The sequence below is a fragment of the Streptomyces roseofulvus genome (assembly GCF_039534915.1).
GTDB classification, from domain to species: domain Bacteria; phylum Actinomycetota; class Actinomycetes; order Streptomycetales; family Streptomycetaceae; genus Streptomyces; species Streptomyces roseofulvus.
The window spans coordinates 735163-792597 of record NZ_BAAAWE010000001.1 but is presented as its reverse complement, the minus strand read 5'-3'; the positions used below and the strand labels follow the sequence as shown (position 1 = coordinate 792597).

Below are 57435 nucleotides of genomic sequence, written 5' to 3'. Positions count from 1 at the left end.
CCGCCGTCGATCCGGCCGCGGCCCTCACCGCCGTGCTCCGGGCGTGGTGGGTGGGGACCACCGGAGTGCGTCCCACGCAGAAGGCGCTGGCCCGCCGGGCCGGGGTCGACCAGGCGACCATGTCCCGCTACCTCAACCCCGGTCGGCCGATGGCCGCACCGCCGGCGGTCGTCGAGGCGCTGCACGACGCCCTCGGCGCACCGCCCGGAGAACTCGACCAGGCACTCCGGCTCGCCCGCGCGGCCCAGGGAGCCCGGCGCGTCCCCCGCGCGCGCGGAGGCACCGCGCCGCCGCAGGGACCCGGCCTGGAACCGGCACCGGCACCGGCCCCGGAGCCGGTCGGCCCAGGCGCCGCCGTCCCGGCCGCGCCGCATGCGCGCGTGGCGCCGCCGATCAGCGTCCCCGTCCTCGGGTACGTGCACCGGGTGCTGTGGCTGCTGCTCGCCTGCGCGGCCTTCGCCGCGGGGCTCTGGCTGCGGCCGGTGATCGCCCCGCCCGCCGCCACCCCCGCCGCGGCCGGCGCGACGCCCGTCCAGGACGACTGGCCCGTCACCCGCCTCGGCGACGTGCTGTGGGAGGCCCGCACGGTGCAGTACCTGCTCCGGGAGAGGAAGTACGACGTGGCGGTGACCGGCACCGTCGACGCCGCCACCGTCGGCGCCGTCACCCGCTTCCAGAAGTCCCTCGGCCTCGTCCAGGACGGCCGCGTCGGCCCCAGGACCTGGCCGCGGCTGGTCGTGCCGCTGGCCGGCGGCGACTACGGACCGGCCGTCGAGGCCCTGCAGTCGCTGCTCACCGGCGCCGGCCATCCGACGGTCGTGAGCGGTGACTTCACCTCCGAGACCGAGGACGTGCTCCGCATCTACCAGGCCGAGCGGGGACTCCTCGTCACCGGCCGGGTCACCACCCGCGACTGGCTGTCGCTGCTGAGCCACCAGGGCCCGCGCCTGCACGGCTGACGGCGGCGCGGGCCCCGGGCACCTCTCAGGCGGCGTTCGGGCCCACGTCGGCCGTCGTCAGCGGGCGGCGGACCGGCGCCAGGGTGGAGTACTCGTCGGCGCCGACGTCCCGGGCGCCCGTCCGCGCGTGCCCGTCGGCGTCCTCGGCCACGGCCGACGCGGTGTAGGTGGCGGCGTCGACGGCCGGGCTGCCGGCGGTGAGGCGGTGGACGCCGTCCGCGTCCTTGCGGAGCAGCGGGTCGACGCGCCGGAAACCGCCCGACGGAATGGTGCCGTCGGCCGCCGCGCCCCACAGGATGTTGCCCTGCCAGGTGAAGCCGGGGGCGGCGTCCAGGTCGACGAGGGTGCCGCCGGAGGCGACGAGGATGTTGTCGGCGACGACCACGTCACGCGGCTCGTAGGTGCGGCTCTCGCCCGAGAGGGTGGCGGAGTTGCCGACGAGCGTGTTGTGCACGATGACCGCCCGGTCGCAGGCGTCGTTCCCGCGCCGCTCCTCGGTGGTCTCGCCCTCGTGGTGGTCGCGGGTGGTGCCGCTGCCGATGACGAGGCCGCGGGAGGTCGTCCCCGAGATGTGGTTGTTCACCACGAGGTGGTCGTTGCCGTACAGACGCACGCCGTTGACGCCGCCGAGGACGTGGTTGCCCTCGACGGTGGTCGCGTTGCCGTGCCGCAGGACGATGCCGCCCTTGTTGCCGCGGAGGGTGTTGTGGCGGACGGTGTTGCCGGAGGACTTGACCGAGATCGCCTCGGGGTCGCCGTCGCAGCGCTCGAAGAGGTTGTACTCGACGAGGGCGTCGGCGGTGGACAGGGCGCGGTGGCTGACGCCGAGCCGGATCGCCTCGCCGCCGTTGGCGCCGGTGTAGGAGTGGTCGGCGAAGTAGTTCCGGAAGATGTGGGTCCGCTGGGCCATGGCGGTGGTCCCGGGCCCGTCCACGACCAGGAAGATGCCCTGCGTGGTGCGGTGGTGGAAGTGGTTGCGGTCGATCTTGGCGTCGTCGCCGCGGACCACCAGCCAGTCGAGCCCGGCCGTGTCGGCGAGCTTGAAGTCGTTGCGGGTCAGCCGGATGCGGGAGCAGTCGGCCGGGACGGCGAGCGTGGTCGTCTGCCGGAACGCGAAGCCGCTGAGGGTGATGTTGCTGGAGCCCGAGAGGACGAAGCCGGCGGCCCCGTTGAGCACGGCGCCGCCGCGGCTGGCGGAGACGATGGTGATCGGCGCGCTCGTGGTGCCGTGCTTGCCGGTCACCCGGATGCCCGCCGACGGCACGGTGTAGCTGCCGTCGGCCAGGACGATGCGGTCCCCGGGGACGGCCGCGTCGATCGCGCTCTGCAGCGCCCCGATGCTCGTGACGGTCACGGTGCCGGCCGCCGCGGCCGTGCCCTGCGCCAGGGCGGTGAGCGGGACGGCCGTGGCCGCCGCGCCCACGAGGGTCCCCCTGAGAAACGTACGTCGTCGCATGATGCCTCCTGGTGTGGTCGGCCTCCACCCTCGACGGCGCCCCTGCCGTCTCACTCACGCCCCGCTAACGCGTTCCCCGGGAGCGGTCAGTGACGGCCGCTCAGGTCGGTGGCGTACGCCAGGTCGCGGACGTCCGGGTCCGGGTGCCGGCGCAGGGCGAGCAGGGCCGTACGGCAGGGGTCCGGCCAGCCCTGCCGGGAGCCGACGGCGTTCGCGAGGCCGACGGCGAGGACACCCGGGACGAGCCCGCCGTCGTCGCCCAGGGCGCGGACGGCGGCGAGGGCGGCGCCCGGGTCGGCGAGCGGCGTGCCGTGCTGGTGGGCCTCTTCGAGGTCCTCGGCCGTCCGGGCGGCGAGGACGGGACGGGCGGAGACCACGGCGAGCAGGTCCCGTACGGCGCCCAGGATCTCGGGTGCGGGCGCCGTCAGGTCGATCGCGCGGACGAGGAGGGCGGTGCGGGTGGCGGTGGCCAGCGGCTCGTCCGCGATCTGACGGGCCAGCTCGGCGCACCGGCCGGGGTCCTGCCGCGGCGACTCCAGGAGGGAGTGGAGACGGCGCAGCGCGGGAAGGTCCCCGTCGCGTCCTCCGCCCTCCGGTTCGCCGGCGGCGACGTACGCCAGGAGCCGGTCGACCACGCCGTGCAGGAGACTGCCCGGGGCGACGCCCCCGACGGGGTGCGGCAAGTCCGACCGGGCCAGGTCCTGGAGCCCGCCTCGCACCGTCCAGAGCTGTTCCGTCCTGCCCAGGTCGGTGTAGAGGTCCGCGAGCGCGGTGCCCGCCTCGGGGGCGTACCGTGCCCAGTCGGCGAGTCCGGACAGGAAGAGGTACGTCGCCGTGGCCTGACTCGTCCCGCGGGCCGACCGGGCCATCAGCTCCCCGAACCGCGCGCGGTGAGCCGGCGCCAGGTCCGCCGGGTTCGCGTCCAGGAGGGCGCTCCGGGCGGCCTCCGGCCCGTCGGCGGCGACCGCGGACTCCAGCAGGGCCCACATCTCGGGGGCGGGCAGCAGTGTCGCGGCCAGCCCGACGACGGTCGCGTGCACGTCCGGGTGAACGCCGGGAGCACGCGCCACGTCCGACAGGAGCGTGACGGCGGACCCTTGAGGCAGATGGCGGGCGGCGAGCCGGACGGCCGCCTTCCTGACGGTGACCTTCACCCCGGTCTCCCGCGTCAGCACGTCGCGGAGCAGGGCCGCCACCCGGCTCGGCCGGGCATGCGCGGCGGCGCGCCCGGCGGCCGACCAGGCCGCGGCGGCCTCGCTGTCGCCGGCGTGGTCGAGGAGGGCGTCGAGGGCCGAGGCCGGATCGTCGGTGTGCGCGGCCGCGTCCAGGGCCGCCGCCGCGAGCGCGCGCTCGGGCCCGGGGGCGTCCGGTCCCGCGGAGGCGTACCGCCGCAGCAGGGCGCGGCCGTGCTCCGGCACCGGGGCCACCGCGCGGAGGACCGCGGCCCGTTCGTCGGTCCCGCGGTCCGGGTCGGCGACGAAGGCCGCCGCCAGCCGGACCGCGGCCTCCTGCTGCCGGGGCAGCCACCGGTCGGCGTGCCGGAAGGCGGGCAGCGGCCGGGCAACTCCGGCCGCGGGGAACCGCCCGCCGGGGGGTACGGTCTCCGCCAGGACGGCGTCCAGGAGGTCGGTGCGCTCCGCCGCGAGGACGGCGAGCACCGGGGGCAGGAAGGCCGCCGAAGGCTCCCGCGCCAGCAGCTCGGCGACCCGCCCGCCGCGGGTCGCGGGGTCGGCGAGCCAGGCGGCGGCGACCTCCCCGGAGACCGGGTCCGGGCAGGTGGCGAGCGCCTTCTCCAGGCGGTCCCGGAGCCCCGGGACGCCGTACGCGCGCCCGCCGCAGGACGCGACGAGCGCGAGCAGCGGCGCGACGTCGCCCCGGGCGGCGCTCCGGTCCAGCCAGGGGCCGAGCGCGTCGGTGACGGCCCGGACGCCTTCGTCGTCCAACGCCGCGTCGATGCCGTCGAGTTCAACCGCCCCGGTGTGCGCGGTCAGCGTCTCCAGGATCCGGGCGCCGAGCGGCAGGGCGGTCGTGGTCGTACGGTCGGAGAGCAGGGCCGTCGCCAGCGTACGGATCGCGTCGCGGGTCATCGGCGAGCAGTCACGGGCCACCAGGGCGTCGCGGCACAGCCGCTCCAGGGACGCGGAGCCGTCGGCGCCCTCAAGTGCGGTCCCCAGGAGGGGCGTCGGCACGCCGGCGAGCGCGGAGAGCAGGTCCCGGCGTACGGAGTCCCACTCGTGGGCCAGCCGGTCGGCGGCCCGCGCGAGCACGTCCCCGACCTGCTGCGGGTCGCGGCTGTGCGCGGCGTTGAGGACCAGCATGTCCCAGACGCCGCCGCGCTGTTCGGCGTCCGGTGAGGCGAGGGCGGCCGTCAGTTCGGGGCGCGCCTCGTCGGGCGGCAGCAGGGTGAGCAGTCTCCAGCGGTCCCAGGAGTCCTGCGCGTCGTCGAGCAAGGCGCGGGCCCGGGCGTGCCGCTCGGCCGGCGGCAGCGGCGCGAGGACGTCCGGGTGGACCCGGACGTTGTAGTCCTGCGGGCCGGCCGCGGCGACGACCGCGTCCAGGAAGGCGCCGCGGCGCTCCGGCGCCACCGTCCGCAGCAGAGTGCCGAAGGCGTCCCGGTGGAACCAGCGGAGTCCCAGGCGGGGCAGCGACGGCGGATCGGCCGCCACGAGCCGGCGGATCAGCGCGGGCCCCGCGGTCCTCTCCCAGCGCGCACGCCGGCGGTCCGGGTCGGCGAGCCACCGGACGACCCGCTCGGCGTCCACCGCGACGAGGTCGCCCAGCCGGTCGTGGACCGGGCCGGGCAGGTGCTCGGGGCCGTACGTCTCCAGCAGCTCCAGGACGCGCTCCGGGGCGGCGGGCAGCGCCGCGGCCGGCCCCGCCGCGTACCGCCGCCACCACGCGTCGCGCGACCGCCCGGTCAGCCCGGCGAGTTGCCGCTCCGCCTGGTCGAGGACGGCGCCGGGGTGACGGAGCGCCAGCGTGCTCCAGTCCTCGGGCCTCAGGGCCCCCGCCAGCTCGGGCAGCAGCCGCGCGGTGAACTCCGGCGAGCAGCCCGGCAGCAGGAGCGCCGCGTCCCGCTCGCCGTACTCGGTGCGCACCCGCCCGACGAGCCGCTCGGCGAGCGCGGACCGCCGTCCGTCGCGCAGCAGGCGCGCCAGGTCGGCGCGGACCACCGCGGGAGCGTCGTCGTAGGCGGCGGTGAGGGCGGCCTCGACGGCCTTGTCGAGTGCGGAGTCGGCGGCGGGGTCTCCGGCGGGAGCGGCGGCGGGGTCTCCGGCTTCGGGCCCGTGCGCGGGAAGCCGCCGGACGGCGCGGAGCGCGTACCGGCGGACCACCGGATCGAGATCGCCCAGCCGTGCCGCCAGGTGCTCCAGATCGCCGGCGGCGAACGCCGCCAGCGCGCCCAGGCGTCGCTCGTACGGGCCGAGCCCGTCCAACTCGCCCAGGAGGGGCCGGAGAAGGCCGTCGGCGGCGAGCCGGTGCGCGGTGACGGCGGTGAGCCGGAGCCGCGCGGTGTGGGGGAGGGGTTCGAGGGCGGCGAGCAGGGCGCCGGCGGTGGAGATCATCGCGGGCATTGTGCCCCGGGGGCGCGGTGTGTGCCCACCGAAATACCGGGGCGCCGGGGAGGGCCGGAGGGCGTGGGGCTCCGCCGGACGTCGATGTCGGATTCCTGCCGGACACCGGCTCTGCCCCCTGCTTGTCTGTGCACATGATCCACACCAGCGACCGCTCGCTCTTCCGCTCCCTCCACACGCCCGCCCGTCCGCTCGCGCTCGCCAACGTCTGGGACGCCGCGAGCGCCCGGATCGTCGAGGCCGCCGGCGCCGCCGCGATCGCCACCACCAGCGCCGGTGTCGCCTGGTCGCTCGGCGCACCGGACGGGGACCGCGTCTCCCGGGACCTGGTGCTCGGCGTCATCGCCCGCATCACGGCGGCCGTCGCCGTGCCGGTGACCGTCGACATCGAGGGGGGCTACGGCGGGACGCCCGCCGAGGTGGCCGACACGGTCGCCCGCGTCCTGGAGGCCGGTGCAGTGGGCGTCAACATCGAGGACGGCGCCCGCCCGCCGGGCGCGCTCGCCGACCGGGTGACGGCCGCCCGCGCGGCGGCGGACCGGGCGGGCGCCGACCTCTTCGTCAACGCCCGCGTCGACACGTACCTGCTCGGCCTGGGCGACCCCGCCACCCGGCTGCGGGACACCCTGGACCGGGCCCGCTCCTACGTCGACGCAGGCGCGGACGGCGTCTTCGTCCCGGGCGTCACGGACCCCGCCCTCATCGGGGAGCTGGCCGCGGCCCTGACGGTCCCCCTCAACGTGATGGCCGGCCCGGGTGCCCCGACGGTCGCCGAGCTGGGCGTCCTGGGGGTGGCCCGGGTGAGCCTCGGCTCGGGCGTGGCCCAGGCCGCCTACGCCACCGCCCGGCGCGCCGCCCTCGATCTCCACGGCGCCGGCGGCTACGACTCCCTCCGGCACGGCATCGACCACCCGGAGCTGAACGGCCTGTTCACCGCCACGGGCTGACCCGGGGCGCACGCCGCGGCCGAGGCGGCCCGACCACCGGGCACAGCGCTCCGGACATCGGATCGTCCGACGATCACCCCGATATGCTGCGTCGCCTGCGCCAGGAAGGCCAGGAAGGTCAAGGCAAGGAAGGGACCGCACCATGAGCAGCAGCGACACGACCTCCGCCCCGTTCCCCGAGAGGACCGAACTGCGCGGGGAGGGGATCGTCCTGCGCGACTGGACGGAGGCGGACCTGGCCGCGATGCCGGAGCTGTTCGAGGACCCCGACGTCGCCTACTGGACGCCGATCGTCTCGCCCTTCGACGCGCGGGCCGCCGCCACCCGGCTGGAGCGGGCCCGGAAGCTGCGGGCGGAAGGCACCACCCTCCTCTTCGCCATCACCGTCGACGGCGGCGCGCCCCTCGGCGAGGGCATGCTGCGGCGCATCCCCGGCGGCGTGGAACTCGGCTACGCCGTCGGCCCCGCCCACCGCGGCCAGGGCCTCGCGGCCCGCGCGGTGCGGCTGATGGCCGCGTACGCCGTCGAGGAGCTCGGAGCGGAGCGGGTGATCCTCGAACTGGAGGCCGAAAACGCCGCCAGCGTCGCCGTCGCCACCAAGGCCGGCTTCACCCTCCTCGACGTCCCCCTGATCGAAGGGGAGGAGAAGGGGCGCCCCTTCGTCCTCCAGACGTGGGGACTGCCGGCGACGCCCTGACCGCCGCCGCCCCCCCCGCCCTCCCGAACCCCCTCCCCGAACCCCCTCCCCGAACCCCCTCCCCGGAGGCCCCACCGAGGCCGCTCCGCACACCGGGGCCCGGCTCGTGCCGTTCGCCGCAGGTGGTCGGCGCGCTGTCGGCACGGAGTGGTAGAACCGGTCCAGCCGTCCCTCCAGGCGCAGTTGACCAGGGCGGACGGCACCCGGCGGATCAACCGATGGCGCAGCGCGTGCGAAAGGGGAACAGACGTGACCGATGGGGGAGGGAACCCGTACGCCCCCGGGCGGAGTCACCCTGCCGGGCAGACTCACGGCCACGGACTCGGCTCGCCGTGGGTGCCGCCCGCACCCGGTGTGGGCATCCCGCCGCAGCCGGCCTATCCGCCCTCCGTGCCGCCTCGCTCGCGCTGGATCCGGTTCCGCGAGGGCGACTGGCCGCCGTTCATGGAACTGCTGCGGCGGGTGCGCCTCCACGGCTGCGCCTGGGCCCTGATGCTGTTCTGCCTGTGGCCCTTCCTGCTGACCGTGCTCTGGTATCCGCTGGCCCGCACGGCGGCCCGGCAGGCCCACCGCAGGTTCCCGGTGCAGGAGTACCCGCGCGTGACGGACCCGTTCATGAAGCGGGTGCAGGACGTCCGCGCCTGGACGGCGCTCGCGGCGAGCTGCCTGATCTTCTTCGTGTACGGGGGAGAGCAGGACCTCGGGGACCTTCAGGAGCAGTACGTCCTGCGGGTCACGGCCACGCCGTGGCTGGTGCTCCTCACGGCCCCGCTGATCATCCTGGTCGTCTTCCGCCTGGCCCCCGCCTCCGCCCGCCCCCGCATGCGCTCGCACCTGGCGTCGTCGGGCCGCGCGGCGCTCTGGTACTTCGGGGCGTTCACGGCGGTCCCGCTGCTGTTCGTCGGCACGATCGCGCTCACCGAGAGCCACCAGTCGGCGTTCCGCCCGCTGCTCATGCTCGCCCTTCTGGTGCCGGTTTTCTGGCTGCTCTTCTACGTGATCTTCTGCTCCCTCACCCTCGTCCCGTCCGTCTTCGGACTGTCCCGCGTCCACTCCGCGCTGCCCGCCCTGGTCACCGGCGTCCTCGTGTGGGAGCTGGCCGCCGTCAGCCTGGCCGTCTCCGGCATGCCCCCGGGCCCCGTCCTCGTCCAGCTCGCCGCCGTCATCGGCGGCCCGGCCTCGGTCACAGCGGTGGCCTGGTGGGAGCTCAGCCGCCTCCGCGAGCGCTACGGGGTCACCTTCCGCGCCCGCGCCCACTGACCCCCGGATCTCCAGGGTGGCGGCATGACGCCGCCGCCCGATCCCTTTCCGCGTCCCGACGTTCCTCCGCCTCCCGGCGCGGCACCGTCGGACCGGTCGCCGGCCGGGGAGGACGCGTGGGACGCGGCCGTGGTGCGGCTGCTGGGCGACCCGTACACGTCCGTGGCGACCGGGCCCCGGCCGGCACGAGGACCGGGCGCACGACGTCCTCGCCGTGATGCACCGGACGGTCGGTGACCCCGGGGCCGGCTGCGGCCGGACGCCGACCTCGCCGGCGACGTGCGCCACACCCTCCCCGCGTACCCCTTCGACCCGCCGCCCGCCGCCCGCCGCCCGCCGCCCGCCGCCGGGCCCGGCTGTACCCCGTGGACCGGGACACGGCGGTCGGCGCGCCGGCCGTCATGTCCGACGGGTGGCAGGGGGAGCCCGCCCCGTCCGCGGCCGCCCCGACCGCGCCGGGATCGTCGCCGACGCCCGTACGCTCCTCGACCGGTACGGGCCCGGCGCGGGCCTCTGGACCGATGCGACCGCGGCGGCGGTCCCTTCATCCGGATGGCCCCGCGGACATGCCCTCCGGTCCTGCGGTGGGCACGCTGGTGCCTTGGATCGGCTCATGGGCAGGGCGGGGAGGACGACATGGCGAGGACGCGGACGACGGGCCCCGGGGCGAGCGGGGCCGCGCGGCTGCTCGCGCGGCTGGCCGTGCTCGCGGCGGTCGGATCCCTGGTCGTGCTCGTCCTGGCCATCGGGGAGGGCGGGCTCGTCGTGATCATCGCCGGCCTCGTCGGCCTGGTCCTCGTCGCCGTCGGCGGATGGTGGTTCGTCGCGCACCGCGGCGTCCCACGGCTCCTCGGGGCGCTCCTCGCGGTCGCCGCCCCCCTCGGCCTCGTCGTGCTGTACGCCCGCGAGGGACTGTGGCTGACGGCTCTCGTCCTCGTCCTGTGCTGGGGCGCGGCACTGGCCTGCGCCCGGGCGGCGCTCCGCCGCGCGAGTCCGCCGCGGACGACGCCCGCGGTCCCCGCCGACCCCCCGGACCGGCCCGTCCTCATCATGAACCCCAAGTCCGGGGGCGGGAAGGTCGAACGCTTCGGGCTCGTGGAACGGGCGGAGGAACTCGGCGCGCGGGTCGTCCTGCTCGACCCGTCCGCCCCGGCCGATGTCGCCGCGCTGGCCCGGGAGGCCGTCGCCGACGGCGCGGACCTGCTGGGCGTCGCCGGCGGCGACGGCACGCAGGCGCTGGTCGCGGCCGTCGCCGCCGACCACGACCTGCCGTTCCTGGTGATCTCGGCCGGCACCCGCAACCACTTCGCCATGGACCTCGGCCTCGACCGGTCCGACCCGTCCCGCTGCCTGGACGCGCTGACCGACGGCGAGGAACTCCGCGTCGATCTCGGCGACGTCTCCGGCCGGCCCTTCGTCAACACGGTCTCCTTCGGGGTCTACGCCGATGTCGTCCAGCGGCCCGAGTACCGCGACGACAAGGCCGGCACCGCCCTGACCCACATGCCGGACCTGCTCCTCGGCGACGGACTGCGCCGGCTCGACGCCCGGGTCGACGACACCTCGCTCGCCGCCCAGCAGGCGCTCCTCGTCAGCAACAACCCGTACGTCTCGCCCGACGAGATCAGCGGCGCCGGCCGCAGGCCCCGGCTCGACGACGGCGAACTGGGCGTGCTCGGCATCCGGGTGGAGGACGCGGCGCAGGCCGCCGACCTGGCGGTGCGGGGCACGCAGTCCACGGCGCTGACGGTCCTGTCCGCGCACCGCGTCGTGGTCACCGCCGACGCGCACGAGATCCCCGTGGCGGTCGACGGCGAGGCCCTGCGGATGGCCACCCCCGTCGTGTGCACGCTCCGCCCACTGGCGCTGCGTGTCCGGGTGCCCCGCGACCGGCCGGGCGTCGCCGTCTCCACGCCGCCGGTGAGATGGCCCCGGATCTTCGAGCTCGCCTTCGGCCGCGGCGGGGGAGCGGCGGCCGAGACCCGGCCGGGCGCCTGAGGAGGGGCGGCACGTACTGACCGGGGGGGGGCACGTGCTGACGGGCGGTGGCACGCACTACAGTCCGCGCATGACCGCCGCGCTCCTCTCCCTCGTCTTCGTCCGCCGGGTCGACGGCCTCCGCCACCGTTTCGAGCCCGCCGGCGAGCGCGACGGCCGCCCCGCCTACCGCCGCACCGACGGCGCCGTGTGGTGCGTGTGGTCGCGCGCCGAGGGCTGGCACTGCGTGATCGCCGGCGGGCTCGTCACCGCGCACCCCCGCGACGGGCGCGCCGACGGCCCGGAACCGCCGGCGACGGTCTGGCGCAGCTTCAAGGACGACCGCTCGTACCTCTACGACCTCCGGGTGCTCCCCGCGCCGGACGCCTGACCGGCCGGAATTCGGTCGACACCACCCGGGGTGATCGGGGACGCTTCGCGCGATGACCAGAATCGACGACACACCGCCCGCGTGGGACGAGCGCACCCAGCTCACCACGTTCCTCGACTACGCCCGCGCCACCGCCCGCGCCAAATGCGACGGCGTCTCCGCGGAGGACGCCCGCCGGGCGCTGCTCCCCGGCTCGCCGCTGATGACCCTGAGCGGCCTGATCAACCACCTGCGCTGGGTGGAGTACTACTGGTTCCAGGTGGTCTTCCTCGGCGAGGAGGACGAGGGCCCGTGGACCGACGAGGACCCCGACCGCGAGATGCGCGTCGCGGTCGACTTCCCGCTCCCGCAGCTGCTCGACGAGTACGCCGCCCAGAGCGCCCGCTACCGCGACCTCGTCGCCGGGCACGGCCTGGACGCCCGGGCCGAGCGCCCGGTCCGCGGCGGCGTCCACGTCGACCTGCGCTGGATCCTGCTCCACCTCACCGAGGAGACGGCCCGCCACAACGGCCACCTGGACATCCTGCGCGAGATGCTCGACGGCACCACGGGCTGAAGCCCCTACAGGGCGATCAGCCCGGCCGCGGTCTCCCTGAAGCCGCAGGCGTCGAGGTAGAAGGGGCGCAGGTGCTCCTCGAAGTCGACGTGCAGCCAGGCGCAGCCGGCGGCGCGGGCGTACCCCGCCGCGGTCGTGACGAGCGCGGTGCCCACGCCCGCGGTCCGGTGGTCCGGGGCGACCATCGTGTCCAGGACGAAGGCGTGGGCACCGCCGTCCCAGGCCACGTTGACGAACCCGATCAGCACGCCGCCCTCCCGCGCGCAGACCCACCCGAGACTGTGGCGCTCCAGCCGGGCGCGCCACTCACCCCCGCCGACGGGATGACCGAACGCCTCGGCATGCAGGACATCGAGCGAGCCGTCGTCGAACCCGCCCCGCCACTCGTACGTGATCGTCACGCCCGCATGCTACGGCGCGCGGCACCGCCCGCCGCCCCTGATGTCGTCCCGGCCGCTCCGAGGAGCGCCGGCGTTGTCAACCACTGCTCCGGCGCCGTCAACCACTGCCCCGTGCAGCGGTGTTGACTTCCTACTGGCCGGTACGGATGATCGCGGCCATGGCCTCTTCCACGGACCCGCTGCCGCAGTTCCCGCCCGGATTCCTGTGGGGGGTGTCGACCGCCGCCCATCAGATCGAGGGCGCCGTCCAGGGCCGCCTGCCGTCCGTGTGGGACGCGTTCAGTGCCGAGCCGGGGCGGATCAGGGACGGGGCGACGGCGGAGGTGGCCTGTGACCATGTGGCCCGGTACCGGGAGGACGTGGCGCTCGTCCGCGACCTCGGGGTGGACGCGTACCGCTTCTCGGTCTCCTGGCCGCGCGTGCTCGCGCCCGGCGGGCTCGACTTCTACGACCGGCTGGTCGACGAGCTGTGCGCGCAGGGGGTGCGGCCGGTGCCGACGCTGTTCCACTGGGACCTGCCGCTGGCCGTCGAGGAGGCGGGCGGCTGGCTGGAGCGGGACACGGCGTCCCGCTTCGCCGCGTACGCGGCGACGGTCGCCGAGCGGCTCGGCGACCGCGTGACGAAGTGGATCACCCTCAACGAGCCCGCCGAGCACACCCTCCTGGGCCACGCGCTCGGCGAGCACGCCCCCGGCAGGAAGCTGCTCTTCGACGCCCTGCCGGTGGCCCACCACCAACTGCTCGCGCACGGCCTCGCCGCGGGCGCCCTGCGCGCGGCCGGCGCCGACGACATCGGCATCGCCAACTCCCACGGCCCGACCTGGCCCGCCTCCGCCGAACCGGCCGACGCCGAGGCCGCCGACCTCTACGACATCATCCTCAACCGGCTGTTCTCCGACCCGCTGCTGCTGGGCCGTTACCCGGACGGGTTCGGCGACCTCATGCCCGGCGGCGACGTGGAGGCCGACCTGAAGGTGATCTCCGAGGGGACGCTCGACTGGTACGGGATCAACTACTACCAGCCGACGAAGGCGGGCGCGCCGCGCACCGAGGACGCCGAGTTCTCCGGCGTCACCCTGCCCGCGGAACTCCCCTTCTCCCTGCGGCGGATCGAGGGCTATCCGGTGACCGACTTCGGCTGGCCGGTGGTCCCCGAAGCGCTCACCGAACTCCTCACCTCGCTCCGCGACCGGTACGGCGACCGGCTGCCGCCCGTCGTGATCACCGAGAACGGCTGCGCCTACGAAGGGCTCGACGACCAGGAGCGGATCGCCTACCTGGACGGTCATCTGCGGGCGCTGCACCGGGCGTGGGAGGCGGGGGTCGACGTCCGCGGCTACTTCGTGTGGTCGCTGATGGACAACTTCGAGTGGGCCGAGGGCTATACGAAGCGGTTCGGACTCGTCCACGTCGACTACGCGACGCAGGCGCGCACCCCGAAGGCGTCGTACGGCTGGCTGCGGGACGCGCTGCGGGCCCAGCGGGCATGACGGCCCTGGCACTGGGGGAGCCGGCCGAACGGGTCGGGCGCGGCTGGACGGCCGCGCTGTCGCTGGCCAACGGCGCGATCTGGGTGGGCTGGTACGGGCCGCTGCAGATCCTGCTCGCGCAGCAGGCCGAGCGGTTCGCGCCCGGCACCGGGCTGTCGAAGGAGGCGCTGCTGGCCTGGGTGACCGGCGTCGGGGCGGTGGTGTCGCTGGCCGCGAACCCGCTGTTCGGCGCCCTGTCCGACCGTACGGCGTCGCGGTTCGGGCGGCGTACGCCGTGGATCGTGGCGGGGTCGGCGGGCGGCGCGCTGTCCCTGCTGCTGCTCGGGGCGGCGGACGCGGTGTGGGTGCTGTTCGCCGGCTGGTGTCTGGTGCAGCTGACGCTGAACGCGGCCTTCGCCGCGGTCACGGCGGCCGTGCCGGACCGGGTGCCGCGGTCCCAGCGGGGAGCCGTCGGCGGCTGGCTGGGCGCGGCGCAGATCCTCGGGGTGGTCGCCGGCACGGGCTTCGCGACGGCGGCCGGCGGGATCGGCGCCGGATACGCGGCCTGCGCCGTCTTCACGCTCCTGGGCGTCGCCCCGTACGTGCTCCGCCACCCGGACCTGCGGCTCGCCCCGGCCGACCGGCCCGCCTGGTCCTGGCGGCGGTTCGCGGCCGGGTTCCGGCTGAGCCCGCGCGCCCATCCCGACCTCGCCTGGGCCTGGCTGACCCGCTTCCTGGTCAACCTGAGCAACGCGCTGGTCCTGCTCTACCTCTTCTACTACCTGCGCGACCGGCTGCACCACGCGGATCCGGAGACCGGGGTGCTGGTCCTGACGGCGGTGAACGGCGCGACCCTGCTCGCCACCGTGGTCGTCGGCGGCGTGTGGTCGGACCGGATCGGGCGGCGCAAGCCGTTCGTCCTGTGGTCCGGCGTCCTGATGGCGGCGGCGACCGGACTGCTGGCCGGGTGGCAGACGTGGCCCGGGGCGCTCGTCGCCGCCGCCCTCCTCGGGGTCGGCTTCGGCGTCTTCACCTCCGTCGACTTCGCCCTCATGACGGACGTCCTGCCGGCGGCCCGTGACCGCGGCAAGGACCTCGGCATCGTCAACGTCGCCAACGCCCTGCCCCAGGTGGCGGCCCCCGCCCTGGCCGCCCCGCTCGTCAACCACCTCGGCGGCTACCGGTCGCTGTACCTGGTGGCCGCCGCGCTGGGGCTGGCGGGCGCGCTGCTGGTGCGGCGGATCAGGGGCGTCGACTGAGGCGGGTCGCCCGAGGGGGGTCGCCCGAGGGGCGGCGGCGACGGCGACCGGCCGTCCGGATACGGTGACCGGATGCCCGAACCCCTGCCCGCCGACGTCGCCGACGTGCTCGCGGAACTGCTCGACCCGGCCGACCCCGTCCATGCCGTCCTGCTCCGGCAGGTGCCGCACCTCCGGGTGACGGGGCGCTGCGGTTGCGGCTGCGGCACCGCCGACTTCGTGCTCGACACCGGCGAGGTCGAGCCGGCACCGACCGGCGACGGCCCGGGCACCGTCGTCGCGGCCGAGGCCCCGCTCCTCACCGAGACCGGCGAGTGCCCCGGGGAGGTCCTGGTCTTCACGCAGGGCGGCTACCTGTCGTGGCTGGAGGTCTGCTCGTGGAGCGACGACATCGAGGTGACCCTCGCCGCCGCGCGCGACTGGCTCCGGGCCGCCCGGCGCACATCCTGACCCGCTGCCCACCCGCCGACCCCGCACCACCGGAGCACCCGCATGAAGACCCTCGTCACCGCGAGCCACGTGATCGGTGACGACCCCGAGGCCGACGACCACGTCCTGATCCCCGACGGACAGGTGGTCTACGAGGGCATCAGCGCCCGCGCCGGATGTGAAGGTGCCCGTCGAGCGGGAAGGCGGGAGGGAACGACGGCAGGACGCGGTCGAAGGCGTAACCGCACCGGGCCGCCACGCGGCAGGATGCCGCGTTGTCCACCTGGTGGAGCAGTTCGAGCCGCTCCAGGCCGCCTGACCGGAAGGTGGCGAAGGCCCAGTCGGTGACGGCGTCCAGGGCGCGGGACGCCACCCCGCGACCGCGTGCGTCGGCGGCCGTCCAGTAGCCGACCTGGGCGGAGGGCCCGCCGGCGGCGACCTCCTTGAGGACCACGCCGCCCACCAGACGGGCGGCGGCGTCGTCGGGCGCCTCCAGGACGGCGAAGCCGAACCGGACACCGGCCGCCCAGTCGCGCTCCCGGTCCCGCACCCAGCGCCGCCCCTCGCCCTCCGCGGGCAGGCTCGCCCAGCGACGGAGGGCGGGATCGCGGGTCGTCCCGGCCAGCGCGGGGACGTCCTCCGCGCACCACGGACGCAGAACGAGCCCTGGGGCGTGCAGAGTCGGGGCGGAGTGGAGGGTGGTGGAAGCGATCATCGGCCGATCGTAAGCGGGCGGAGGGATCCCCGCCCACCGCGCCCCACCGCGCCCGCACCCACCGCGCCCCACCGTGCTCGCACCAGCCGGACCCCGCGTGCTCGCGCCGACCGCAACGTGCGCGGCGGCTTCACCCTCGCCCGGGCCGATCTCGCCCGCGCCGTCCTCGCCGCGCTGGCCGAGCCCGGCTCCGTCCGCCACACCGTCGGCCTGGGCTACTGACGCTCCAGAGGTCCCTGACGCCCCTGAGGCTCGTGACCGGGGACGGAGTCCTCCGGTGCGGCGGGCAGCAGGACCGTGACGACCAGTCCTCCGGCGGGACGCGGGACGAGGGTCAGCGTGCCGCCGTGGGCGCGGACGACGCTCTGCACGAGGGCCAGTCCCAGGCCCACGCCCGCGTGCTCGTCGGTGCGGACGCGTTCCGTGCCGCGCCGGAAGGGCTCCGTGAGGGTCGGCACCAGGTCCGGCGGGAGCGGGTGGCCCGTGTTCTCGACCCGCACCAGGCTGCCCTCGCGCCGCGCCTCGGTGCGGACCGTCACGGTCCCGCCGCTCGGAAGGTTGTGGACCAGGGCGTTCTGGACGAGGTTCGTCACCATCCGCAGCAGCAGCTCCGGCGAGCCGCTCGTCCAGGCCGCGCCGCCGGTCACGTCGAACGCGATGCCGCGCTGCTCCGCGAGGGGGAGCAGCGTCTCGGCGGCCTCCTCCGCGACCAGCGAGAGATCGACGCGCTCGCGGGAGACCAGCCCCCGGTCGCTGCGGCTGAGCAGCAGCAGCGCCTCGGTCAGGTCGATCGCCCGCGTGTTGACGGCGGTCAGGCGGGCGACGAGTTCGTCCCGGTCCCGCCCGGGGTCCTCGCGGGCGACGTCGAGCAGCGCGCGCGAGATGGCCAGCGGGGTGCGCAGCTCGTGGGAGGCGTTCGCGGCGAACCGCTGCTGCTCGGCGACCTGCGCCTCCAGCCGGTCGAGCATCGTGTCGAAGGCGTCGGCGAGTTCGCGGAACTCGTCGTCACGGCCCTCCATCCGGATCCGGTGGGAGAGCGAACCGCTCCCGGCCGTCCGCGCCGCCGCCGTGATCCGGGTGAGCGGCGCGAGCATCCGGCCGGCGAGCAGCCAGCCCCCGACGAGACCGAAGACGAGCAGGAAGCCCATCGCCGCGGCCGCGGCGGGGAAGAAGGTGCGCACGAGGAGGTAGCGGTTGGGCGAGATCCCGAGCAGCCCCTGGTCGTTGTCGGGGACGTACCGCAGCAGGAACACCCACACCACGGCGAGCAGCAGGGCGCCGGCGAGGGTCAGGAACCCGGCGTAGCTGAGGGTGAGTTTCAGCCGGACGCTCAGCCCGCGGCGCCTACGCACGGGGACGGCCGGGGTGCGGGGCGCCGGAGTCGGGCGCGGGGCCGACGTCGATGCGGTAGCCGACGCCCGGCACCGTGGCGATGATCCACGGTTCGCCGAGCCGCTTGCGCAGCGCCGAGACGGTGATGCGGACGGCGTTGGTGAAGGGGTCGGCGTTCTCGTCCCAGGCCCGGGCCAGCAGCTCCTCGGTGCTCACGACCCCGCCCTCGGCGGCGACGAGCACGTCGAGCACCGCGAACTGCTTCCGGGTGAGCGCGACGTACCGCCCGTCGCGGAAGACCTCCCGCCGGAACGGGTCGACGCGCAGGCCCGCGAGCTCGCGGACCGGGGGCCGGGCGTACGCGCGCCGGCGGTCGAGCGCCCGCAGCCGCACGACCAGCTCCCGCAGCTCGAACGGCTTGGTGAGGTAGTCGTCGGCGCCGAGCGCGAACCCGGACTCCTTGTCGTCGATGCGGTCGGCGGCGGTGAGCATCAGGATCGGGATGCCGCTGCCGGACGCGACGATCCGCCGGGCCACCTCGTCGCCGGACGGGCCGGGGATGTCCCGGTCGAGGACCGCCAGGTCGTAGGAGTGGACGGCCAGCAGCTCCAGGGCGGTGTCGCCGTCGCCGGCGATGTCGGCGGCGATCGCCTCCAGCCGGAGCCCGTCACGGACGGCCTCGGCCAGGTACGGCTCGTCCTCCACGATCAGTACGCGCATGGGGGCAGCCTAGGCAGAGCGGCCGGTGACCGGCACAGGCGCGGCGCGCCACCAGGGGCGCGAGGCGAGCCCGGCCAGGACGGCGCCGGCGGCGTTGACCAGGACGTCGTCCACGGACGACACCCGGTCGAGGCGCAGCACGTACTGCGAGGTCTCGACCAGGAGCGAACAGCCCGCCCCCAGCGCGAGGACGCGCGGCACGGTCGCGAGCGCCGCGAACCGGACCGGCGCGAAGAAGCCGAGCGACGCGAAGACCAGCAGGTTGCCGCCGATGCCGAGCGGCCCCATCGTGACCAGGTCCCGCAGCGGTACGAGACTCACCCGCGGCGGCTGGTCCTCGCCGCCCGGCACCAGCGTCATCCACAGGAACGGCAGCGTCCCGTAGACCATGCCGACCTCGGCCAGCGACCACCGCCACGCCGCGGCGCCCGCGGAGCGCCGCCGCAGCCGCGCCAGCCCCCACGCCACCAGCAGCGCGAGCGGCAGCGCGACCACCGTCATGAGGACGATCCCGTTGAACGTGCCGAGGCACCGCTCCCACATCCCGGCCCGGCACATCGGAGCGGCCATCATGAGCGGCCTCCGCATGACGATGAGGACGCTCACCAGGGCGAGGACCGCCAGGCCGGCGGGCAGGAGCGCGCGCGTGCGGCGGGCGGGTGTCGGCAGAGCCGTGTCGTCGAGCATGGGGCCATTGCACACGGAGGGCGGTTGCGGCGGCGTATGCGCTTTTCGATACGCCGACGATATGTCTCGCCGCGGGAGGGCTCGGCGTCAGCGCAGCCGGCGGGCCCGCAGGACGACGTCGTGGCTGTGGTGCGCCCCGGCGCCGCCGTCGGGGATCACCCGGGGCCGCTCCTCGTCCACCTCGACCCGCCAGTCGTCGCCGAGGAGCGCGGCGACCGTCGACGGCCAGACGTAGTCGGCCGGGTCGAAGCCGCTCTCGTGGGGGTCGTGGTGCTCCTCCATGCCCGCGTGGTGGACGAGGAGCAGCACGCCGCCGGGCGCGACGGCCGCGAGCAGCGCGCGCTCGGCCGCCGCGTCGGGGGTGCGCGGCAGCGCCGGGTACTGCGCCGAGACCAGGTCGAAGGCGGCCGGCGGGAGCGCCGCCTCGGCCAGTCCGGCGTGGACCCAGCGGACGGACACGCCGGCGTCCCGCGCGTGGGCGGCCGCCCGGCCCAGCGCCACGCCCGAGACCTCCAGGGCGGTCACGTCCCAGCCGGCGCGGGCGAGCCAGATGGCGTCCGCGCCCTCGCCGCAGCCGACGTCGAGGACCCGGCCGGGGGCGAGGTCGCGCACCTCCGCCACGAGCGCCCCGTTGGGCTGCCCGCTCCAGAGCTGCCCGCGCTCGGAGTAGCGGGCGTCCCATTCCTCGCGCACGGCGGGGTCGCCGACGTAGCCGTCGGCGGACGAGGGGTTGTCGGAGGGGAGCACGTCTGCGGTGATGTCGTCGGCCATGCCCCCACGGTCGCCCACCCCGTCCCGGCCGGGCCAGCCCTGTTGCCGGAACGGCAAACGCGCCGCCGTCCCTCGGGCAGCGGCGCCACTGTCACTCGGCCGAGGGCGCACCCGGCCCGGTCGGCGGGGCCTCGGCCGGCGGTTCCAGGCGGCCGAGCCAGCCGGTGAGGAGCGCCTCCAGGGACGCGGCCTCGGCGGGCGTCAGCAGGTCGAGGAGCCGGCGCTCGTTGCGCATGTGGTCGGCGAAGGCGCGGTCGATCAGGTCGCGCCCGGGCGGGGTGAGGGCGACGATGCGGCCGCGCTGGTCGTCGTCCGAGCGGCGGCGGGTGACCAGCCCCGCCCGCTCCAGCCGGTCGATGCGCTTGGTCATCGCGCCCGTGGTGACCATGGTGTGCGCGGCGAGTTCGCCCGGGGCCCGCTCGAAGGGCGCGCCGGCCCGGCGCAGGGCGCACAGGACGTCGAACTCGCCCTCGCCGAGCCCGTACCGGTCGTAGACCAGGCGCAGTTCCCCGCTGAGGCGGTCGGCCAGCCGGTGCAGTCGGCCGATGACGCCCTGGGGGGTGACGTCGAGGTCGGGGCGCTCGCGGCGCCAGTCGGCCTGGATGCGGGCGACGCGGTCCGGCGGGGGCTGTTCGTCCATGGCCGCATCTTAGCTTCCATGGAAGGTATATATTGGCTTCCATGGAAGCCAATCGCTGGGTGGTGCTGACCGCCGTCGCGCCGGTCGCCTGGGGAGCGAACTACTACGTCACCCACGCCTACCTGCCGGCGGACACCCCGCTGTACGGCGCCGCCCTGCGGGCCCTGCCCGCCGGCGCCGTCCTGCTGGCCCTGGCGAGGAAGCGCCCCCGCGGCGCGTGGTGGGGGCGGTCCGCGGTGCTCGGACTGCTCAACGTGAGCGTCTTCTTCGTCCTCGTGTACGCCGCCTCCCAGCTCCTCCCGACGAGCGTCGCCTCCACCGTCATGGCGGTGTCGCCGCTCGCGATGATGCTGATCGCCTGGGCCCTCGTCGCCGAACGCCCCGGCGTCCCGCATCTGGCCGGCGCCGTCCTCGGCCTCACGGGAGTCGCCCTCATGCTGCTCACGGGGGAGGCCGGCGTGAGCGGGACCGGGGTCGTCGCCTCCGTGGCCGCCATGCTCGTGTCGGCCTTCGGCCACATCCTGGCCAAGCGGTGGAGCGCCGACGTCGACGTGCTCGCCTCGACCGCCTGGCAGCTCACCGCCGGAGGTCTCCTCCTGCTGCCGGTCGCCGCGGCCGTGGAGGGCCCGCCGCCCGCGCTGTCCCCCTCCGCCCTCCTCGCCTTCGCCTACGTCTCCCTCGTCGCCACCGCACTGGCCTTCACCGTCTGGTTCGCCGGCCTCCGCCACCTGCCCGCCGCGACCGTCGGCCTCCTCGGCCTGCTCAACCCGGTGACCGGCGTCCTCCTCGGCGTCCTGGTCGCCGGCGAGGCCCTGACGCTCCGGCAGCTGGCCGGCCTGGCCCTCGTCCTCTGCGGCGTCCTCCTCGGCAGACCCGCCCGCGCGGACCGCCGACGGCACGCGCCCCGCATCCCCGGGCCCGGCCGCCGCGCGCCGACCCGCCCCACCGAACCCCGGCCGTCCGCCGGCTCTCCGCGGCCGGAACGGGAGTGACCGGTTGATCCCTGACGCATGATGGGCGGCATGGATCACGAAGCCACGAGCACGGGCCACTGGATACCGACCGTCGTCCTCCGCGTCGCGACAGGCGACATGGAGGCCGCGGCGCTGCTGCTCGACTCCTCCCACCAGGTCCGCGACGACGCCGACCTCGTCTTCCACGGCCGACCGGCCCACCCCTCGGGCGCCGTCCGGCTCGGGCCGGACGGGCTCGCCCTCGACCTGGACCGGGTCGAGCCGGCGGTGGAGCGGATCGTGGTCGCCGGCTGGACCCGGCACACCGTCCACGGGGCCGTACCCGCGCTCAGGGCCGTCGCACCGGACGGATCCGCCGTCGTCACCTTCACCGTGACCGGCGGGGAGGACGTGCCCGCGATCGCCCTCGGCGTCTTCCACCGGGAGGCGGGCGGCTGGAAGTTCGACCGCCTCGGAGAGGGGTACGCCTCCGGGCTCGCGGGGCTCATCGCCGCGTACGGCGTCGCGGTGGACGACGGCGACCGGCCGGCGGTCCTGGCGGGCCCCGTACCGCTGGCCGGCGTCGTGAAGCTCCCGGGGCAGGCACCCCCCGAGGCCGGCGCGCACGTGCCGGGGCTGTTCCCGCCCCCGCAGCCGCCGTACCGCCTCGTCGAGGGCTGGGAGTTCGGACCCGTCTTCGAACCGGCCGCCTTCGAGGGCCGGGGCAACCAGGTGGTCGGCGTCGACACCGGGCCACTGCCCGGGCCCGTCCTCGTCGAGGTCGCCCAGGAGGGCGAGGGCCACTTCGCGCTCTACCCCCTCGACGCGCACAACAAGGACGGCGAGTACGTCATCGCCATGTCCCTGCCCGACCTCCGAGCCACCCGGGCCGTCCACGCGCCCAAGGACGGCCCGCTGCGCCTCCGGGTCGTCTCGCAGAACCGGTGGACCCTGCGGGTGAAGCCGATCGCCGCCGCCCGCCGGCTGGACGGCGTCCTGCACGGCTACGGCCCCGACATCCTGCTCCACCCCGGCAAGGGCGTCGACCTCCGGGTGGACTTCGCGGGCGGTCCCGGCCACGCCGGAGGCCACGTCCACCTCCGGGCGCACGAGGTCGCCGGCCACCACCGGATGCGGCTCGACCCCGCCCTGCTGCTCCACGAGTCCGGTGCCCTGCGCCGCACGGTCCCGATCATGGACGGCCCGGTGGTCGTGGAGCTCCACGCGGCGGGCGCGTGGACCCTCACCACCAAGCCGGTGCCGGCCCCCTAACCCCCCGTCCTCAGCCAGGTGATGCGGGTGACGGTCACCTCGTCCGGGTCCCCGGTGAACCACTCGACCAGCACGGGATGGCCGGGGACGTCGAGGTCGAACACGTCGCCCCACTGGTCGGTGGGGCTCGCCCCCGGCGGCACGGTGCCGCGCTCGTGCGCCTCCGCGACCGCGGTCAGGGTCCGGACCGTCGCCGCGAACGCCTCGGGGGCCTGGGCGGACATGGCCGAGAGGACCGCGGCGGCCTGATCGGTCAACCCGTGGCTCACCGGGCCCCGCCGAGCGAGGCGAGGAGGGCGCCGAGCGGGCGCACCCCGTCGCGCCCGCCCGTCCGCAGCGCCGCCGCCCGCGCGCGGTCCGCGTCGGTGCGCCGGGTGTCGGCGACGGCCCGCAGATGCCAGCGCTCCATCACCGCCACCTGCTCGTCCCCGGCCCGCGCCGCCTGCAGCTCCTCCAGGAACGCACCCCGGCGGACCGGCGCGAGCGCGCCCTCGATCGCCTCGGCGGTACGCGGGATGCCGGGCTCTGCGGGGTGGGGCAGCACACCCATCGGGCGCTCTCCTTCCGTGCGGGCGGCGCCGTCTGACGAGGCGTCCGCTCCCACGGTAGACCAGCGCCCCCGCGTCAGGCGTCCACCGCGAGGGCCGCTCCGGCCGCGTTCTCCCCGAGCGGGTGGTCGGGCGTCCGGCGCGTCACGCCGGCGGCCTGCGGGAAGTCCGGCCATTCGAGCGTCAGGGGCGTCGCCGCGGGCGCCGCACCGCCGGCCGCCACGGCGGGACCCACCCCGCCGACACCCCACACGACGGCGGCGACCGCGGCCACCATTGCGTACCCACGCCTCATGACGTCCCCCCCACCGTGCCGCGACTCGTGCGCCGAGTGCGCCACGCGTGCCCCGTGGTCGTCCCGGCCGCCGGAGTCGTCCAGGCCCGCGAGCAGGCGGAGCCCGTCCTCGGCCGGGCTGCCGGGCGCCGCGGACAGCACCAGCAGCTCCCTGCCCGAACCGTCCGGCAGCGCGAAGTTCTCCTGGTGCAGTTCGAGCAGGCCGACGAGCGGATGCCGGTACGCCTTGCGCCCGTGCGTCCGGGCGCGCACGTCCGCGCGCGCCCACAGGCGGCGGAAGCGCTCGCTGCCCATGGCCAGTTCGCCGACGAGCGAGGCGAGCCGCGGGTCGTCCGGGAACTTCCCGGCCGCCAGGCGCAGATGCCCGACCACGTCGAGCGTGCACGTCTCCCAGTCCGCGTACAGCCCCCGCTCGTCCTCCTCCAGGAAGAGGTGCCGGGCCGTGTTCAGACCCGCCGTCGGCCGCCCGTACAGGAGCCCCGCCATGCGGTTGGCGGCCAGCACGTCCAGCCGGTGGTCCATGATCAGCGCCGGAGTCCCCGGCACCAGGTCCAGGACCCGCAACAGCTCCGGCCGGACCCGGCCGCCCGGCGCCTTCGCCCGCCGCCGGCGCTGCCGCGCCAGCCGGTACAGGTGGCCCCGCTCGGTCTCGTCGAGCCCGAGGACCCGGGCGAGCGCGTCGAGGACCTGCTCCGAGGGCTGCGTGGCCCGCCCCTGCTCCAGGCGCACGTAGTAGTCGACGCTGACGCCCGACAGGTGCGCCACCTCCTCGCGGCGCAGCCCCGCCACCCTTCGCCGGCCGTCGGAGGGGATGCCGACGGCCGCCGGATCGACCCGGGAGCGCCGGGTCCGCAGGAAGCCCGCGAGATCGTCCATGCCCCCCAGTATCGGCCCGGCCGCCGGTCCCAGGGTGGTACTGCCGTTACCAGGAAGGCCGTTCCGACGGAACGGGCGCCCCTGAACACCGGCCGCCGCCGCGGCCAGACTCGGCGGCATCCGATCCGAAGGAGTCCCCATGAAGACGCTGATCGTCTACGCCCACCCCGAGCCGCGGTCGCTCAACGGCTCGCTGAAGGACCTCGCCGTCGCCACCCTGGAGGCCGCCGGGCACGAGGTCCGGGTCACCGACCTGTACGCGATGCGGTGGAAGGCGACCGTGGACGCCGAGGACTACGGCCCCGACGCGTCGAGCCCGCTGAAGGTCGCCCAGGACTCGGGCCGGGCCTTCGAGGCCGGCCGGCTCACCCCGGACGTCCGCGCCGAACAGGAGAAGCTCCTCTGGGCCGACACGATCGTCTTCCAGTTCCCGCTGTGGTGGTACACGATGCCCGCCATCCTCAAGGGCTGGTTCGACCGGGTCTTCACCTACCGCTTCGCCTACGGCGTCGGCGAGCACAGCGAGACGAAGTACGGCGAGCGCTTCGGCGAGGGCACCCTCGCGGGCCGCAGGGCCCTGCTGTCGGTGACCGTCGGCGGCCCGGAGTCCCACTACGCAGCCCGCGGCATCAACGGCCCCATCGGCGACCTGCTCTTCCCCCTGCAGCACGGGATCCTCTACTACCCGGGCATCGAACCCCTGCCGCCGTTCGTCGTGTACGGCAGCGACCGGCTGACCCCCGAGGAGTACGAGGTCGCCGCGAAGGCGTGGCGGGAGCGCCTGCTCGGCCTGGAGTCGACCGAGCCGATCCCCTTCCGCCGCCAGAACTTCGGCGACTACGAGATCCCCTCCCTCCACCTGAAGCCCGGCCTGGAGCCCGCCGGCCGCACCGGCTTCGGCCTCCACGTGCGGGAGGCCTGACTCCGGCCCGTGCGGAGAACGGCGAAGGACCGCCGCGCGCCGTCCGCGCCCGGCACAATCACCCGTACGGCGATCACCCCCGCGCCGCCGTCGGCGGCACGGGGAGCGACCGGACGCCAGGGGAGGGGGCCGCATGGGCTGGTACGGGTATCTGGGGCTGTGGTGCGCCGCGTTCGGCGGCCTGGCGCTGATCGGGTACGTCCGGTACCTGACCGGAGCGACCGAGGCCCAGCGCACGGTCAGGACCGTCGGCCGGATCGAGCACGTGACGCCCCCGCGCCACGGCGACTCCCGGGCCGACGGGATATCCGTGGTCGTCTCCTTCCAGGACCCCTCCACCGGCGCGGAGTTCACCGTCACCGACGGCGGGGAGGCCGGCGAGCGGGGCGAGCGGATCCGCACGGCGTGGGTCGGCCGCCCGATCGGCGTCCACTACCCCCGCGGAAACCCCCACGCGTACCGCTTCACCCAGGACGCGACCGAGGGCCCGCGCGGCGGCCTCGGCCGGCCGAACTTCGCGCTCTTCCTGGTGTACGCCGGTGTGGTGACCGTCGCCGCGATCGAGCGGGGCTGGCCCTGGGCACTGCTCGGGTTCGCCGGCCCCTGGTCCTGCTCCCTCGCCTACCACCTGCCGGAGAACGTACGGGACACCCGGCGCCGGCGCGAGACGCTCGCCGCCATGACCGCCGTGCCCGGCCGCGTCGTCGCCGTCCTCAAGCGCGTCAGCACCGACGAGGACGGCCACACCGTCACGACCCACGTCCCGGTCGTCACCTTCACCACCCGCGACGGCACGACGGTCACCGCCTACTGCGACCGGAGCCTCCGCGACCCGGAAGGCTCGTACGGCAGGGAGCTGACCATCCATCATGCCCCGGACGACCCTGCCGACTTCACCCCGAACCTCGCGGGCGCGCACCGGGCCTGGCGCCAGGGCATCGTCATCGACGCGCTCGGAAGCTCCCTCGTCGTGGCCACGGCCGTCGTGGGCGCGGTCGCCCTCTGACGGGCGCGGCGCCTATCCTCGACCGCTGTGACCGGCACCGAGCGGCTTCCGCTCCTGTTCCTCGACGTCGACGGCCCGCTGATCCCGTTCGGCGCGGACCCCCGCACGTACCCGACCTTCACCGCGGGGCACGACGCCCCGCATCCCCTGCTGTCCCGGATCGATCCGGCCCACGGAGCGCGCCTGGCCGCGCTTCCGTGCGAGGTGGTGTGGGCGACGACGTGGGGGGACGACGCCAACACGTGCGTCGCCCCGCTGCTCGGCCTGCCGCGCCTGGCGGTCGTTCCGTGGCCGGAGCCGTCGGACGCCGACGACGAGGACGTGCGCCGGGGACTGCACGGGAAGACCCGGCCACTGGTGGCGTGGGCGGCGGGCCGGCCGTTCGTCTGGATCGACGACGAGATCACCGACCGGGACCGGGCCTGGGTCGCCGCCCACCATCCGGGGCACGCCCTGCTCCTCCGGGTGGACGCCCGCGTCGGCCTCACCGACGCCGACTACGCGGCGTGCGACGCCTGGCTGCGCCGGGAGCGCGACCGGCCGGCCTGACACGCCCGGGGTCCGGTCACGCCGCCCGCGCCCGGGTGTGTCAGGCCGGCACGAGGACGTCCGCAGCCGTGGCCGCGCGGACCTCGTCGAGCGTGACGCCCGGGGCGAGTTCGACGAGGGCGAAGCCGTCGGGGGTGACGTCGAGGACGGCGAGGTCGGTGACGACCCGCTGCACGACGGCGCGGCCCGTGAGCGGGAGGGTGCAGTTCTCGACGAGCTTGGGGGTGCCGTCCTTGGCCGTGTGCTCCATGAGGACGATGACCCGCCCCGCGCCGTGCACGAGGTCCATCGCGCCCCCCATGCCCTTCACCATCTTGCCGGGGATCATCCAGTTGGCGAGGTCGCCCGAGGACGAGACCTGCATGGCGCCGAGGATCGCCGCGTCGATGTGGCCGCCCCGGATCATCCCGAAGGACAGGGCCGAGTCGAAGAAGGAGGCGCCGGGGAGGGTGGTGACGGTCTCCTTGCCGGCGTTGACGAGGTCGGGGTCGAGTTCGTCCTCGGTGGGGTACGGGCCGACGCCGAGGATGCCGTTCTCGGACTGGAGGACGACCTCGATGCCGGGCGGAAGGTGGCTGGGCACCAGGGTGGGCAGGCCGATGCCGAGGTTGACGTAGCTCCCGTCGGTGAGTTCGCGGGCGGCGCGGGCGGCCATCTGGTCGCGGGTGAGGGCCATCAGGCGGCTTCTTCCTGTCGGACGGTACGGCGTTCGATGCGGCGTTCCGCGGCGGGGTCGCCGGGCGTGACCCGGACGACGCGCTGGACGAAGACGCCGGGGAGGTGGATCTCGTCGGGGTCCAGCTCGCCCGGCTCGACGAGGTGGTCGACCTCCGCGACGGTGATCCGCCCGGCCATCGCGGCCAGCGGGTTGAAGTTCCGGGCGGAGGACCGGAAGACGAGGTTGCCGTGCCGGTCGCCGACGGTGGCCCGGACGAGCGCGAAGTCCGTCGTGATGCCCTCCTCCAGGAGGTACGGGCGCCCGCCGAACTCCCGCGTCTCCTTCGGCGGGGAGGCGACGGCCACGCTCCCGTCGGCCGCGTACCGCCACGGCAGTCCGCCCTCGCCGACCTGCGTGCCGGTGCCGGCCGGGGTGTAGAAGGCGGGGACGCCCGCGCCGCCGGCCCGCAGCCGCTCGGCCAGCGTCCCCTGCGGGACGAGCTCCACCTCCAGTTCCCCGCTGAGGTACTGGCGGGCGAACTCCTTGTTCTCGCCGACGTACGAGCTCGTCATCCGGGAGATCTGCCCGGCCGCGAGCAGCAGCCCCAGCCCCCAGTCGTCGACGCCGCAGTTGTTGGAGACGACCCGCAGGCCGTCCGTGCCGCGCTGCCACAGCGCGTCGATCAGCGTGCCCGGTATCCCGCACAGCCCGAAGCCGCCCACCGCGAGGGAGGCGCCGGCGGGGATGTCGGCCACCGCCTCCGCCGCGCTCGCGACCGTTTTGTCCAGACCCATGGAGGATCCCTTCCCTCAGACAGCCGGATGACCTCGCAGGTCAGAGCCGGTGGCCGATACGACCGATGGGCAGCGAGCCTAGGCAGGCGCCGGAGGGCGCGACCATGGCTGTCAGCCACACACCGCCCCCGGTGGAGATGGTGCCGACCACCCCCCGCCGTGACCGCGGGAAGCCCCGGATCCCTCCCCGTGCGGCCGGTCGCCCGGCCGCACGGGAGCGAACTCCCCCGCGGGGAGCGGATGGTGCCGGCCCCCACCACCCGGCGGCCAAGAATGGGCGATACGCCCATGGGTCGGGTCGAACCGGCGTCATAGCCTCTCGCGCGTCCCGGAAACCCGACCCCTCGAGGTACCCCGATGCGTCTCTTCCCCGGCTCCCCGCCAGGTTCCCTGCGCCGCAACACCCTCACGGCCCTCGCCGTGTCCGCCCTGACGGTCACCGCCGTACCGGCCGCGGCCGCCCCCGCCGGCACCGCCGGAGCCCCGGCCGGTCACTGCGCCGGCATGGCACAGCTCCGCGTGCCGGGCGCCGAGCACCAGCGGGCCGCCTGCCTCGACGAGCTGACCACGGCCGGCACCGTCGCCTCGGGCCACACCGACCCCGCCGACTGGGCGGGGCTCACCCCCAAGGACCTGGCCGCACCCGCCGGAGTGCCCGGCATCCAGATCGACGGCTACTTCCCCGACACCTCCACCACCAACACCAACCACGGCTGGAACCACGACGCCCAGTTCGTCATCCGCCTGCCCGACCGGTGGAACGGCGGCCTGGTGATCGCCGGCACCCCCGGCAACCGCGAGCAGTACGCCAACGACCGCGCGATCGGCGACTGGGTGCTGGCCCGCGGCTACGCGTACGCCGCCACCGACAAGGGCAACACCGGCCTCGCTTTCCACCGCGACGGGACGGCGCCCGGCGACGCCATCGCCGAGTGGAACGAGCGGGTCACCCAGCTGACCCGCGCCGCCCGCGCCACCGTCGCCCAGCGCTACCACCGGCCCCCGTCCCGCACCCTCGCCACCGGCCTGTCGAACGGCGGCTACCTGGTGCGCTGGCAGCTGGAGAACCATCCGGAGCTGTACGACGGCGGCGTCGACTGGGAGGGCACCCTCTGGCGCGCCGACGGCCCCAACCTGCTGGAGTTCCTCCCGAAGGCCCTCCGCGCCTACCCCGCGTACGCGGCGGGCGGCGACGACGCCGAGGCGGCCCGTCGCCGGATGCACGCCGCCGGCTTCCCGGCCGGATCGGAGTTCCTGTGGCCCTACCACCACAAGGTCTACTGGGACCTCACCCAGCGCATCAACCGTGAGGAGCTGGACCCCGACTTCGACGGCGCGACCGAGGCCGGCACCCCGTACTGCGCGACCGGCACACCCGGCTGTGACACCGACTACGACTACGCGGCCCGGCCCGAGGAGGTCCGGCAGGCCGTGGAGACGATCGAACTGACCGGCCGGATCGGGAAACCCCTGATCACCCTGCACGGCACCCTGGACGTGCTGCTCCCCATCGGCGAGGACTCCGACGTCTACGCCCGCATGGTGCGCGACGCGGGCCGAGGGGCGCTGCACCGCTACTACCGCATCGAGGGCGGCACCCACACCGACTCCCTCGTCGACGCCTTCCCGGACAGGCTCCGGCCGCTCGTCCCGTGCCACCGCAGCGGCTTCACCGCGCTGGAACGGTGGCTGGCCACCGGCAGCCGCCCGCCGGCCTCCAAGACCGTCGCCATGCCCGCCGACGCGGACCCCGCGGCGCTCCTGGACCACTGCTCCCTGGGCCGGTAGACGCCCCCTGTGGTGTTCCACACCACTGACCGGCGTCACTTTATGGCTGTCTCGCCCATGGGAGCCCACCGGAGGTCTCCCTACTGTTTCCGGCCATGACGAACACATTTCCCACCCCGGTTCCCCTGCCGGCCACCGCGGCGACCGACCTGAGCGGGCGCACCGCGCTGGTGACCGGCGGCGGCAGCGGCATCGGCCGGGCCTGTGCGCTGGCCCTGGCGCGGGCGGGGGCCACCGTGCACGTCGTGGACCGGGACGGCGCGGCGGCCCGGGCGGTCGCGGAGGCCACCGGGGGGGAGGCGCACGAGGTCGACCTCGCGGATCCGGCCGCGATCGACCTCCTCCCCGCCGACGCCGACATCCTCGTCAACAACGCCGGCCTCCAGCACGTCGCTCCGCTCACCGAGTTCCCGACGGAGCGCTTCGAGCTGATCCAGAAGGTGATGGTCACGGCCCCGTTCCTGCTGATGCGGCGGACCCTGCCGCACATGTACGGGCAGGGCTGGGGCCGGGTCGTGAACGTCTCCAGCGTCCACGGCCTGCGGGCCAGCGCCTACAAGGCCGCGTACGTCGCCGCCAAGCACGCCCTGGAGGGGCTGAGCAAGGTCGCCGCCATCGAGGGCGCCCCGCACGGCGTGACCAGTAACTGCGTGAACCCCGGCTACGTGCGGACGCCGCTGGTCGAGGGCCAGGTCCGAGACCAGGCCGCCGCGCACGGCATCAGCGAGGGCGACGTCCTGTCGAACGTGATGCTGGCCCGCTCGCCGGTCAAGCGGCTGCTGGAGAGCGAGGAGGTCGCCGCCGCCGTCCTGTGGCTCTGCGGCCCGCACTCCGGCTACCTGACCGGCATCTCCCTCCCGCTCGACGGGGGCTGGACGGCGGGCTGACCAGCCCCGGCGAGGAGCACCCCCGGCCCCCGCCCCCGCCCTCACTCGTACCGCCTGCTCCACCAGCCCCACAGCCGTACCAGTTCCACCAGCTCCGCCCGCACCACCGCGATCGTCCCGTCCCCCCTTCCGCCCGTTCGTGAAACCGGTGAACCATGTCTGACACCACCACCCAGCCGAGAGGCGGCATCGGCCGCATCGTCGGAGCGAGCCTCATCGGCACCACCATCGAGTGGTACGACGACTCATTCGATCAGGGCTAGGACCTGCGTCTTTCCGTGTCGCGAGCGGTGAGAACCAGCACGGGAGCAGAGCGTGCTGGTTCGAGCCGGAGGGCGACGGGTTCCGACCGCGATCAGGAGACGCGCTTGAGGGTCCAGGCGTTGTTGTTGAAACCGGAGTTGGGCCACGCGACGCAGGAACTGGAGTAGTAGGAACTGGTCTGGACCCAGCCGGCCGGGTAGTAGGTGGACCCACAGGCCTGGACGACGGTGCCTATGGGCAGGCCGGTGAGCTGCTTTATCTGCTTGATGTTCGGGTTGAAGTTCTGGGTGCCGCAGCTGGCGCTGTACCCCCAGCTGACGTCGACGTAGCCGTACGGCGTAGCGGTGCTCGCGCAGGTGGTCGTCACGTCACCGGGGGCCGCCTGGGCGGGCGCGGCGGCAAGGGTGACCATCGCGGCAGCAGCGAGAATCATGGTGGTCGTGCGGAAACGGGGCATGTTGGGCTCCTTGGACCGGAAAACGATCAGTGGAAAACGACAGCCCGTTTCTACGGTGTGTCCGCGAGTCGTAACAGTCTGTTTCCGGTCTCGGGGATCAGGCCACGACGACGGCCGACTCAGTCGAGAGCCCTACCAGCTCTCACACCAGCCCTGCGAAAACTCCCGGCACTCGGGCCTCCAACCGCTGAGCCTTTTCCATCTTCACTCTGAGCTGGTCAGATGCAGGGTGAGGACGGCCCGTACAAGGCTGGTGATGCGGGTGGTCGAGCATCGCAGTTTGCGCAGGAGTCACCAGGCTTTGGGGGTGGCGACTGCCTGTTCAACGAGGGCCCAGATCTTCGTGTGGGATGGTTCGCGGCCTTCTGGCCTGCCGAGAGGTTCTCCCACCGCCCCCAGCACGGGATACGGACCGTGCCGCCGGCACCTCGGTAGCCCTTGCCGGCCCACTACCGTATGCCGGCCTCGGCGAGCGCGTCGAGGATGCCGTGTTCGCGGGCCGCGCGGAGGTCGTGGACGGCTCCGGGCAGCGCGGGTGAGGCCCATAGCAGCCGGCCCAAGGGATCGGCGATGACCTTCACGCTCATGCCGTGCTTCTTGTGTTTCCCGGAGTGGAACGGCCGGTCCGCGGCCATGCGGTCGATGGGAAGGAGTGGGCCGTCCAGGATCAGGTACGCCTTCACCGAAGCGGCCCGCACCGCGTCGGTCAGGCTCGGGGCGCGAGCGGCCAGGAGCTCGACCGCCTCGGTGACGTAGCGGAATGCCGTCGTGGTACCGACGCCGAACCCGGTGGCGAGTTGGGCATAGGTGTGCCCCGTCCGCAGATGGGCAAGGGTGAGCAGGGCCTGACGGCCGGCGCTCAGGCGGCGCCACCGGAGCCGATCGCGCGGCGGTGGTGACGGCAAGCGGAGCGGATTGCCGTCCGCTGCGACCCCGGCGAACCGTTTGGAAGGCCATCTCCTCGATGGAGTCCTGTCGGCTGGGCAAGAGGGGGCTGGCTGCTCGTCGGGCCTTCGTGAGGTGGAACACGTCACCAAGCTCGCCGGGGCTGGGCCGGACTGCCCATCGGGCGGGTCTTCGACGGCGCGCCCCGCCTGGTGGACGGACGCGCCGCTGGGTGGAGCCTGACCAGGCAGGTAGGCGAGGAAGGCCGCTACGGAGAGATCGTGAAGAAGCGGTGACGGAACGTGGAACGCGCCATGAGGTCTCGGGTCGGTGTGTCTGCGTACTGGACACCGTCGGCCGGGCAACCCGTGGCCAGGCCGCTATTGGCGAGCCGCTCAACGGCGCGACTTCATGAGTCCGGCGGGTATGGGCGTCCTGTCGACGCGTGGTCTGCCGCCGCGCCCTCCGGTTCGGGGACGTTGTCACGTCGTCGAGACAACTCCGGCGACGCAGATGGGCGATCGAGCGGACCGCTGCCGCTGGCTCGGCCGTCGGCGCGGGCGTCATCCCCGCACGTGACGGACGTGTCCGGGCGGTGGCAGCCCGTCTGCGCCCCATGCTTCGCACGTCGGCCTCGGTGGGCGGCCGGATGCGTTCCGGGACCCTGGGCGAACACGGAGCGGGATGCTCGCGAGCACTGTTGCGGGCGGTGTGGTCCCCTGCACCGTGGGTGGGTACCGGCGTCGGCCGGTACCCACCCACGGTGCGAGAGGGTCAGTTGCGCCAGGTGTCGCTCAGCGTGATCTTGCCGTCGGTGGGGACGGTGGCGGTGCGGTTGGCGCCGCTCTCCCAGGTGACGTTGCCGGTGGCGTCCTTGCGGATGTACTTGTACTCGAAGGACGTGCCGGCAGGCAGCTTCACGTCGAGCTTCCACACCGGGTAGGCAGCGGGGTCGAGCTTGAGGGCAGCGCCGGGCGCCCAGTTGCCGAGGACCGCGTTGTTCCCGACGACGTAGATGTTCTGGCCGGGTACGGTGGTGGCGGTGACCGCGAAGGACGCGCCAGTCTCGGTCTGCTGGACGCCGCAGGGGTTACCCGTGCCGACGGTGCCGTTCTTGACGGTGACGTCGCCGGTGCCGAGGGTGTAGTCGGCGCCGTTGTTGCTGTCCCAGGTGCCGGAGCCGTTGTTGAAGGCCGCCTTGAGGCCGGTGGCGGAGCCGAGGGTGATGCTCTTCTTCACCCAGCCTGTGCACGCGCTCTCCATGGCGGCTCCGGGCGAGGTGGTCCAGGTGCCGCCGGTCGGAGCGTAGTGGATGTTGTAGGCCGACCAGTTCTTGTCGGTGCTGTAGTAGACGGTGGCCGTGTTGTCGCCCGGCTTGTCCGGGGCCTTCGCGCCGATGTGGAGGGCGACGGCGTCGTTGCTGCCGATGGTGGCGGTGAACTTGCCGTCCGTGCCGACGGTGTACGTGGTGCCGGTGCAGCCGCCGCTCGTGGTCGGGTCGCCGTGCTGGACGTCGCAGTAGGTACCGGCCGGGAGGGAGGTCTGGAAGGTCTGGGTGAGCGAGCCGCCCTCGTGGTTGACGGCGATGAACGCCTTGGTGCTGCGGCCGAAGGCGATGGCGTTGTTGCCGTTGTCCCACCAGTTGGTCAGGCCGGTGCCCTCGGACACGTTGCGGAAGGCCACCATGTTGGCGATCTGGCGCCAGGCGTGCTGGCAGCTCCAGCCGTCGCTGTAACAGGCCTGGACATTACCCCCGTTGGGGGCGCCGGCGTCCCGGTTGGCGAACTCGTAACCGGAGTGGACGGACGGGGCGCCGTAGGGGTGGGCGAGCATGAAGACGTGAGCGAGCGTGTAGTTGGCGCCGTCGCGGTAGCTCAGGCTGGAGCCGTTGCGTTCGGTGTCGTGGTTGGCGACCATGCTGCCGCTCTTGCCGGAGGGCATGTAGCCCCAGGCCTCGCCGAAGTTCTTCAGGTAGGACAGCTTCTCGCCGGACAGGATCCGCTTCAGGTCCGTGGTGTAGCGGAACTCCTGGACGTCGCCGGTGGCCAGGTACTCGCCGGGCGAGACGGCCTCGCCCGCGCCGTGGATGGCCTCCTGCATCCAGTGCACGCCCTGATCGGTGAGCTTGCCGCGGATGGCGGCGAGATCGTCGGCCGGTATGTGCTTGACGGCGTCCATGCGGAAGCCGTCGACACCCAGCGACAGCAGGTCGTTGAGGTATCCGGCGATCCTGCCGCGCACGTAGTCGCTGCTGGTCTTGAGGTCGGAGAGGGAGGGCTGTCCGGTCTCGCCGAGTTCGCAGTGCTGGACGTTGTAGCGGTCGGAGTAGTTGCTGCCGATGGGGCGGCGGCAGCTGTTGAAGTCCGCGTCCCCGTAGGTGCCGGGGTAGTTGTACTTGCCGTACTGCGTTCCGGCGGTGCCGGTGCCCGAGCCGGACGTCATGTGGTTGATCACGGCGTCGACGACGACCTTCACGCCCGCGCCATGGCAGGTGTCGACCATGTTCTTGAAGGCGGTGCGGTCGCCGAGCGGTCCGGCGATCTTGTAGCTGACCGGCTGGTAGGCGGTCCACCAGGCGCTGCCCTGGATGCGCTCCTGGGGCGGGGAGACCTGCACGAACCCGTAGCCCTTGGGGCCGAGGGTGCGGGTGCACTCGCGGGCGATGGAGTCGAAGTTCCACTCGAACAGGACGGCGGTGACCTTCTTGTCGCCGTTGGCGGTCGGCGCGGCCACCGCCGACTGGGCGGACGCAGTCAGGGCGGTGGTCAGGCCCAGGATCAGGCCGGCGCCCGCCAGGGCGGCGGTGGTTCGTTTTGGGGCAGGTGCGGTCGAGCTCATGCGGCGGCTCCCGAAGGGGTGGGGGTGGGGATATGGGTCGCGGAGGTTACGAGTCCCTCGTTCAGCAAAACATTGCTGTAACTTTCAGCAAGCGTCTGAAAGTTAGGGGTGCCCGCCGCACCGGGTCAAGACCTCCGACACGACCATTTCGGTCACCGACACCGGATCAGGAACCGTGCCGCCGAACCGCCTGAGCCCGAGGAACTGGGCCGAGGTGCACGCAAGTTCCAGAAACCCGGCTCCCCTGCCGGGCCGACAAGGCGTATCAAGAAGCCGGTGGCCGCATCCGAGTACCCTTCCGCTGCCACCGCCTCGAACGGCGGCAGCACCGACACAACAACACCCACGCCAAGATCCGCTGCCTCAGCGAACAGACCACGACCCCCCTGAAGGGCCGGCGCCTCCTACGAAAGCTCCGCTGCAGCACCAGCCGCATCACCGCGATCGTCCCGGCCGTCCTCGTCCCTCAACACGCCCCGGTGTGAGGTTGGAAAAAGCTCACTGTGTGGCTTCCTTTCCGGGTCCCGCTCACAGAGGCGCAGGTACGCCGCCGCCAGGTGGTGCACCGCCTCCCCGTCGTCACCGCACCGGCCCCGACGCTCGGCGGCGTCCCCTTCGAGCGCTCGGGTCGGAGCAAGCCCTGAGGTGCTCGCGAGTCGGTACGAGACGCAGCGGCGGTGGTGCCGACAGGTCGAGGCACATGGCGAACAGCACGCCGTTGTGGCCGGCCCGGCCGGTCGTGACGGCGTCCTGCCGGTGTCGGGGCTGGTTGTCGGGCTTGCGGTGGGAGGGTAGCGGACCTGAGGTGGACGGCCCGGCGTCGCTCGCGCGCGAGCCGATCGGCGAAGGCTCGTGCTCGCGGGCGGACCGCCGTGGCGTGCGTCGATGGCATCCGTCAGCGGAAGCTCCAACCGAACTCGACGCCGGCCGATACCCGTGGGCCTCCGATTCCCCACGACACTCCGGTTCCTCCCGTGAGGGTGCCGTCGCGCGTCGACGTGGTGACGGAGCCGTCGATCCCGACGCCCAGGTGGCCGGTGGTCGCGGAGAGGTCCTTGCTGATGGTCAGGGTCCCGGGTTCGTCGATGCCACCCTCGCTGCCCTTGACCATCTTGGCGACGCTGACGCCGGGTAGTCCCCAACCGCCCGACACCTTGACGGAGAAGCTCCCGCCGGGTCCGGCGGCGTCATGGCCACTGCAGTACTCGAACCCGAACCCGACGATGAAGAGCGAGACGGAGAAGGACGTGCACTCCATCACGCTTCCCTGCATGTTCCGACGGGCGGCCTCGCGCCGCTCGGCCACCTCACGGGCGCGCCGCTGCTTCTCGGCCTCCTGCCTCGCCTCTCGGTCGCGGTCGCGCATGGCGGCGCAGCCCGCGGAGGACGTCGACGCCCTCTCCGAGCACAGATCCATGCGGCCGAAGCCGCCTGGCTTCCTGTCCAGGGGGTTGTCGCAGCGCAACGGCCCGAGGCACCTGTGACCGTACGTCGACGACGGAGGCACGTTCTCGATCCTCAGCGGCGGACGGGTCAGACCGGTGTTGATGCAGCGGGCACCACCGGGCGAGTCGACCAGCGCGCAGACCGACAGACCGGTGCTGTCGTTGAAACTGGCCGGGTTGTTGTTCGCATAGGCGAAGCCGTTCAGGGACTGCGGGTCCATCGGATTGACCATCGGATCGACCGACAGGAACTTGCCGGTCCCTGGGTCGTAGTCGCGGGCACCGAGGCGGGTGAGCCCGGTGACGGCGTCCTCGGTACCGCCCACGAAACCCCGTCGACCCGGCAGGGCCGGCTGTACGGTGTCCGGCCCGGCGGCGACCCGCCGGGGAAGCCCGAACGGGTCGAGCCTCCGGCGGGTCGGCGCCAGCGTCACCGCGTCGACGGCGACGGTCCCCGTCCCATGCAGGTCGCTGACCTGGTAACTGACCCGCGTCCCGACCCGGACGGCGATGATCCGGTCCTTGCCGTCCGCGTAGTAACGGGTACCGCGCAGCCGGCCGCCGGTGGTGTCGGCGCGCAGTTCCCCGACGGGCAGGTGAAGGGTGCGCCCGCCGACGTCCCGGGTGATCAGCCGGGTTCCTTCGGTGTCGTAGACGTACGACGCCGTCCGCCCGTCCTCTTCCACGGTCGTCAGCCGGTCCTCCACGTCCCACGTCAGCTTCTGCGCCCTCCCGGAAGGACCGGGGCGCAGTGTGGTCGCTCCGGTGGGGCTGTACGCGTAGACCTCCTCGACGGGGGCTGCCGAGCCCGAGGCCGGGCCGCCCTTCGGTCCGGTCGTGGTCACCGACCGGACGGTGTGCGGCTGGGCCGTGCCCGGCTCGGGGTAGTGGTAGGTCCGGACGGTGTCGGTCGCACCTGCGAGGCCGTGCCGGGTCTCGGTGCGCCGGTTGCCCGCGGGGTCATAGGTGAAGCCGGCCCAGTAGGGCGCGGGCCCGCCGACGGTGCTCCCCGGCGCGCCCTGGCAGTCACCGGCCGGTGTCCACGCCTCCTTCGTGCGCCGCAGATGGTCGTGGACGAAGCACTGGGTGTCCAGGCCGTCCGGCGAGTCGCTGCGGATCCGGGTCACGTTGCCGACCGGGTCGTAGCCGTAGGTCGTCTCGTCCACCCTGAGCGATCCGCTCTCCCGCTCCGTCAGCGTGCGCTCGACCCTGCGCGTGCCGGGCTCGTAGTACGTGCTCTGCCACAGCGAACCGCCGTCTGGACCTTGCGACAGGCGGGCCGGCTCGCCGAACGCCGTGTAGTGCATGTTCTTGATGTACTGGCCGGCCGAAGAGGTCAGCGTCTTGAGCAGACCGAGGGCGTCGTAGCGGTACACCAGGGTCTCCGCGGGCAGGTCGCCGACCTGTGGCAGGCGCCGGCTGGCGAGGCTGCCGTCGGGGTGGTAGGCGGTGACCGTCTCGTAGCTGCGAGGCAGGCCTGCCTCGCCCTCGGGCAGGGTCAGGACCGTGCCGGTGGTCCGGTTCCCCGCGTCGTACCCGGTCACGACGGTGCGGTAGGCACCCTCGTCGGTGTGACGGACGGAGGAGGCGAGCAGGCCCTTGAGGGGGCGCCCGCTGTCGTCGGGGACGGTGTCGTACGTCCACTCCGCGAGGAGCGGGCCGTTCTCCGAGCCCGAACGGACGGCGGTGCGTCGTCCCAGGGCGTCGTAGGAGTGGACGGTCGTCTTCCCGCGCGAGTCGGTACGAGTGCGCAGCTGCCCGGCGTTGTCGTACGTCATCCGGGTGGTGCCCTTGTCGGGGTCGTGTGCCTCGATGCGGAGGCCGGACAGGTCGTGGACGTAGCGCAGCACGTTGCCCGCGGCGTCGGTGACCGTCTCGACCTCGCCGCCCTTGGCGTAGGTGTAGCTCGTGGTGTCGTGGGCGCCGAGCGGCTCCGTGCCGTGGAACTGGCGCAGCTGGGTGGTGCGGCCCCTGGCGTCGACGTACGTGGACGTGGTGGTGCCGCCCGCCGGCGGGACGACGTCCGTGTGGTCCCCGTGGTGCCGGGTGACGGTCCGCCACTCGCGGTCGGGGGTCTTGGTCACCGAGGCGGTCACCCGCTCGGCTCCGTCGTACTCGGTGAGCACCTGTGACGGGACTGCGATGGGATCGGCCTTCACCAGGTCGGGGCCCTGAGCGCCGGTCGTGTTGTACGGATTGTTGGTGTGCACGGCCAGGCCGCGCGAATCGTACAGCGTGTCGGTGACCACCCGGCCGCCGCCCCAGGCCGCCTTCTGTGTCTGGCGCGGCCTCAGCAGGCCGTCGTAGAGGGCGACCTGCGAGGTGTAGTCCCCGGAGCCGACGAGCTTCTCGGTCGTGACCGCGCTCGCCCCGTCCTTGCGCAGGAGGTACTGGAACCGCAGGTGCGGACCTTCGGAACCCTTGTCTCGGCCCGGTTTCCACACTGCGGTCAGCCGGCCCAGCGGGTCGTGCGACAGATCGGTGCGGCGGCCGTTCGCATCGGTGACGGTCTGCGGCTCGCCCCACTCGACCCGCAGGGCGGTGGTGGTCGTGTGGCCCAGCGGATCGGTGACGGTCGTGCGGTTCGCCGGTCCGGTCGTGGGCTCGTAGACGGTGGTGGTCCGATGTCCGAGTGCGTCGGTGGTCTCCACCGGCCGGCCGTGGACGTCGTGCCGGGCCTGCTCCTTGACGGCGTACTCGGGGACGCCGTCACGGTAGGAGACGACCCGCTCGGTCCTGGTCGGGTCACCGGTGGTCGGTGGGGCGCCCCACGCCGCTCCGTCGTAGAACGTGCGCTCGTCCGACACGGCGTGCTCGGGGTAGCGGGCGTTGGTGCCGCACGAGACGGCCACCGTCTCCTTACGGCTCACCAGGGACAGCAGCCACCGCGACGTGTTACGGACGTACCCGGTGCGCACACAGCGGTCGTCGGCGGCCGTAGCCGTGTCCCCGAGGTCGTCGGTCTCCGAGACCAGACCGTGCTCGTCATAGCGGGTGTGCACTTCGGCACGCCGCCACCGGCCCTCGTCCAGCGCGGTCTTGGTGACCACCCGGCCCGGCCGGACCATCGCCGCGGTCTGCCCGACACGGGCGGCGGTCTGCTTGCGCCAGGCGTCCGTGATGACGTCGGTGACCACCGGGCCGCCCGGTCCGCGTCGGGTGATCTCGCCGCGGAGGAAACCCTGCAGCCCGTCGGTGTCCTCCACCCGGCGGCCGTCCGTGTCCTCCAGCAGCACGGGAGGCTTGGTACCTCCGGCCGGGTTGAGCCGGTCTCCGTGCATGCCGCGGAAGTAGCGGTACTCCTTCTCGGTGCGGACCACGCCGGCGTCGGTCGGGTCCCCCTTGCGCTCCAGCACCCGTTCGTAGCCACGCCACTGGGACCACGTCCGGCGTTCCCGCGGGATCAGTTCGTTGTCGTTGTAGTGCCACGCCCCGCCGTCGAGATACTCGTAGGTGGTCACCTGGCTGGGCGCGCCCCCCACCCGGTCCGTCTGCACCACCTGCGCGACGACGTACTTGTGGAACCAGTCGTCCCTCGCCTGCCCCTGGTCATGGGCCCAGTTCACCGGGAAGCATCGCAGTGTGTTCGTCTCGGCGGTGGGCAGGGCCGAGGGACGGCAGTCCGGCGGTGCGTAGCCCAGACTCAACACGCCACCTGCCTCGTTGTGCACCGCGTGGAGGCGGAACTTGTTCAGCGGCGGAAGCCCGTCCGGAGCGGAGTCGACCCGGTTGGCCAGCGCCGCTCCGTGGAACTCGACCGGCGGCATGCTCACGCGTCCGCCGGCCACCCCCGTGTGGGTGACGTCACTCAGCCACAGGGCCGGGCTGGTCCTGTCACCCGGCAGCGGGAAGAGGTGGCGCAGCGACCACGAGTCGACATCGGCGTAGCCGGAGCCGCTGCGCACCTGGGTGGTCACTTTGGCCAGCCGCTTCGTCGTCCAGAAGGTGGGCGAGTACTTCTCCGGGCAGGACGCGGCCGTCGCGGCGCAGTTCTGGTCCCAGGGCACGTCGGGGTAGCTCTGCGAGGTGTGCTGCCCGCAGTCCGCGTCCGGTGCGCACCGGTCGGCCACCTCGAACAGGACACGGGCGGGGGCAGGCCCCTCCACGCCCTCCCCGGTGCCGTACTCGACGCGCTCCAACTGGCCGCCTCTGGTGTACTCCGCCTTCCCCTTGGCCATGTTCAGGCCGTAGGAGTTGGTCTCCTTGCGGTAGTGGTACGAGATCGTGCCGCCGTGCCGGTCCACGACGTGGTCGAGGTTCCAGCGCCACGCCCGCTGGCACCACGAGGACGCGAACGTATCGGTGTGGCACGGCTCGCCCGCGTCGTTGCCGAACACCGGGACCGTCCACGTGGACTGGCGCTCCGGCCGGGACCCGAAGAAGTACTGGGTGCCGTCCGGGCTGGTCACCTTCCAGTGCTCGCCGAACCGGTCGTCGTTGGAGGCCCCGGTGAGCAGTTCGATCCGCGAACCGTCGTCGTCCTTCGGCCGCCAGGCCCCCGACGCGTCATGGACGAACTCCGTCGCCCGGCCTCCGTTCACCATCGACACGTGGTGGTCGCCGGCCCAGCACTGGTCGCCGGTCTTCTTCCGCTCGTCGGTCGTGTCGTTGGCACAGGAGGCGAACGAGCGCGTGATGTAGCCGGGCCAGAGGTCCCAGCCCTCGCCTACCCAGGAGGGCTGGTTGTTGGCCGCGGCCACCCGGCCGTCGACCGTGCCGGTCGAGTAGCTCAGCGATACCGAGGGGTGCAAGCCGCCGGGAACCGGGGGAACGCGCATCGGGTAGGTCCAGGTGAACGTCCCGCTGTTCGCCGACACCTGCCAGTGGGCCGACGGCGCCAGGGGAGTGGCCTTGTAGTCGCCGGTCGCGCCCTCGGGGGCGGCCGCCAGGGCGACCCGGGTCGAGGGGCCGTGGAGGTCCAGCTCCGCTGCCACCCGGCCCGCCTTGAGATCGTTGCGCGTGGGCACAGGTGTCAGGGTGCGGCACTCCGCGCGTCCGGGCGTGCGGCTCGCGCAGGACGGGAGGGCGGCCAGCCGAAGCCGGGAGGCCCAGTCGCCGCCGAAGGCATGGCGGAACGAGGAGTAGTCCACCTCCACGGCCACCCGAGCGGCGCTCCGCCCGCCACCCTTTGCGCGGAGGTCGAACAGCAGGGCGGCGGGCAGGCCGGCGGCGGCCGCCGTCTCCCGGGAGAGGACCGTGACGCCGACCCGGGCGGGCGAGGACGCGTCGAGCGCGGGGTCGACGCCGCCGATCCACACCGGCGTCCGGCCCGCCTGCACGGCACCGGACGGACGGCCCGGAAGCCAGGCCGTCAGGTCCACGTCGGCTGTTTCGGCGGCCGGCCAGCTCACGGACGGGGTTCCCGTCCACTGTGCCGCGGCGGCCGGATCCGGGGCGATCGGCCGCACCCCCACCGGGGTGACCTCGACCGGGGCGTCGTGCTGCACGGGGCTGGGGGTCCCGCGTCCGGCTCTGTCCGCGCGCGGCGGCGCGGCTTCCGCGGGCAGGGCGGCGAGCAGGGAGCTCAGCACCATGGCTGCCAGCACGGTCGCGCGGGCGCGGCGCCACGTCCACGGTCTGCGTTGAGAGACGAGCCCGTCCATCGTGATACTCCGATCCAGCGTTCGGTCCGCAGTCAGTGGTCAGCAGTCGGGGAGGGGGAGCAGTCGGCGGTCGGGCGGCCGCGACGCCGGCTCGCCACCCGACAACGGTGGAAAGAGGCTGGTGTTCAGAGCCGACGCAACAGGTGCCCCAGCGGCATGTCGACGGTCTGGCCCTCGCACGAAGCGTCGGTCGAGTCGAAGCGCTCACCCGTGGCGGTCACCCGGCAGCGTCTGAGCTCGTAACCCGTGTCGTCTGGGAGCGCCCGGGTCCGGATCCATCCGAGCAGCCGGACCTGCCGCGCCCCCTCGCAGTCCGCCGAGAGCGAACTGAACGCGTCGGAGCCGTCCAGACACGCGTACAGGGGCCGCGTGTCGGGCCGTTCGACCAGGGAGAGCACACCGATGCGTCCCTCCGCCCGGTAGCCGGCCGGGACACCGCCCACGCTGCTCCAGTGGTCGCCGGGACGGTCCGGCTGCACATGGCGCACCAGCGGTGCGTACGCCCGCACATGCCCGAGACGGAACTCGGTCTCCTGGCCCTCGCAGCCGGGGTGCCAGGAGTCGAAGTGCTCGCCGGCCGACGTGCGGCACCGGTACAGCGCCACGGTCGCCTCGTCGGCCGGCGCGTTGCGATACACCGGACCGAGGACAGCCAGACGGCGGTGTCCCTCGCACTGGGGGTCCACGGAGGTGAACTGGTCCTCACCCGTCAGACACGAGTAGAGCAGCGCGGTGTCCGGTGCGCCCGCCGGTGCGAACCAGCCCAGTTCGTGCTCCATGTGATAGCCGGGCGGGGCGAGGCCGCCGCTGGCCGGACCGCCGGTGGTGACGTGCTCGCCGTTGTGGCCGAGATAGCGGTTCAGCCCGTCCCGGGCGAAGGGACGCCCCTCCCGCGGGTCCTCCGCCTCCTCCTCGATCTGCCCTGCCGTCCGCACGCCGGAGTGCACCCGGACGTCGTCGATCGATCCAGCCCAGTGCTCCGCCGCGGTTCCCCGCTCCTTGGCCCGGCCGATCCGCAACGCGCCCGAGGCGTGCCAGTGCTCCCCGGCCCGCCCCACCGCCTGAAGCGTGCCGTTCACGTACAGCCGCAGTTCACCGGCAGAGGCGTCGTACACCCCGGCGAGATGGGTCCATGCGCCGGACGCCGCGCCGGCCGGGGCGGAGGCCTCGTAGCGGAGCGGGTCGTCGGCATCGGACCCGGTGGTAGTGAACGCCCACCGCCGGCGCGGACCGTCGTAGCGGAGCCGGAACCCGCTGACACGGTCTCCGTCCTGGCTGACCGCCGTCATCGTGGTCATGCCCTGCCCGCTCGGCCGGACCCGGGCGCTGACGGTGAAACTGCCGTCCGTGCGCACCGCCGCCCCGCTGGTGCCGACGTGGTCGTCGACTCCGTCGAGGGCCACCGCGCTGCCGTCTCCGTGCCCGGGCCTCCAGACGGCGCCGCCGTGGGGCTCGCCGTGCCGGCGCATGCCGGAAGAGTCGGCGGTGCTCTCGGCGGTGTTCTCCTCGAAGGTCCAGCGTCCCTCCTCCACCGACGGTCTGGTGGCGAGTGCGTGGATGTCGCTGTCGACCGCGACCCGGTCCCCCACGGAGACCCGGCCGTCACTCAGTACCCGGTCGTAGAGCCGGACCTCGTCGAGCGCACCGGGCCAGGGGTCGACCGGTACACCGTTGAACCGGCCGCGGCCGATCTGCACCTGGCCGCTCGCGTGCCACCTGGTACGGTGCTCGGCCTGCCCGGCGAACCTGCCGTCGACGTAGAGCTTGATCAGCTGTTCGCCCGCGTCGTACACCCCGGCGAGGTGGGTCCACACACCCGCGCGGACGGGAATGTCCGACGACACCCGGTCGCCGCCGAAGTGGTCGATGTCCGATACAGGGACCGTGAATGCCCACTGCCGGGTGTCACTGCGGTACTGCAGGTAGAACCCGCTGGCGCGGTCGCCGTCCTGGCTGACCGCCGTCCGCCAAGGCCCGTCGAGCCGGTCCAGCCTCACCCAGGCGGCGACCGAGAAGCTGCCTCCGGTGTGCACGGTGGACCGCTCGCCCATGGCGAGGTGACCGGTGAGGCCGTCGAAGTGCACGGCGTCCCCCTCCCGCCCGGTGGTCCAGGCCGTCGGGCCGGGCGTAAGGGTCCCGTCCGCCCCGGATCCGACGGCGTCCGGGACCCTGGTGGCGGGCAGACGGCCGTCCATCCGCCAGTGATGAACCGGTGGGAAGCGTGTGGTGCGGACGAGGAAGTGGTACGTCGTCGGGCGGCTTTCGTTGCCGGCCCGGTCGATGCCGACGACGTACAGGTCGTGCGGTTCTCCCCGGCCGGGCGTCACCTCCACCTGGGCCTTTCCGTCCACCACCGCCGCCTCCTTGGTCGGGGGAGTGACCAGGCCGTACCGGAACCGCACGATGTCCGGGTCGCCGTCGGTCGACAGCGTGAAGCCGCCGGTCTGGCCCACACCGCCGCCCAGCGTGTCCGGTGGGTAGACGGTGGACGTGACCACCGGCTGCTTGTCCGGTGGCGTCTGGTCGACCGTCAGGTCGCACCACTGCGACCAGGGGCCGTGCGCCCGGCCGTCCCAGCCCCGTACCCGCCAGCCGATCCTGCTCCCGTCCGCGAACGTCCCGGGCGGGATGGACACCGAGAACGGCGTGCCGGACTCCTGCATCACCGTCGTCCGGGAGTCCACCCGGTGGTCACCGCGCACCCACCACTCGAACTCCGCCGCCAGCGGCCCACGGTCGGGATCCGCGAGGGTGGCCCGCAGGGTGGGGGTGGCGCTTCTCGTGTACGGCTCGTGGGGCTGCAGCCCGCAGCCGAGATCTCCGGCGGACAGGTGCTCCGGCTGGTCGGGGAGGGAGTTGTAGGTGACGATCAGTGTCGGGTCGGGGCTGAACTTCTTCCAGGCGTACCGGTCGCCCTCGTCCTCGGCCCGCAGCATCAGCGTCACGAACGACCCGCCGCCCACGGCGTCGACCGCGGCAGGGGTGACGTCGAAGCCGATCCAGTTGGCCGGGCAGGATGCCGAGTAGCCGTGGGCCACATGGTGGGTGCCCAGGTGGCGGATGCCGGGCGGCTGGTTCTCCCATGTCGTCCACGGCTCGACCACACCGGTCTGCCACAACTGGACACCTCGAGGTGAGCACGAGGGCGCATGGGATGCGAAGGCGTTGAACTCCGCCCGCACGACCTGCTTGCCGGCCAGAGCCCGCAGATCGTACTGGAAGAACGACCGGGCGAGCACCGTCGGTCGTTCCCACGTGCTGTATCCGACCTTGGCGATGCCGTCTCCGTCCCCCAGCCAGTACGACTGGTCCCGGTATCCGTCCGGAACGCCGTAGACCAGCGCCCATCCGCCCGGGCCCGACGACCATTCAGGGTCGATGGTGACCGGGAACCGGGTCCGCGGGTCGGCCAGCAGCTTCGTGTCGGGGAAGAGGGTGAGTGTCGTCCCGGCCACCTTCACCGGCATGGTCACCCGTCGGCCGGTGGCGGAGGTCTTGCCCTCGACCTGCGGACCTGCGGGATCTTTCCCCGGCGCGTCCCACATCTGTGGTGCGGGCGCGCGGAGGACCGGCCGACCGTTCTCCTCGGCGGCGGTGAGGTTGCCGGCGGCATCGACGGTGACGGCGAGCCCCTCGGTCCGCAGCCCGAACCGGATCTCCGCCAGCGCCGGGTTGAGTGCCGCCGAGCGGTCACGCACGACGAGTGCGTGCGAGAACCCGTCTGCGGTCGCCCGTAGGCTCAGGTCCACACCGGGCAGGACGGCGCGATAGGTGGCGGTGTCCCCAGCCAGTTCAGGTCGGGGCAGGGGTGTCGGCCAGCCCAGCTCCAATCGCCTGCCGGCGGTCGAGTAGCGAACGAGTGGGCCGGTGCCACCGCCCGAGAACTCGAGGGCGGCGGCCGCCGCCACCGGGGTGACCGACCCGTCGGACCGGGCACGCAAGGTGGTGTCCAGGTTCCGCCAGCCGGACTCGTCACGCGCCCGGACCGGGCGTAGGTGCTGCTCGAGGGTGAAGGTCCCGTCCGGATTGGCGAAGACCTGAGCGGTCGGCGTTCGTTCGCCGAGCACCTCCGCCTGCCGACCGGTCGACCGGGCCCGCGCCGAGGCGGCCGCCGGCCCGGAACCGGCCGGTACCGCCGCGGTGGGACGCCCACCATCTGCCACGGTGGCGGACGATGGATCCTGTCCGACGACGACGAGCAGTGTCAGCAGGACATGAACGAAGCCGAGCCGAACCGTGTGCACACCCAAACTCTCCCGCCGCCCAGACTGCGCCGACACCGACATGACCATGCGTCACTCAACGTAACCGGGAGGGAGGTGTCGGTGACTTGATCGGGCACTAAACCACCCGTATCGACGATCTTCGTCATCTGGGGCGACTCCGACAGGTCACGGACGGTGAGCCTGGTGACCAGAGCAGTCGGCAGCGTCGCGCCAGGCGCCTGGAGAGGCCGCCACCTCCAGACACCCGATGTCGCTTTCCTGGAAGAACCCGAGCTTCTTGGGGCAGTAACTCTGGAGGATGTTCTTCGTCTGACGGTGGTACACGCCTCGCATGGCCGCTGACCAGCGGGGTCAGGCACGAATTGACCAAGCGGCAGGCGGCTGGTCCACGTATGGCCCGGATCTTGGTCGGCGCGGAGTGGACCTCCGACCGTTGGCCCGTGGCGGCGGCGCGTCGACACACCAGCGAGAGGCGAGCCGAAAGGTCGCCACGGAGCATGCCTCGATCCAGCGCGCCCCGAGGGAGCGAAGTGGGCTTTGCGCACGGTCCAGGCCGCACACTCGCCGTCGAGATGAGCTGTGGCGGTCATCGTGTCCGGCTGTTCGGGGGACCTGCGGGCCACATCCGCGCCTCCTCACCCCGGTGCGGGCATCCCTGCGGGAAACGAAGGAGAGACCGATGCCGCTCTATCTGTCGAGGTTCAGCTACGCGCCGGAGACCTGGGCACGGCTGATCGGGCACCCCGAGGACCGCGCCGAGGCCGCTCGGTCGTACATCGAGTCCGTCGGCGGGAAGCTCCACGGCTTCTGGTACGCCTTCGGTACCCACGACGGTTACAACCTGTGGGAAGCTCCGAACAACGTGTCCATGGCTGCGGTCGCGCTGGCGATCAGTGGGGGCGGCGCGCTCAGCTCGTTCGAGACGACCGTTCTCCTGACCGTCGATGAAACACTGGAGGCCCTGGGCAGAGCCGGGCACGTCCGGTACCGGCCTCCTGGCGCGGAGCGGTGAGTCGCCATGGTCTCCGTCCGGGTGCTCTACGCGTCTGAGCATCACTCCACCCAGGAGATCGCCGACCGGATCGGTGAGCGGTTGCGCCTGAGGGGGCATCATGTGGAGATCCAAGCGCTGCCCACGTCCTCCGAGGGGCAGCGGCCCTTGCCGGGCGACGCGCTCGTGCTGGGCAGTGCGGTCCATGACGGCGCCTGGCTGCCGGCGGCGGAGGGCTTCGTCAGAAGCAACGCCGATCGCATGGGCGATCAGCCGACCTGGATGTTCAGCGTCGGCATGGCCGCGGCTCTGCCCGGGCCGTTGCGCCGACTCGCCGAACGCAAGGTGCAGCCGCGCATCGCCGCTCTCGTCGAGGTCGTCCGTCCTCGGGACCATCGGCGCTTCTCGGGCGTGATCCGGCGCGAGCACCTCGACCGGAAGGGTGCGTTGTTGTTCCGGTTGCTTGGCTGCCGCTACGGGGACCACAGGGATGGGGCGGCGATCGACGCCTGGGCGGATGACATCGCTCGGGAGCTCGAAGCCTGACGATGGCGGTGCGCTGAGAAGGGGATGTCGTGACGGCGGCGCCTCACCATAGAGTGGGCCGGATGAACTGTCCTGGGTTGCCCGTCATTCGGTGACGCGGACCGCGAGGGCCGGGCGGATGGCCGCCGCGCGCCGTGCTGGTCCGATGGTGGCCAGGAGCGACGCGACGAAGGTGGCCGCCGCCAGGCCGCCGACGCTGGCCCGTTCGACCGGGAACCCTCCTTCGAGGCTTTCGAATGCTGCGCTGTTCCGGTTCATCAGCCAGGTCGTCAGCACGCCCGGCAGGGATCCGAGCACGATTTCCCGCCACCGCGACGAAGGCGCTTTCCCCCAGGAAGGACGGCTGCAGGGTCCGCGCCCGGAAGCCGAGGGCCCGCAGGATGCGTCGACACCGCCGACGAGGGCCTGCGGACCCTGCGCCGGGACGCGGTGCCTGATCGCCGCGGCACTCCCGCCCCACGCACTCGCCGACAGCGCGCACAGTGAACTCGCCCAGGGGTGCCGGGTCTTGGGGATCCCGGCGGAGGCGGCCGCCGGCGGTTCCACGCGCGGGCGGGACGACAGCCATCCGTACGTCCATCTCGACCGCGACTTGTGCATCGTGTGCGGCCGCTGCGTTCGGATGTGCTCCGACGTCCAGGGCACGTTCGCGCTCACCCTCACCGGCCGCGGTGCCGACACGGTCGTCGCCCCGGGAACCGGCGGCCCCTGGGCCACCTCCGACTGCGTGTCCTGCGGCGGCTGCGTCGACACCTGCCCCACGGGGGCTATCACCCAGCCGGGCCCCGGCCGGGGCCTCACCTCCCGGCGGGCCCCCGCCGACCGCGTACGCACGATCTGCGGCTACTGCGGGGTCGGCTGCGCCCTCGACGTCGTCGTCCGCGAGGACCGAGTTGCCTCCGTGCTGCCCTCCGGGGACGGCCCCGTCAACCGGGGTTACGCCTGCGTCAAGGGCCGTTTCGCTTACGGATACCTCGAGTCGGCCGAACGTCTCACCGAGCCCTTGGTCCGTGAGAACGGTGTCCTCAGCCCCGCCGGTTGGGACGAAGTGATCGCCAGGGTCGCCGAGGGCTGCGCGCCGCCGTTCGGGGCGGTGGCCCCGACGCGGTCGCCGCGATCTCCTCCGCCCGCGCCACCGACGCGGGACGATCCCCGCGGGTGCAGGGAGCAGAGCTGCACGCGGGGGCAGCCATACTCGTTCGCCGGACCCTCCCTGCGAGGCGGGAGGCAGGACCGGGAGACAGCCGCCCACGCGCCGTGGCGGGGCCCAGCCCCACGGGCGCGGAGAGCAGCGCTGCCCCAGCCTCGCCACCGAGTGGATCTGAGGGCCGTCCTGGGCACGTCGGCTCGTCGCCGCAGCGGCCGAAGGCGAACCAGGCGGCCTTGTCGCGGGGCCCGCGGACGAACGACCTTCAGGCGGTCTCCGCAGATCACTGCCCGTTCTGTTTCCCGGCTGATCCCACGACCCGTCGCCGTTTCGACGGAGGAGGGCCCAGGTGATTGGCCTGTTTCACCCATCAGCACGGGACGGATGCGATTCACTACGGATACGAGCATGAGCAGTGAGTGACGGAGGCCCTGATGTCCGACCCGATGACGATCCTGGCCATGACGGGGGCCACCACTGTCGTGGCCGCGATGGCCACCAGTGTGTGGGAAGGCACTCGGGACCGTGTCGTGGACCTGTTCCGGTGCCGTGACGAAGACCAGGGTGCGGTGGTGCGCGCCCAGTTGGACGGTGACGCCGAACTCGTCCTGGGCGAGGGGGACGACGCCGACGGTGTGCGCGATGACTTGGTACGCCCCTGGGCGCGCAGGCTTGCCGCACTCCTGCGGGACCACCCCGAAGCCGCCGAGGAACTGCGAGCCCTCGTCGGGGACGACACCGCGCCTCGGGAGGGGGACACGTGGTCCCAGCACGTCGTCGCTCGCGCGGGCGGTGCCGCGTTCGGGGCACAGGGCCCCGGCAGCAGCATCCACGTCCACCACCAGCCGGCCTCCGGGGACGCCCCGGCGTGAGCGGTCGGGACCCATCCGCACGCCAGCACGTCAGCGCCGAGGGCGGCTTCGCGTACGCGGTGGTCGACGGTGACATCCATGTCTACGTGGACGGACTGCCTGTCTACGTCCTGGAGAACTGGCGTGCCGTTCCGGAAGCCGATCCGGAGTGGCTGCGCGAGCTGCCCAGCCGCATGCTCAGCGCCCGGCACGAGATCGTGCCGTTCACGGGGCGGGCCGAGGAGCTCGCCGACCTGCGTGCCTGGCGCGACTCGGGGCGCAGACTGGCTGTCCGGTGGCTGCAGGGTCCCGGAGGGCAGGGCAAGAGCCGTCTCGCGGCCGCCTTCGCGCGGGAGACCCTCGCCGACGGCTGGAAGGTGGTCAGGGCGGTCCACGGACCCGGCAACGTGCTGGCTCCGCCGACCGCAGACGAGAGCGTCGACCTGCGGACCGACGGCGCCCCCGGGCTCCTCCTCGTCGTCGACTACGCCGACCACTGGCCCCTGCCGCACCTGACCTGGATGTTGAGCAACCGGTTGCTTCACCGGCCGGCTCTGCCGACTCGTGTGCTGATGCTCGCCCGTTCCTCCGACATGTGGCCGGCCGTGCAGGCCACGCTCAGCGACGTGCAGGCCGCCACCTCCACCCGGCTCCTCGGTCCGCTGCCGGGCGGGGACGGCAGCGGACTCCGGGCGGAGATGTTCCGCGCCGCCCGTGACGCCTTCGCCGCCGTCCACGAAGCGGAGCACGGTCCGGCCTTCGCCGCGCGGGTGCCTCCGCCGATGCCCCTGGAGGACGACGACTTCGGGCTGACGCTCAGCGTCCACATGGCCGCCCTGGTGGCGGTCGACGCGCTGGTGAGAGGTGAAGCCCCGCCCACGGACGCCGCGTTCCTGGTCACGTACCTCCTCAACCGGGAGAGGGCGCATTGGACCCGGCTCCACACCCAGGACGCGGGCCGCCGCTCGGCCGCGGTCGGGCGAGTGTGGGCCACTGCGCCCGAGGTGATGAACCGGACGGTGTTCGCCGCCACCCTCACCGGACCGCTTCCCCGGCAGACCGCTCTCGACGTCGTCAGCCGCGTGGCCGCGAACGCTCCGGCCGTGACGCACTCCGCCGAGCGGACCGTCGCGGACCACACCGTCTGCTATCCGCCTGCCGATCCCCACCGGGGCGCCGTCTTCGAGCCGCTGCTGCCCGACCGGCTCGCCGAGGACTTCCTCGCCCTCACCCTCCCCGGGCACACCGCGGAGACCGCCTACCCGTCCGCGCCGTGGGCCCCAGCGGTCCTCGGCACGCTGCTGCCACACGGCCCGCACGAGCGGCCGGCGCCGTGGGCACCGCGGGCGCTGACCTTCCTGGCCGCCTCGGCCGCGCGCTGGCCGCATCTGCGCCACGGCCATGTGTACCCGCTGTTGCGGCAGGCCCCCTGGCTCGCCGCGGCCGCCGGGGGGCCGGCGCTCAGCACCCTGCTGGCCCTCGACGACATCGACACCAAGCTGCTGGAGGACATCGAGGCAGAGCTGCCCAGGCACGAGAGCGCCGAATTCGACCCACCCCGTACCGCCCTCGTGGAACGACTGTTCCCCCACTGGACGGCGACCTCCGACGACCCGGACCGGCACGCCGCGGCGTACGAGTCGCTCGCGTTCGCGCTGACGGGGGCCGGACGGCTGCTGGAGGCGCTCGCAGCCACCGAGAAGGCCGTCGCACTGTACGAGACCCTGGCGGCGCGGCATGCGGAGGTGTTCACGCCGGACCTCGCGAGGGCACTGCACAGCTTGTGCGGTCTTCTCAACCACCTCGACCGGCTGCCGGAGGCGGAGGAGGCGGGCCGCCGCGCGGTCGAGCTCAGGCGCAGACCGACACGGATCCACCACCAGGACGATCAGCGCTACTGGTTGTCCGACGCCCTTGCCGGCCACGCGGCCGTACTGCGCCAGTGCGGACGGGACATGGAGGCACTGCGCGCGCAGACCGAGGCGCTGGAACTGGTCACCCAACTCGTCCATGAGCATCCCGGGGTCTACGAGGACACGCTGGGTCTCCAGTTCCTCAACGTCGGTGTCACCCTGATGGCAGCGTTGAGGGAACCGGCCGCCCTCGCTGCGACGCACGCGGCGGTCCTCCTCCTCGACCGCAAAACCCGCAAGGGGCTTCCTGTACGCGAGGGTCCTTTGTCGACCGCCCTGACCAACCTGGCACGTTTCCTGCTGAGAATGAGCCCGGAAATGCTGTCCGAGGTCGATTGGCGAAGGTGGGCGGTGGGGGCGAGTGCCCGCGCGGTGGACATCAACCGGCGGCGGGCCAAAGCGAATCCGTTCCCGCTGACGGACGACCTCGTCCAGTCCCTGCGTGTCCACGCCGACGCGCTTGAGGCGGCGGGCCGTCACTCGGCCGCCCGTACGGTACGGGACGAGGCGAACCAGCTCGCCTACGCGCCGCCTGCCTCCAGCCGCCATCTCCCTCACGTCGAGTATCACCGTCAGGAGTGGGAGGAGGTCGTGGACGCCGTGGAACTGGCGGTGTTCCGTCACATCGCCCGTCACGACGCGCGTGGATACGGCGCCCATCTCCTGCCTCGCCTCGAAGCCGCCCTGCGGCGGGAAGGCGCGGCTGAGATCCCCTTGCTGGAGGAGATCGCCGATCTGTACCGGCGCATGATCCCCTACGGCACAGGGCACCGGTACCTGCTCAGCAACACCTACGTGTTGATCGGTCTGGCACATGGGCGGGCTGACCGACGGCTGGAGGCCGTCGGAGCGTTCGAGCGCGCCGTGGAGGCCGACCGGCAACTCGCGGCATCGGACCCCGGACAGTACCGCGGTCACCTCATCGACCACCTCTACATGCTGGCCGCCCGCCAGAAAGCGGCCGGCCTGCGCCACGAGGCGCGTGCCAGCCGACGTGAGGCCCGACGTCTCCGCTGGGGCCTGCGCACGCGGACAGTAGTGCTGTGAGCCTTTTCCGTCCTCGCTCTGAGCTGGTCAGACGCAAGGTGAGGGCGGCTGGGACGAGGCTGGTGACTCGGGTGGTCGAGCACCGTGGTTCGCGCGGGGCTCGCCAGGACTCGAGGGACGACCTGCTCGACGAAGGCCCGGATCTGTGCGTGGAACCGGTTGACCGCTTGCCCACCTGCGGAGAGGGCCAAGGTCGCCTCGGCCGGTCCTTCCAAGGGCGTGCCCGTGTCGGACATGGCCGAGTGGCTGGGGCGGCTGAGGAACCTCACGGACGCCGTCTTCACCCGGGAGGCTGAGCTGACTCCTCCCCTGGGGTTCGACGCGCTCTTGGCGGCCGCCTGACGCCGGTCGATGAGACGTGAGACCGGCAGTCCTCGACGGAGACCGTCGGCCACACGCGTCTGCTCACCCATGGCCATCCGATCCGTGTCCGAATCCCCGGGCTCAACGCTCCGCAGTCAGCACCGAACCAGCACCGGAGTGAGAACCCCGTCGTCAAACCGGGGCAGAGGAAGTCATATCTGACACCCTCCGGTGGCAGGTGCAAACCGCTGTCCGGAATGTGTTCGTCTGCTTCGGAGAACCTGCGCATGGTGGTCGCCCGCACTCCCAGCACCCGAACTATGGTGTGCAGCCACATACACGCGTGACCAGCGGGTTTCTACGGTGTGGCGACACGAACACGTCCCCGTCACTCGCTCGGAAGTGGTGCACATGGCCGCCGCAAGACCCGCCCCCACGTCCCCCGGATCCATCAAGCGCATCGTCGCCGCCAGCCTCATCGGCACCACCATCGAGTGGTACGACTTCTTCCTCTACGGATCGGCCGCCGCGCTCGTCTTCAACACGCTGTTCTTCCCCAGCGCCGACCCGCTGGTGGGCACGCTGATCGCGTTCGTCACGTACGCCATCGGATTCGCCGCCCGCCCGCTCGGCGGCATCGTCTTCGGCCACTTCGGGGACAAGATCGGCCGCAAGAAGCTGCTCGTGCTGAGCCTGCTCATGATGGGCGGCGCCACCTTCGCGATGGGCCTGCTGCCCACGTACGAGGCGATCGGCGTGTGGGCGCCGATCCTGCTGACCGTGCTCCGCCTCGTGCAGGGCTTCGCGCTGGGCGGCGAGTGGGGCGGCGCCGTCCTCATCGTCTCCGAGCACGGCGGCGAGAAGCACCGCGGCTTCTGGGCGTCCTGGCCGCAGGCCGGCGCTCCCGGCGGCAACCTGCTCGCCACCGGTGTCCTGTCGCTGCTGGCCGCCGTCCAGTCGGACGCCGCCTTCCAGTCCTGGGGCTGGCGCATCCCGTTCCTGCTGTCGGGCCTGCTCGTGATGATCGGCCTGTGGATCCGGGTGTCGGTCTCCGAGTCGCCGGTCTTCCTGGAGGCCCAGGCGAAGGCCGAGGCGGCCGCGGCGGCGGGCGCGAAGGAGGAGGCGCCGGTCGTCGAGGTGTTCAAGCGCAGCTGGCGTGACGTGCTGTCCGCCATCGGCACCCGCTTCGGCGAGAACATCTCGTACTACATCCTCACCTCCTTCCTCCTCGTGTACGTCACCACCCACCTGGGCCTGTCGAAGAGCACCGCGCTGAACGCCGTCCTGATCGGCTCGGCCGTCCACTTCGTCACCATCCCGATGTGGGGCGCGCTGTCCGACCGGATCGGCCGGCGCCCGGTCACACTGATCGGCTCGGTCGGCATGGCGGTGTGGGCGTTCGTCTTCTTCGGTCTCGTCGACTCGAAGTCGTTCGTGGTGATCACGCTGGCCGTCACCGCCGGACTGCTGCTGCACGGCGCGATGTACGGCCCGCAGGCCGCGTTCATCTCCGAGATGTTCGACACCAAGGTCCGCTACTCCGGCGCCTCGATGGGCTCCCAGCTCGCCTCGATCCTGGCCGGCGCGCTCGCCCCGATCATCGCGGTCGAACTCCTCAAGGACTACGGCTCCTCCACCCCGATCTCGGTCTACCTCTGCGCGGCGGCCGTCGTCACCACGATCACCGTGGCGGTCACCCGCGAGACCCTCGGCCGCGACCTCACCCGCAGCCGGAACGAGGAACCGGCCGCCACCCCGTCCGCCGTCGCCGCGGGCGACCGCGCCTGACCCGAGGCCACCCGGCCCGGTCCGCCGTCCCCGGGGGAGGACGACGGACCGGGCCACGACCGCACCCGCCCACCGATCCCCCCGTGAGGAGGCGCCATGACCACCGGCCGCCCGACCGACGCCCGGACGCCCGCGTCCACCGAGGCGGCACGCCGCGTGCTGGACCTGCTCGCCGCCGACGCCCCCGCCGAGGACATCGCCGCCCAGCCCGCCCGCTCCCGGGCCGCCGGGGCGACCCCCGCCGACCTCGCGTGGATCGAGGAGACCACCGGGGTCGCCCTGTCCGTGCGACGCGTCCTCGACCAGTACCGCCGCCGGGAGGCCGAACTGGTGGCGCTGTACGACACCGCCGGCGACCTGGCCCGGCTGCGGGACCTCGACGCGGTGCTGCGCGCCATCGTCCGCCGGGCCCGTACGCTCCTCGGCTCCGACGTCGCCTACCTCACCCTCAACGACCCGGCGGCCCGGGACACCTTCATGCGGGTCACCGAGGGATCCGTCTCCGCCGCCTTCCAGCAGCTGCGGCTCGGCATGGGCGAGGGCCTGGGCGGCCTGGTCGCGCAGACCGCCCGCCCCTACGCCAGCACCGACTACCGCACCGACCGCCGCTACCGGCACACCGGCACCATCGACGACGGCGTCGCCGAGGAAGGGCTCCGCGGCATCCTCGGCGTCCCGCTGCGCCTCGGCGAGGAGGTCATCGGCGTGCTGTTCGCGGCGGACCGCACCCCGCGCGAGTTCACCCCCGACGCCATCGCCCTCCTCGCCTCGCTCGCCGACCACGCCGCCGTCGCCATCGACAGTGCCCGCCGCCTCGACGAGACCCGCAGCGCCCTCGCCCGCCTCGAAGCCGCCAACGCGACCGCCCGCGCCCACGGCGAGGCCCTCCACCAGGCGTCCGACGCCCACGACCGGCTCTCCCAACTGGTCCTGCGCGGCGCCGGCACCGACGAGGTCGCCGCCGAGATCGCGGCGCTGCTCGGCGGGGGAGTGGCCGTCCACGACACCGACGGCAGCGAACTCGCCCGCGTCGGCACCCCACCGGTCGCCCCCTCCGCCGCGAGCCTCGCCGCCTCGCACACGGAAGGCCGCGCGGTCCGCGCCGACGGCGTCTGGACCTGCGCCGTCCTCGCCGGCTCCGAACCCCTCGGCAGCATCGTCCTCACCGGCCGCGGTGAGCTGTCCGAGGCGGACCGCCGGCTCCTGGAACGGTCGGCGCTCGTCACCGCGATGCTCCTCCTGATCCGCCGCTCGGTCGCCGAGACCGAGGACCGGGTACGCGGCGAACTCCTCGACGACCTCCTCGCCGGCCCCGCGTCCTCGGCCCACTGGGACGCCGGCAGCCTCGCCCTGCGCGCCCGGCGCCTCGGACTCGACCTCACCCGGCCCCACGCCGTCGCCGTCCTCGACTGCGAACCCGCCGCGCGCTCCCGGCTCGCCGCCGAGGCCACCCGGGTCGTCCGCGGCCTCGGCGGCCTCGCCGGCACCCGCCACGGCCGCACCGTCCTCCTCGTGCCGACCGACCGCCCCGGCCTCCTCGCCCACGGCCTCGCCGCCGACCTCGCCCGGATCCTCGGCACCCCCGTCACCGTCGGCACGGCCGGCCCCGGAACCGGCCCGGACCACCACGCCGCCCTCCACGCCGAAGCCCTCCGCTGCCTCACCGCCCTGCACGCCCTCGGGCGTACCGGGGAGGGCGCCGACATCGCCGACCTCGGCTTCATCGGCGTCCTCCTCGGCGACCGCGCCGACATCGGCTCGTACGTCGAGCGGGTCCTCGGCCCCGTCCTCGCCTACGACACCGAGCGCGGCACCGAACTCGTCCGCACCCTCCACGCCTACTACGACCAGGGCGCCAGCCTCTCCCGCGCCAAGGACGCCCTCCACGTCCACGTCAACACGGTCGTCCAACGCCTCGACCGGGTCGCCCAGCTCCTCGGCCCCGACTGGAACACCCCCGCCAGCGCCCTGGAGATCCACCTCGCCCTCCGCCTCCACCAGCTCACGACCGAGCGGCTCTGACCGAAATCCGCTGGTGCGGCGAGCGTCGGGTGCCGAGAACCGCCGCATGTCCCTGCGCGAACCGAAGCTGTCCGACGGAGTCGTCACCCTGTCGCCGCTCCACCCCGACGACGCGGAGGCGCACCTCGCGGGCGAGGACCTGACGCCCGGCCAGGTGAACATCGCCTACGGCCTCTACCCGCACGGGCGAGGCCACGGCCTCGCCACCCGAGCGGTCCTTCTCGCCCTGCCGTACGCGGCGGCGGAAGGCGGAGAACGGGCGCTCATCCAGGCCGACCCGGAGAACACGTCGTCCTCCGCCGTGGCGACCCGAGCGGGCT

Annotated in this window: 43 protein-coding genes and 4 pseudogenes (2 of these 47 cut by a window edge); 26 read left to right on the top strand and 21 right to left on the bottom strand. The window is 73.5% G+C overall.

What is annotated here, in order from left to right:
• On the top strand, positions 1–959 hold the 3' portion of the coding sequence (locus ABFY03_RS03705) for a peptidoglycan-binding protein (RefSeq protein ID WP_346169150.1). It extends 52 nt beyond the left edge of the window; 959 of the gene's 1011 nt are visible here — the last part of the coding sequence; its start codon lies beyond the left edge, outside the window; its stop codon occupies positions 957–959.
• Between the two features lie 25 nt (positions 960–984).
• On the opposite strand, the gene ABFY03_RS03700 is transcribed toward ABFY03_RS03705, so the two are convergent.
• Together ABFY03_RS03700 and ABFY03_RS03695 are read right to left on the bottom strand one after the other, a co-directional pair.
• Entirely contained in the window at positions 985–2415 is a 1431-nt protein-coding gene (locus ABFY03_RS03700) for a chondroitinase-B domain-containing protein (RefSeq protein WP_346169149.1), read from the bottom strand.
• 86 nt (positions 2416–2501) lie between these two features.
• Positions 2502–5981, bottom strand: coding sequence for a hypothetical protein (locus tag ABFY03_RS03695; RefSeq protein WP_346169148.1), 3480 nt, complete (start codon positions 5979–5981; stop codon positions 2502–2504).
• A 143-nt stretch (positions 5982–6124) separates the two neighbouring features.
• Between ABFY03_RS03695 and ABFY03_RS03690 the strand changes: the two genes are divergently transcribed.
• The 6 genes from ABFY03_RS03690 to ABFY03_RS03665 all read left to right on the top strand — a co-directional run bounded on the left by ABFY03_RS03690 (position 6125) and on the right by ABFY03_RS03665 (position 11818).
• Positions 6125–6937, top strand: a complete 813-nt coding sequence (locus ABFY03_RS03690) for an isocitrate lyase/PEP mutase family protein (protein WP_346169147.1) — start codon at positions 6125–6127, stop codon at positions 6935–6937.
• A 142-nt stretch (positions 6938–7079) separates the two neighbouring features.
• Positions 7080–7634, top strand: a complete 555-nt coding sequence (locus ABFY03_RS03685; RefSeq protein WP_346169146.1) for a GNAT family N-acetyltransferase — start codon at positions 7080–7082, stop codon at positions 7632–7634.
• A gap of 390 nt (positions 7635–8024) precedes the next feature.
• On the top strand, positions 8025–8894 hold the full coding sequence (locus ABFY03_RS03680) for a hypothetical protein (RefSeq protein WP_319012650.1): 870 nt from the start codon (positions 8025–8027) through the stop codon (positions 8892–8894).
• Positions 8895–9530: 636 nt separating this feature from the next.
• Positions 9531–10892, top strand: coding sequence for a diacylglycerol/lipid kinase family protein (locus ABFY03_RS03675; protein ID WP_319012649.1), 1362 nt, complete (start codon positions 9531–9533; stop codon positions 10890–10892).
• A gap of 70 nt (positions 10893–10962) precedes the next feature.
• Complete coding sequence (locus tag ABFY03_RS03670; protein WP_319012648.1) at positions 10963–11262, top strand: hypothetical protein; 300 nt, start codon at positions 10963–10965, stop codon at positions 11260–11262.
• 52 nt (positions 11263–11314) lie between these two features.
• The gene (locus ABFY03_RS03665; RefSeq protein WP_319012647.1) at positions 11315–11818 is read left to right on the top strand and encodes a DinB family protein; all 504 of its coding nucleotides are present in this window, start codon (positions 11315–11317) and stop codon (positions 11816–11818) included.
• 5 nt (positions 11819–11823) lie between these two features.
• Here the strand turns inward: ABFY03_RS03665 and ABFY03_RS03660 are convergent, their stop codons facing one another.
• Complete coding sequence (locus tag ABFY03_RS03660; protein ID WP_319012646.1) at positions 11824–12219, bottom strand: GNAT family N-acetyltransferase; 396 nt, start codon at positions 12217–12219, stop codon at positions 11824–11826.
• A gap of 146 nt (positions 12220–12365) precedes the next feature.
• On the opposite strand from ABFY03_RS03660, the gene ABFY03_RS03655 reads away from it, so the two are divergent.
• The 3 genes from ABFY03_RS03655 to ABFY03_RS03645 all read left to right on the top strand — a co-directional run bounded on the left by ABFY03_RS03655 (position 12366) and on the right by ABFY03_RS03645 (position 15397).
• A complete protein-coding gene (locus tag ABFY03_RS03655; protein ID WP_346172194.1) occupies positions 12366–13709 on the top strand; it encodes a GH1 family beta-glucosidase in 1344 nt (447 codons plus the stop codon).
• Positions 13706–14947 carry an MFS transporter gene (locus tag ABFY03_RS03650; protein ID WP_346169145.1) on the top strand — a complete coding sequence of 414 codons (1242 nt, stop codon included), beginning with the start codon at positions 13706–13708 and terminating at the stop codon, positions 14945–14947. Before ABFY03_RS03655 ends, ABFY03_RS03650 begins: the two co-directional genes overlap by 4 nt.
• Positions 14948–15019: 72 nt before the next feature.
• Positions 15020–15397: a hypothetical protein gene (locus tag ABFY03_RS03645; RefSeq protein WP_346169144.1), complete on the top strand. Its 378-nt coding sequence runs from the start codon at positions 15020–15022 to the stop codon at positions 15395–15397.
• A 139-nt stretch (positions 15398–15536) separates the two neighbouring features.
• Here ABFY03_RS03645 and ABFY03_RS03640 read toward each other — a convergent pair whose 3' ends face one another.
• The 6 genes from ABFY03_RS03640 to ABFY03_RS03615 all read right to left on the bottom strand — a co-directional run bounded on the left by ABFY03_RS03640 (position 15537) and on the right by ABFY03_RS03615 (position 20241).
• On the bottom strand, positions 15537–16091 hold the full coding sequence (locus ABFY03_RS03640; RefSeq protein WP_346169143.1) for a GNAT family N-acetyltransferase: 555 nt from the start codon (positions 16089–16091) through the stop codon (positions 15537–15539).
• 215 nt (positions 16092–16306) lie between these two features.
• Positions 16307–17443 carry a sensor histidine kinase gene (locus tag ABFY03_RS03635; protein ID WP_346169142.1) on the bottom strand — a complete coding sequence of 379 codons (1137 nt, stop codon included), beginning with the start codon at positions 17441–17443 and terminating at the stop codon, positions 16307–16309.
• Positions 17436–18143, bottom strand: coding sequence for a response regulator transcription factor (locus ABFY03_RS03630; protein ID WP_346169141.1), 708 nt, complete (start codon positions 18141–18143; stop codon positions 17436–17438). The genes ABFY03_RS03635 and ABFY03_RS03630 overlap by 8 nt, the downstream gene beginning before the upstream one ends.
• Positions 18144–18152: 9 nt before the next feature.
• Positions 18153–18830, bottom strand: coding sequence for a VanZ family protein (locus tag ABFY03_RS03625; protein ID WP_319012640.1), 678 nt, complete (start codon positions 18828–18830; stop codon positions 18153–18155).
• A gap of 87 nt (positions 18831–18917) precedes the next feature.
• Positions 18918–19601 (bottom strand): class I SAM-dependent methyltransferase, encoded by a 684-nt coding sequence (locus tag ABFY03_RS03620; RefSeq protein ID WP_346169140.1) that lies wholly within the window; start codon positions 19599–19601, stop codon positions 18918–18920.
• 91 nt (positions 19602–19692) lie between these two features.
• On the bottom strand, positions 19693–20241 hold the full coding sequence (locus tag ABFY03_RS03615) for a MarR family winged helix-turn-helix transcriptional regulator (RefSeq protein ID WP_319012638.1): 549 nt from the start codon (positions 20239–20241) through the stop codon (positions 19693–19695).
• A 41-nt stretch (positions 20242–20282) separates the two neighbouring features.
• Here ABFY03_RS03615 and ABFY03_RS03610 point away from each other — a divergent pair, with 41 nt between their 5' ends.
• Positions 20283–21233 carry a DMT family transporter gene (locus ABFY03_RS03610; protein WP_346169139.1) on the top strand — a complete coding sequence of 317 codons (951 nt, stop codon included), beginning with the start codon at positions 20283–20285 and terminating at the stop codon, positions 21231–21233.
• 30 nt (positions 21234–21263) lie between these two features.
• Complete coding sequence (locus ABFY03_RS03605) at positions 21264–22466, top strand: TerD family protein (RefSeq protein WP_346169138.1); 1203 nt, start codon at positions 21264–21266, stop codon at positions 22464–22466.
• On the opposite strand, the gene ABFY03_RS03600 is transcribed toward ABFY03_RS03605, so the two are convergent.
• The 3 genes and pseudogenes from ABFY03_RS03600 to ABFY03_RS03590 all read right to left on the bottom strand — a co-directional run.
• Positions 22463–22723 carry a hypothetical protein gene (locus ABFY03_RS03600; RefSeq protein ID WP_319012635.1) on the bottom strand — a complete coding sequence of 87 codons (261 nt, stop codon included), beginning with the start codon at positions 22721–22723 and terminating at the stop codon, positions 22463–22465. The two genes, ABFY03_RS03605 and ABFY03_RS03600, sit on opposite strands and share 4 nt — an antisense overlap.
• An 8-nt stretch (positions 22724–22731) precedes the next feature.
• Positions 22732–23016, bottom strand: a complete 285-nt coding sequence (locus tag ABFY03_RS03595; RefSeq protein WP_319012634.1) for a hypothetical protein — start codon at positions 23014–23016, stop codon at positions 22732–22734.
• A gap of 362 nt (positions 23017–23378) precedes the next feature.
• Positions 23379–24185: pseudogene (locus ABFY03_RS03590) on the bottom strand (helix-turn-helix transcriptional regulator); the annotation flags it as partial.
• 139 nt (positions 24186–24324) lie between these two features.
• Here ABFY03_RS03590 and ABFY03_RS03585 point away from each other — a divergent pair.
• The 3 genes from ABFY03_RS03585 to ABFY03_RS03575 all read left to right on the top strand — a co-directional run bounded on the left by ABFY03_RS03585 (position 24325) and on the right by ABFY03_RS03575 (position 26662).
• Positions 24325–25107 (top strand): NAD(P)H-dependent oxidoreductase, encoded by a 783-nt coding sequence (locus tag ABFY03_RS03585; RefSeq protein WP_346169137.1) that lies wholly within the window; start codon positions 24325–24327, stop codon positions 25105–25107.
• Between the two features lie 133 nt (positions 25108–25240).
• On the top strand, positions 25241–26113 hold the full coding sequence (locus ABFY03_RS03580; RefSeq protein WP_346169136.1) for a DUF3592 domain-containing protein: 873 nt from the start codon (positions 25241–25243) through the stop codon (positions 26111–26113).
• 27 nt (positions 26114–26140) lie between these two features.
• Entirely contained in the window at positions 26141–26662 is a 522-nt protein-coding gene (locus tag ABFY03_RS03575; protein WP_319012629.1) for an HAD domain-containing protein, read from the top strand.
• Positions 26663–26702: 40 nt separating this feature from the next.
• Here the strand turns inward: ABFY03_RS03575 and ABFY03_RS03570 are convergent, their stop codons facing one another.
• Positions 26703–27338: a CoA transferase subunit B gene (locus tag ABFY03_RS03570; protein ID WP_319012628.1), complete on the bottom strand. Its 636-nt coding sequence runs from the start codon at positions 27336–27338 to the stop codon at positions 26703–26705.
• Complete coding sequence (locus ABFY03_RS03565) at positions 27338–28114, bottom strand: CoA transferase subunit A (RefSeq protein ID WP_319012627.1); 777 nt, start codon at positions 28112–28114, stop codon at positions 27338–27340. Before ABFY03_RS03565 ends, ABFY03_RS03570 begins: the two co-directional genes overlap by 1 nt.
• Positions 28115–28471: 357 nt before the next feature.
• On the opposite strand from ABFY03_RS03565, the gene ABFY03_RS03560 reads away from it, so the two are divergent.
• Both ABFY03_RS03560 and ABFY03_RS03555 read left to right on the top strand, forming a co-directional pair.
• Positions 28472–29902, top strand: a complete 1431-nt coding sequence (locus ABFY03_RS03560) for a 3-hydroxybutyrate oligomer hydrolase family protein (protein ID WP_319012626.1) — start codon at positions 28472–28474, stop codon at positions 29900–29902.
• A 95-nt stretch (positions 29903–29997) separates the two neighbouring features.
• A complete protein-coding gene (locus ABFY03_RS03555) occupies positions 29998–30789 on the top strand; it encodes a 3-hydroxybutyrate dehydrogenase (RefSeq protein ID WP_346169135.1) in 792 nt (263 codons plus the stop codon).
• A 355-nt stretch (positions 30790–31144) separates the two neighbouring features.
• Here ABFY03_RS03555 and ABFY03_RS03550 read toward each other — a convergent pair whose 3' ends face one another.
• From ABFY03_RS03550 to ABFY03_RS03540, 3 genes and pseudogenes are all read right to left on the bottom strand, one after another.
• Positions 31145–31510 carry a hypothetical protein gene (locus ABFY03_RS03550; protein ID WP_319012624.1) on the bottom strand — a complete coding sequence of 122 codons (366 nt, stop codon included), beginning with the start codon at positions 31508–31510 and terminating at the stop codon, positions 31145–31147.
• A gap of 204 nt (positions 31511–31714) precedes the next feature.
• A pseudogene (locus ABFY03_RS03545) lies at positions 31715–32415 on the bottom strand (transposase family protein).
• 754 nt (positions 32416–33169) lie between these two features.
• Positions 33170–35233: a carbohydrate binding domain-containing protein gene (locus tag ABFY03_RS03540; RefSeq protein ID WP_346169134.1), complete on the bottom strand. Its 2064-nt coding sequence runs from the start codon at positions 35231–35233 to the stop codon at positions 33170–33172.
• 263 nt (positions 35234–35496) lie between these two features.
• Between ABFY03_RS03540 and ABFY03_RS03535 the strand changes: the two are divergent.
• A pseudogene (locus tag ABFY03_RS03535) lies at positions 35497–35718 on the top strand (IS5/IS1182 family transposase); the annotation flags it as partial.
• A gap of 410 nt (positions 35719–36128) precedes the next feature.
• On the opposite strand, the gene ABFY03_RS03530 reads toward ABFY03_RS03535, so the two are convergent.
• Together ABFY03_RS03530 and ABFY03_RS03525 are read right to left on the bottom strand one after the other, a co-directional pair.
• A complete protein-coding gene (locus ABFY03_RS03530) occupies positions 36129–42212 on the bottom strand; it encodes an RHS repeat-associated core domain-containing protein (RefSeq protein WP_346169133.1) in 6084 nt (2027 codons plus the stop codon).
• Positions 42213–42406: 194 nt separating this feature from the next.
• Positions 42407–45979, bottom strand: coding sequence for a LamG-like jellyroll fold domain-containing protein (locus ABFY03_RS03525; protein WP_346169132.1), 3573 nt, complete (start codon positions 45977–45979; stop codon positions 42407–42409).
• A gap of 1207 nt (positions 45980–47186) precedes the next feature.
• On the opposite strand from ABFY03_RS03525, the gene ABFY03_RS03520 reads away from it, so the two are divergent.
• Together ABFY03_RS03520 and ABFY03_RS03515 are read left to right on the top strand one after the other, a co-directional pair.
• Positions 47187–47519, top strand: a complete 333-nt coding sequence (locus ABFY03_RS03520; protein ID WP_319012621.1) for a GYD domain-containing protein — start codon at positions 47187–47189, stop codon at positions 47517–47519.
• Between the two features lie 6 nt (positions 47520–47525).
• Positions 47526–48044, top strand: a complete 519-nt coding sequence (locus ABFY03_RS03515) for a flavodoxin domain-containing protein (protein ID WP_346169131.1) — start codon at positions 47526–47528, stop codon at positions 48042–48044.
• Between the two features lie 84 nt (positions 48045–48128).
• On the opposite strand, the gene ABFY03_RS03510 is transcribed toward ABFY03_RS03515, so the two are convergent.
• Positions 48129–48341 carry a hypothetical protein gene (locus tag ABFY03_RS03510; protein WP_346169130.1) on the bottom strand — a complete coding sequence of 71 codons (213 nt, stop codon included), beginning with the start codon at positions 48339–48341 and terminating at the stop codon, positions 48129–48131.
• 325 nt (positions 48342–48666) lie between these two features.
• Here ABFY03_RS03510 and ABFY03_RS37885 point away from each other — a divergent pair, with 325 nt between their 5' ends.
• The 3 genes from ABFY03_RS37885 to ABFY03_RS03495 are packed head-to-tail and all read left to right on the top strand — an operon-like array spanning position 48667 to position 53002.
• Entirely contained in the window at positions 48667–49614 is a 948-nt protein-coding gene (locus ABFY03_RS37885; protein ID WP_386723761.1) for a 4Fe-4S binding protein, read from the top strand.
• An 11-nt stretch (positions 49615–49625) separates the two neighbouring features.
• Positions 49626–50063: a hypothetical protein gene (locus tag ABFY03_RS03500; protein ID WP_346169129.1), complete on the top strand. Its 438-nt coding sequence runs from the start codon at positions 49626–49628 to the stop codon at positions 50061–50063.
• On the top strand, positions 50060–53002 hold the full coding sequence (locus ABFY03_RS03495; protein WP_346169128.1) for a tetratricopeptide repeat protein: 2943 nt from the start codon (positions 50060–50062) through the stop codon (positions 53000–53002). The genes ABFY03_RS03500 and ABFY03_RS03495 overlap by 4 nt, the downstream gene beginning before the upstream one ends.
• Positions 53003–53015: 13 nt before the next feature.
• Here ABFY03_RS03495 and ABFY03_RS03490 read toward each other — a convergent pair.
• Positions 53016–53187: pseudogene (locus ABFY03_RS03490) on the bottom strand (IS5/IS1182 family transposase); the annotation flags it as partial.
• 529 nt (positions 53188–53716) lie between these two features.
• On the opposite strand from ABFY03_RS03490, the gene ABFY03_RS03485 reads away from it, so the two are divergent.
• The 3 genes from ABFY03_RS03485 to ABFY03_RS03475 all read left to right on the top strand — a co-directional run.
• Positions 53717–55093, top strand: coding sequence for an MFS transporter (locus ABFY03_RS03485; RefSeq protein WP_346169127.1), 1377 nt, complete (start codon positions 53717–53719; stop codon positions 55091–55093).
• 96 nt (positions 55094–55189) lie between these two features.
• The gene (locus ABFY03_RS03480) at positions 55190–57115 is read left to right on the top strand and encodes a helix-turn-helix domain-containing protein (RefSeq protein ID WP_346169126.1); all 1926 of its coding nucleotides are present in this window, start codon (positions 55190–55192) and stop codon (positions 57113–57115) included.
• Between the two features lie 46 nt (positions 57116–57161).
• Positions 57162–57435: the 5' portion of a GNAT family N-acetyltransferase gene (locus tag ABFY03_RS03475; RefSeq protein WP_346169125.1), read on the top strand. It continues 200 nt past the right edge of the window; 274 of the gene's 474 nt are visible here — the first part of the coding sequence; the start codon lies at positions 57162–57164; the stop codon falls past the right edge of the window.

Coding starts and splice junctions, on each gene's coding strand:
- ABFY03_RS03640 (WP_346169143.1), bottom strand. CDS start 16,091: ATGATCGCTTCCACCACCCTCCACTCCGCCCCGACTCTGCACGCCCCA.
- ABFY03_RS37885 (WP_386723761.1), top strand. CDS start 48,667: ATGTGCTCCGACGTCCAGGGCACGTTCGCGCTCACCCTCACCGGCCGC.
- ABFY03_RS03570 (WP_319012628.1), bottom strand. CDS start 27,338: ATGGCCCTCACCCGCGACCAGATGGCCGCCCGCGCCGCCCGCGAACTC.
- ABFY03_RS03695 (WP_346169148.1), bottom strand. CDS start 5,981: ATGATCTCCACCGCCGGCGCCCTGCTCGCCGCCCTCGAACCCCTCCCC.
- ABFY03_RS03565 (WP_319012627.1), bottom strand. CDS start 28,114: ATGGGTCTGGACAAAACGGTCGCGAGCGCGGCGGAGGCGGTGGCCGAC.
- ABFY03_RS03515 (WP_346169131.1), top strand. CDS start 47,526: ATGGTCTCCGTCCGGGTGCTCTACGCGTCTGAGCATCACTCCACCCAG.
- ABFY03_RS03605 (WP_346169138.1), top strand. CDS start 21,264: ATGGATCACGAAGCCACGAGCACGGGCCACTGGATACCGACCGTCGTC.
- ABFY03_RS03690 (WP_346169147.1), top strand. CDS start 6,125: ATGATCCACACCAGCGACCGCTCGCTCTTCCGCTCCCTCCACACGCCC.
- ABFY03_RS03540 (WP_346169134.1), bottom strand. CDS start 35,233: ATGAGCTCGACCGCACCTGCCCCAAAACGAACCACCGCCGCCCTGGCG.
- ABFY03_RS03700 (WP_346169149.1), bottom strand. CDS start 2,415: ATGCGACGACGTACGTTTCTCAGGGGGACCCTCGTGGGCGCGGCGGCC.
- ABFY03_RS03480 (WP_346169126.1), top strand. CDS start 55,190: ATGACCACCGGCCGCCCGACCGACGCCCGGACGCCCGCGTCCACCGAG.
- ABFY03_RS03560 (WP_319012626.1), top strand. CDS start 28,472: ATGCGTCTCTTCCCCGGCTCCCCGCCAGGTTCCCTGCGCCGCAACACC.
- ABFY03_RS03675 (WP_319012649.1), top strand. CDS start 9,531: ATGGCGAGGACGCGGACGACGGGCCCCGGGGCGAGCGGGGCCGCGCGG.
- ABFY03_RS03670 (WP_319012648.1), top strand. CDS start 10,963: ATGACCGCCGCGCTCCTCTCCCTCGTCTTCGTCCGCCGGGTCGACGGC.
- ABFY03_RS03595 (WP_319012634.1), bottom strand. CDS start 23,016: ATGGGTGTGCTGCCCCACCCCGCAGAGCCCGGCATCCCGCGTACCGCC.
- ABFY03_RS03580 (WP_346169136.1), top strand. CDS start 25,241: ATGGGCTGGTACGGGTATCTGGGGCTGTGGTGCGCCGCGTTCGGCGGC.
- ABFY03_RS03665 (WP_319012647.1), top strand. CDS start 11,315: ATGACCAGAATCGACGACACACCGCCCGCGTGGGACGAGCGCACCCAG.
- ABFY03_RS03655 (WP_346172194.1), top strand. CDS start 12,366: ATGATCGCGGCCATGGCCTCTTCCACGGACCCGCTGCCGCAGTTCCCG.
- ABFY03_RS03520 (WP_319012621.1), top strand. CDS start 47,187: ATGCCGCTCTATCTGTCGAGGTTCAGCTACGCGCCGGAGACCTGGGCA.
- ABFY03_RS03610 (WP_346169139.1), top strand. CDS start 20,283: ATGGAAGCCAATCGCTGGGTGGTGCTGACCGCCGTCGCGCCGGTCGCC.
- ABFY03_RS03645 (WP_346169144.1), top strand. CDS start 15,020: ATGCCCGAACCCCTGCCCGCCGACGTCGCCGACGTGCTCGCGGAACTG.
- ABFY03_RS03500 (WP_346169129.1), top strand. CDS start 49,626: ATGTCCGACCCGATGACGATCCTGGCCATGACGGGGGCCACCACTGTC.
- ABFY03_RS03585 (WP_346169137.1), top strand. CDS start 24,325: ATGAAGACGCTGATCGTCTACGCCCACCCCGAGCCGCGGTCGCTCAAC.
- ABFY03_RS03630 (WP_346169141.1), bottom strand. CDS start 18,143: ATGCGCGTACTGATCGTGGAGGACGAGCCGTACCTGGCCGAGGCCGTC.
- ABFY03_RS03485 (WP_346169127.1), top strand. CDS start 53,717: ATGGCCGCCGCAAGACCCGCCCCCACGTCCCCCGGATCCATCAAGCGC.
- ABFY03_RS03620 (WP_346169140.1), bottom strand. CDS start 19,601: ATGGCCGACGACATCACCGCAGACGTGCTCCCCTCCGACAACCCCTCG.
- ABFY03_RS03685 (WP_346169146.1), top strand. CDS start 7,080: ATGAGCAGCAGCGACACGACCTCCGCCCCGTTCCCCGAGAGGACCGAA.
- ABFY03_RS03625 (WP_319012640.1), bottom strand. CDS start 18,830: ATGCTCGACGACACGGCTCTGCCGACACCCGCCCGCCGCACGCGCGCG.
- ABFY03_RS03650 (WP_346169145.1), top strand. CDS start 13,706: ATGACGGCCCTGGCACTGGGGGAGCCGGCCGAACGGGTCGGGCGCGGC.
- ABFY03_RS03555 (WP_346169135.1), top strand. CDS start 29,998: ATGACGAACACATTTCCCACCCCGGTTCCCCTGCCGGCCACCGCGGCG.
- ABFY03_RS03550 (WP_319012624.1), bottom strand. CDS start 31,510: ATGCCCCGTTTCCGCACGACCACCATGATTCTCGCTGCTGCCGCGATG.
- ABFY03_RS03615 (WP_319012638.1), bottom strand. CDS start 20,241: ATGGACGAACAGCCCCCGCCGGACCGCGTCGCCCGCATCCAGGCCGAC.
- ABFY03_RS03530 (WP_346169133.1), bottom strand. CDS start 42,212: ATGGTGCTGAGCTCCCTGCTCGCCGCCCTGCCCGCGGAAGCCGCGCCG.